Source organism: Methylobacterium sp. J-077 (genome assembly GCF_022829365.1).
Lineage (GTDB): Bacteria > Pseudomonadota > Alphaproteobacteria > Rhizobiales > Beijerinckiaceae > Methylobacterium.
In genome coordinates this window covers 1-57,002 of the sequence record NZ_JAKSYJ010000078.1, presented here as the reverse complement: position 1 = coordinate 57,002, position 57,002 = coordinate 1, and the positions used below count along the sequence as shown (strand labels likewise).

52 protein-coding genes and 3 pseudogenes (1 of these 55 running past the window's edge) are annotated in these 57,002 nt (G+C 67.9%); 29 read left to right on the top strand and 26 right to left on the bottom strand.

The window, feature by feature from the left end:
- From MKL11_RS05250 to MKL11_RS05225, 6 genes and pseudogenes are all read left to right on the top strand, one after another.
- Positions 1-135: the end of an MBL fold metallo-hydrolase gene (locus tag MKL11_RS05250; protein ID WP_243940935.1), read on the top strand. Its footprint begins 510 nt before the window's first position; 135 of the gene's 645 nt are visible here — the last part of the coding sequence; its start codon lies beyond the left edge, outside the window; the stop codon is at positions 133-135.
- A gap of 4 nt (positions 136-139) precedes the next feature.
- Complete coding sequence (locus MKL11_RS05245; RefSeq protein ID WP_243940933.1) at positions 140-1,102, top strand: aldo/keto reductase; 963 nt, start codon at positions 140-142, stop codon at positions 1,100-1,102.
- Between the two features lie 177 nt (positions 1,103-1,279).
- Positions 1,280-3,724 (top strand): DNA topoisomerase (ATP-hydrolyzing) subunit B, encoded by a 2,445-nt coding sequence (gyrB, locus tag MKL11_RS05240; protein ID WP_243940931.1) that lies wholly within the window; start codon positions 1,280-1,282, stop codon positions 3,722-3,724.
- 483 nt (positions 3,725-4,207) lie between these two features.
- On the top strand, positions 4,208-5,269 hold the full coding sequence (locus MKL11_RS05235; protein ID WP_243940929.1) for a hypothetical protein: 1,062 nt from the start codon (positions 4,208-4,210) through the stop codon (positions 5,267-5,269).
- Between the two features lie 46 nt (positions 5,270-5,315).
- On the top strand, positions 5,316-6,419 hold the full coding sequence (locus MKL11_RS05230) for a TAXI family TRAP transporter solute-binding subunit (protein ID WP_243940927.1): 1,104 nt from the start codon (positions 5,316-5,318) through the stop codon (positions 6,417-6,419).
- A gap of 775 nt (positions 6,420-7,194) precedes the next feature.
- A pseudogene (locus MKL11_RS05225) lies at positions 7,195-8,857 on the top strand (methyl-accepting chemotaxis protein).
- A 9-nt stretch (positions 8,858-8,866) separates the two neighbouring features.
- Here MKL11_RS05225 and asd read toward each other — a convergent pair.
- Positions 8,867-9,766, bottom strand: coding sequence for an archaetidylserine decarboxylase (gene asd, locus MKL11_RS05220; protein ID WP_243940925.1), 900 nt, complete (start codon positions 9,764-9,766; stop codon positions 8,867-8,869).
- 32 nt (positions 9,767-9,798) lie between these two features.
- Between asd and MKL11_RS05215 the strand changes: the two genes are divergently transcribed.
- Complete coding sequence (locus tag MKL11_RS05215) at positions 9,799-11,490, top strand: aminotransferase class III-fold pyridoxal phosphate-dependent enzyme (RefSeq protein ID WP_243940923.1); 1,692 nt, start codon at positions 9,799-9,801, stop codon at positions 11,488-11,490.
- Between the two features lie 170 nt (positions 11,491-11,660).
- Here the strand turns inward: MKL11_RS05215 and MKL11_RS05210 are convergent, their stop codons facing one another.
- Positions 11,661-12,272 carry a hypothetical protein gene (locus MKL11_RS05210; protein WP_243940921.1) on the bottom strand — a complete coding sequence of 204 codons (612 nt, stop codon included), beginning with the start codon at positions 12,270-12,272 and terminating at the stop codon, positions 11,661-11,663.
- 51 nt (positions 12,273-12,323) lie between these two features.
- The gene (locus MKL11_RS05205) at positions 12,324-13,010 is read right to left on the bottom strand and encodes a class I SAM-dependent methyltransferase (RefSeq protein WP_243940919.1); all 687 of its coding nucleotides are present in this window, start codon (positions 13,008-13,010) and stop codon (positions 12,324-12,326) included.
- A 771-nt stretch (positions 13,011-13,781) separates the two neighbouring features.
- Here MKL11_RS05205 and MKL11_RS05200 point away from each other — a divergent pair.
- A complete protein-coding gene (locus MKL11_RS05200; RefSeq protein ID WP_243941125.1) occupies positions 13,782-14,564 on the top strand; it encodes a lytic transglycosylase domain-containing protein in 783 nt (260 codons plus the stop codon).
- Positions 14,565-14,798: 234 nt separating this feature from the next.
- Positions 14,799-15,884: a DUF2778 domain-containing protein gene (locus MKL11_RS05195; RefSeq protein WP_243941123.1), complete on the top strand. Its 1,086-nt coding sequence runs from the start codon at positions 14,799-14,801 to the stop codon at positions 15,882-15,884.
- A gap of 82 nt (positions 15,885-15,966) precedes the next feature.
- On the opposite strand, the gene MKL11_RS05190 is transcribed toward MKL11_RS05195, so the two are convergent.
- The 4 genes from MKL11_RS05190 to MKL11_RS05175 all read right to left on the bottom strand — a co-directional run bounded on the left by MKL11_RS05190 (position 15,967) and on the right by MKL11_RS05175 (position 19,400).
- Positions 15,967-16,218 (bottom strand): hypothetical protein, encoded by a 252-nt coding sequence (locus MKL11_RS05190; protein ID WP_243940917.1) that lies wholly within the window; start codon positions 16,216-16,218, stop codon positions 15,967-15,969.
- A gap of 462 nt (positions 16,219-16,680) precedes the next feature.
- Positions 16,681-17,415 (bottom strand): DUF3750 domain-containing protein, encoded by a 735-nt coding sequence (locus MKL11_RS05185; protein ID WP_243941121.1) that lies wholly within the window; start codon positions 17,413-17,415, stop codon positions 16,681-16,683.
- A gap of 86 nt (positions 17,416-17,501) precedes the next feature.
- A complete protein-coding gene (mdcB, locus tag MKL11_RS05180) occupies positions 17,502-18,380 on the bottom strand; it encodes a triphosphoribosyl-dephospho-CoA synthase MdcB (RefSeq protein ID WP_243940914.1) in 879 nt (292 codons plus the stop codon).
- A 177-nt stretch (positions 18,381-18,557) separates the two neighbouring features.
- Positions 18,558-19,400: a glycosyltransferase family 2 protein gene (locus MKL11_RS05175; RefSeq protein ID WP_243940912.1), complete on the bottom strand. Its 843-nt coding sequence runs from the start codon at positions 19,398-19,400 to the stop codon at positions 18,558-18,560.
- An 82-nt stretch (positions 19,401-19,482) separates the two neighbouring features.
- Here MKL11_RS05175 and MKL11_RS05170 point away from each other — a divergent pair, with 82 nt between their 5' ends.
- Positions 19,483-20,892, top strand: a complete 1,410-nt coding sequence (locus MKL11_RS05170; RefSeq protein ID WP_243940910.1) for a class I SAM-dependent methyltransferase — start codon at positions 19,483-19,485, stop codon at positions 20,890-20,892.
- A gap of 16 nt (positions 20,893-20,908) precedes the next feature.
- Here the strand turns inward: MKL11_RS05170 and MKL11_RS05165 are convergent, their stop codons facing one another.
- The 8 genes and pseudogenes from MKL11_RS05165 to MKL11_RS05130 form a co-directional block, all read right to left on the bottom strand.
- A complete protein-coding gene (locus tag MKL11_RS05165) occupies positions 20,909-21,865 on the bottom strand; it encodes an aliphatic sulfonate ABC transporter substrate-binding protein (RefSeq protein WP_243940908.1) in 957 nt (318 codons plus the stop codon).
- Positions 21,866-21,995: 130 nt separating this feature from the next.
- Complete coding sequence (locus MKL11_RS05160) at positions 21,996-22,793, bottom strand: ABC transporter ATP-binding protein (protein ID WP_243940906.1); 798 nt, start codon at positions 22,791-22,793, stop codon at positions 21,996-21,998.
- Positions 22,787-23,794 (bottom strand): annotated as a pseudogene (locus MKL11_RS05155) (ABC transporter permease). Before MKL11_RS05155 ends, MKL11_RS05160 begins: the two are co-directional and overlap by 7 nt.
- A gap of 8 nt (positions 23,795-23,802) precedes the next feature.
- Complete coding sequence (locus MKL11_RS05150) at positions 23,803-24,903, bottom strand: ABC transporter substrate-binding protein (protein ID WP_243940904.1); 1,101 nt, start codon at positions 24,901-24,903, stop codon at positions 23,803-23,805.
- Between the two features lie 298 nt (positions 24,904-25,201).
- Positions 25,202-26,443 (bottom strand): acyl-CoA dehydrogenase family protein, encoded by a 1,242-nt coding sequence (locus MKL11_RS05145; RefSeq protein WP_243940902.1) that lies wholly within the window; start codon positions 26,441-26,443, stop codon positions 25,202-25,204.
- Between the two features lie 352 nt (positions 26,444-26,795).
- A complete protein-coding gene (locus MKL11_RS05140) occupies positions 26,796-27,596 on the bottom strand; it encodes a MetQ/NlpA family ABC transporter substrate-binding protein (RefSeq protein ID WP_243940900.1) in 801 nt (266 codons plus the stop codon).
- A gap of 42 nt (positions 27,597-27,638) precedes the next feature.
- A complete protein-coding gene (locus tag MKL11_RS05135; protein WP_243940898.1) occupies positions 27,639-28,304 on the bottom strand; it encodes a methionine ABC transporter permease in 666 nt (221 codons plus the stop codon).
- A complete protein-coding gene (locus MKL11_RS05130; RefSeq protein WP_243940896.1) occupies positions 28,294-29,415 on the bottom strand; it encodes a methionine ABC transporter ATP-binding protein in 1,122 nt (373 codons plus the stop codon). The genes MKL11_RS05135 and MKL11_RS05130 overlap by 11 nt, the downstream gene beginning before the upstream one ends.
- A gap of 442 nt (positions 29,416-29,857) precedes the next feature.
- On the opposite strand from MKL11_RS05130, the gene MKL11_RS05125 reads away from it, so the two are divergent.
- The 9 genes from MKL11_RS05125 (at position 29,858) to MKL11_RS05085 (ending at position 39,293) form a co-directional block, all read left to right on the top strand.
- Entirely contained in the window at positions 29,858-30,844 is a 987-nt protein-coding gene (locus tag MKL11_RS05125; RefSeq protein ID WP_409565812.1) for an ABC transporter substrate-binding protein, read from the top strand.
- Positions 30,845-30,848: 4 nt separating this feature from the next.
- Complete coding sequence (locus MKL11_RS05120; RefSeq protein WP_243940894.1) at positions 30,849-31,892, top strand: LLM class flavin-dependent oxidoreductase; 1,044 nt, start codon at positions 30,849-30,851, stop codon at positions 31,890-31,892.
- Between the two features lie 13 nt (positions 31,893-31,905).
- On the top strand, positions 31,906-33,234 hold the full coding sequence (locus MKL11_RS05115; RefSeq protein WP_243940893.1) for an LLM class flavin-dependent oxidoreductase: 1,329 nt from the start codon (positions 31,906-31,908) through the stop codon (positions 33,232-33,234).
- Positions 33,235-33,406: 172 nt separating this feature from the next.
- Positions 33,407-34,249 carry a transporter substrate-binding domain-containing protein gene (locus tag MKL11_RS05110; RefSeq protein WP_243940890.1) on the top strand — a complete coding sequence of 281 codons (843 nt, stop codon included), beginning with the start codon at positions 33,407-33,409 and terminating at the stop codon, positions 34,247-34,249.
- Positions 34,250-34,265: 16 nt separating this feature from the next.
- A complete protein-coding gene (locus MKL11_RS05105; RefSeq protein WP_243940888.1) occupies positions 34,266-35,009 on the top strand; it encodes an amino acid ABC transporter permease in 744 nt (247 codons plus the stop codon).
- A 56-nt stretch (positions 35,010-35,065) separates the two neighbouring features.
- Positions 35,066-35,788, top strand: a complete 723-nt coding sequence (locus MKL11_RS05100; RefSeq protein WP_243941117.1) for an amino acid ABC transporter permease — start codon at positions 35,066-35,068, stop codon at positions 35,786-35,788.
- A 17-nt stretch (positions 35,789-35,805) separates the two neighbouring features.
- A complete protein-coding gene (locus tag MKL11_RS05095; protein ID WP_243940886.1) occupies positions 35,806-36,600 on the top strand; it encodes an amino acid ABC transporter ATP-binding protein in 795 nt (264 codons plus the stop codon).
- Positions 36,600-37,934, top strand: coding sequence for an MmgE/PrpD family protein (locus tag MKL11_RS05090; protein ID WP_243940884.1), 1,335 nt, complete (start codon positions 36,600-36,602; stop codon positions 37,932-37,934). The genes MKL11_RS05095 and MKL11_RS05090 overlap by 1 nt, the downstream gene beginning before the upstream one ends.
- A gap of 39 nt (positions 37,935-37,973) precedes the next feature.
- Entirely contained in the window at positions 37,974-39,293 is a 1,320-nt protein-coding gene (locus MKL11_RS05085) for an LLM class flavin-dependent oxidoreductase (protein WP_243940882.1), read from the top strand.
- 64 nt (positions 39,294-39,357) lie between these two features.
- On the opposite strand, the gene MKL11_RS05080 is transcribed toward MKL11_RS05085, so the two are convergent.
- Positions 39,358-40,311, bottom strand: coding sequence for a hypothetical protein (locus tag MKL11_RS05080; protein ID WP_243940880.1), 954 nt, complete (start codon positions 40,309-40,311; stop codon positions 39,358-39,360).
- Between MKL11_RS05080 and MKL11_RS05075 the strand changes: the two genes are divergently transcribed.
- The 3 genes from MKL11_RS05075 (at position 40,301) to MKL11_RS05065 (ending at position 41,266) form a co-directional block, all read left to right on the top strand.
- Positions 40,301-40,687, top strand: coding sequence for a hypothetical protein (locus MKL11_RS05075; RefSeq protein WP_243940878.1), 387 nt, complete (start codon positions 40,301-40,303; stop codon positions 40,685-40,687). The genes MKL11_RS05080 and MKL11_RS05075 overlap by 11 nt on opposite strands.
- Before the next feature lie 111 nt (positions 40,688-40,798).
- Positions 40,799-40,978 (top strand): hypothetical protein, encoded by a 180-nt coding sequence (locus MKL11_RS05070; protein WP_243940876.1) that lies wholly within the window; start codon positions 40,799-40,801, stop codon positions 40,976-40,978.
- A 78-nt stretch (positions 40,979-41,056) separates the two neighbouring features.
- The gene (locus MKL11_RS05065) at positions 41,057-41,266 is read left to right on the top strand and encodes a hypothetical protein (protein ID WP_243940874.1); all 210 of its coding nucleotides are present in this window, start codon (positions 41,057-41,059) and stop codon (positions 41,264-41,266) included.
- 247 nt (positions 41,267-41,513) lie between these two features.
- Here MKL11_RS05065 and MKL11_RS05060 read toward each other — a convergent pair whose 3' ends face one another.
- The 4 genes from MKL11_RS05060 to glmS all read right to left on the bottom strand — a co-directional run bounded on the left by MKL11_RS05060 (position 41,514) and on the right by glmS (position 44,685).
- Complete coding sequence (locus MKL11_RS05060) at positions 41,514-41,666, bottom strand: BON domain-containing protein (protein WP_243940872.1); 153 nt, start codon at positions 41,664-41,666, stop codon at positions 41,514-41,516.
- A gap of 289 nt (positions 41,667-41,955) precedes the next feature.
- A complete protein-coding gene (locus MKL11_RS05055) occupies positions 41,956-42,144 on the bottom strand; it encodes a hypothetical protein (RefSeq protein WP_243940870.1) in 189 nt (62 codons plus the stop codon).
- A gap of 376 nt (positions 42,145-42,520) precedes the next feature.
- Positions 42,521-42,727, bottom strand: coding sequence for a transposase (locus tag MKL11_RS05050; protein ID WP_279600279.1), 207 nt, complete (start codon positions 42,725-42,727; stop codon positions 42,521-42,523).
- A gap of 131 nt (positions 42,728-42,858) precedes the next feature.
- On the bottom strand, positions 42,859-44,685 hold the full coding sequence (gene glmS / locus MKL11_RS05045) for a glutamine--fructose-6-phosphate transaminase (isomerizing) (RefSeq protein WP_243940868.1): 1,827 nt from the start codon (positions 44,683-44,685) through the stop codon (positions 42,859-42,861).
- Between the two features lie 416 nt (positions 44,686-45,101).
- Here glmS and MKL11_RS05040 point away from each other — a divergent pair, with 416 nt between their 5' ends.
- Together MKL11_RS05040 and MKL11_RS05035 are read left to right on the top strand one after the other, a co-directional pair.
- Entirely contained in the window at positions 45,102-45,314 is a 213-nt protein-coding gene (locus MKL11_RS05040; RefSeq protein WP_243940866.1) for a hypothetical protein, read from the top strand.
- Between the two features lie 134 nt (positions 45,315-45,448).
- Positions 45,449-45,706, top strand: coding sequence for a hypothetical protein (locus MKL11_RS05035; protein WP_243940864.1), 258 nt, complete (start codon positions 45,449-45,451; stop codon positions 45,704-45,706).
- Between the two features lie 152 nt (positions 45,707-45,858).
- Here MKL11_RS05035 and mqo read toward each other — a convergent pair whose 3' ends face one another.
- The 3 genes and pseudogenes from mqo to MKL11_RS05020 all read right to left on the bottom strand — a co-directional run.
- A complete protein-coding gene (gene mqo / locus MKL11_RS05030) occupies positions 45,859-47,589 on the bottom strand; it encodes a malate dehydrogenase (quinone) (protein WP_243940861.1) in 1,731 nt (576 codons plus the stop codon).
- Between the two features lie 579 nt (positions 47,590-48,168).
- Positions 48,169-48,690: a lipocalin-like domain-containing protein gene (locus MKL11_RS05025; protein WP_243940859.1), complete on the bottom strand. Its 522-nt coding sequence runs from the start codon at positions 48,688-48,690 to the stop codon at positions 48,169-48,171.
- A 198-nt stretch (positions 48,691-48,888) separates the two neighbouring features.
- Positions 48,889-49,289 (bottom strand): annotated as a pseudogene (locus tag MKL11_RS05020) (IS3 family transposase); the annotation flags it as partial.
- 146 nt (positions 49,290-49,435) lie between these two features.
- Here MKL11_RS05020 and MKL11_RS05015 point away from each other — a divergent pair.
- Entirely contained in the window at positions 49,436-50,587 is a 1,152-nt protein-coding gene (locus tag MKL11_RS05015; protein ID WP_243940858.1) for a M20 family metallopeptidase, read from the top strand.
- Positions 50,588-50,868: 281 nt separating this feature from the next.
- Here the strand turns inward: MKL11_RS05015 and MKL11_RS05010 are convergent, their stop codons facing one another.
- Positions 50,869-51,864 (bottom strand): aldo/keto reductase, encoded by a 996-nt coding sequence (locus MKL11_RS05010; protein ID WP_243940856.1) that lies wholly within the window; start codon positions 51,862-51,864, stop codon positions 50,869-50,871.
- A gap of 108 nt (positions 51,865-51,972) precedes the next feature.
- On the opposite strand from MKL11_RS05010, the gene MKL11_RS05005 reads away from it, so the two are divergent.
- Positions 51,973-52,893, top strand: coding sequence for a LysR family transcriptional regulator (locus MKL11_RS05005; RefSeq protein WP_243940854.1), 921 nt, complete (start codon positions 51,973-51,975; stop codon positions 52,891-52,893).
- 420 nt (positions 52,894-53,313) lie between these two features.
- Positions 53,314-54,312: an alginate O-acetyltransferase AlgX-related protein gene (locus MKL11_RS05000; RefSeq protein WP_243940852.1), complete on the top strand. Its 999-nt coding sequence runs from the start codon at positions 53,314-53,316 to the stop codon at positions 54,310-54,312.
- Between the two features lie 130 nt (positions 54,313-54,442).
- On the opposite strand, the gene MKL11_RS04995 is transcribed toward MKL11_RS05000, so the two are convergent.
- Positions 54,443-55,231, bottom strand: a complete 789-nt coding sequence (locus MKL11_RS04995) for an SDR family NAD(P)-dependent oxidoreductase (protein WP_243940850.1) — start codon at positions 55,229-55,231, stop codon at positions 54,443-54,445.
- 108 nt (positions 55,232-55,339) lie between these two features.
- Between MKL11_RS04995 and MKL11_RS04990 the strand changes: the two genes are divergently transcribed.
- Positions 55,340-55,861 (top strand): TetR/AcrR family transcriptional regulator, encoded by a 522-nt coding sequence (locus tag MKL11_RS04990; protein WP_243940847.1) that lies wholly within the window; start codon positions 55,340-55,342, stop codon positions 55,859-55,861.
- A gap of 188 nt (positions 55,862-56,049) precedes the next feature.
- Positions 56,050-56,709, top strand: a complete 660-nt coding sequence (locus MKL11_RS04985) for a response regulator (protein ID WP_243940845.1) — start codon at positions 56,050-56,052, stop codon at positions 56,707-56,709.
- A gap of 84 nt (positions 56,710-56,793) precedes the next feature.
- On the opposite strand, the gene MKL11_RS04980 is transcribed toward MKL11_RS04985, so the two are convergent.
- Positions 56,794-57,002, bottom strand: a 209-nt coding sequence (locus tag MKL11_RS04980; RefSeq protein WP_243940843.1) for an aldehyde dehydrogenase family protein, incomplete at its 5' end; no start/stop codon positions are given.

The following is a 57,002-nucleotide window of genomic DNA, read 5'->3' as shown; positions in this document are numbered from 1 at the left end:
AACCACGAGCAGCTGATCCGGGCGATCAAGGACAAGGTCCTGCCGCTCGGCGACGACATCGCCTTCATTCCCGGCCACGGGCCGACCGGCACGCTCGGCGAGGAGCGCGTCTCCAACCCCTTCCTTCAGGGCTGACACCATGGACAAGCGCCGCATCGGCCGCTCCGACCTCCGGGTCGCGCCCTTCTGCCTGGGCGGCAACGTCTTCGGCTGGACCGCGGACGAGGCAACCTCCTTCGCGATCCTCGACCGGTTCGTCGCGCGCGGCTTCGACTTCGTCGATACCGCCGACGTCTATTCGCGCTGGGCGCCCGGCCATCAGGGCGGCGAATCCGAGACGGTGATCGGGCGGTGGTTTTCCGCGCGTCCGGGCGCGCGGGACAAGGTCGTGCTCGCCACCAAGGTCGGAATGGATATGGGCGAGGCCGGCAAGGGGCTCTCGGCCAAGCACATCGAGGCGGCCTGCGAGGCGTCCCTGCGGCGGCTCCAGACCGACCGGATCGACCTCTACCAGTCGCACACCGACGATGCCGACGTGCCGCTGGAGGAGACGCTTCGGGCCTACGAGCGCCTGATCGCCGCCGGGAAGGTCCGGACGATCGGGGCCTCGAACTACGACGCCGCGCGGCTCGCCGAGGCGCTTCGCGTTTCGGCCTCGTCCGGCCTGCCGCGCTACGAATGCCTCCAGCCGGATTATAGCCTGGCCGAGCGGGGCTACGAGGCGGAACTCGAACCCCTGTGCCGGGCGGAAGAGATCGGGGTGATCGGCTACTTTTCCCTGGCCGCGGGCTTCCTGACCGGAAAATACCGGTCCGCGCAGGATGCCGCGGGACGGGCTCGGGAGAATCGTGTCGCCAAGTACCTGACCCCGCGCGGGCTGGCGCTGCTCGACGTGCTCGATTCGGTCGCCCGGGATCACGGCGCGACGCAGGCCCAGGTGGCGCTCGCCTGGATCATCGCCCGGCCGGGCATCACCGCGCCGATCGCCAGCGCGACCTCGGTGGCGCAGCTCGACGACCTGCTCGGCGCCGCCGAGCTGAGCCTGTCGCCGGACGCCATCGCCCGTTTGGACGCGGCCAGCGCGGGCGGGATCGAGGGCTAACGCGGCGTTAAGCGCGGAGCCTCAGAAAAGCGGGTGCACGGGCCCCCGCGAGCCCGTAAAATCGTGCAATCTCAACGCGGAACCCCTATATCGGGTGGACCAAGCGAGAGCGCAGGCGTGGCGCCCGACGGCGCGAGTCCCTCCGTCGCGAACTGGTCCGCCTGCCCGAGGAATTTCATGGCCGACATCCCCCCGAACGAGCCCGCCGAGTATGGCGCGGAATCGATCCGCGTGCTGAAGGGCCTCGACGCCGTCCGCAAGCGCCCCGGCATGTATATCGGCGACACCGACGACGGATCGGGCCTGCACCACATGGTCTACGAGGTGGTGGACAACGCCATCGACGAGGCCCTGGGCGGCCATGCCGACCTCGTCACCGTGCAGCTCAACGCCGACGGCTCGGTGACGGTGTCCGACAACGGCCGCGGCATCCCCACCGACATCCACAAGGAGGAGGGCGTCTCCGCAGCCGAGGTCATCATGACCCAGCTGCATGCGGGCGGTAAGTTCGACCAGAATTCCTACAAGGTCTCCGGCGGCCTGCACGGCGTCGGCGTCTCCGTGGTAAACGCGCTGTCGTCCTTCCTCCGGCTCCGGATCTGGCGCAACGACCAGGAGCACGCGATGGAGTTCCGCCACGGCGATGCCGTGGCGCCGCTCAAGATCGTCGGCCCTGGCAACGGACGGCGCGGCACGGAAGTGACCTTCCTGCCCTCCACCGACACTTTCACGATGATCGAGTTCGATTACGGCACGCTGGAGAAGCGTCTGCGCGAGCTCGCCTTCCTCAATTCCGGCGTGCGCATCGTGCTGACCGACGCCCGCCATGCCGAGCACAAGCGCGAGGAGCTGTACTACGAGGGCGGTATCGAGGCGTTCGTCCGCTACCTCGACCGCTCGCGCAAGCCGATCGACGGCATGGCCAATCCGGTGGTGGTCCGCGCGGAGCGCGACGGCATCCGGGTGGAAGTCGCGCTTTGGTGGAACGATTCGTTCAACGAGACGGCCTTGCCGTTCACCAACAACATCCCGCAGCGCGACGGCGGCACCCATATGGCGGGTTTCCGGGCGGCGCTGACCCGCCAGATCACCGGCTACGCCGATTCCTCGGGGGTCTCCAAGCGCGAGAAGGTCTCGCTCACCGGCGAGGATTGCCGCGAGGGCCTGACCGCGGTCATCTCTGTGCAGGTGCCGGACCCGAAATTCTCGTCGCAGACCAAGGACAAGCTGGTCTCGTCCGAGGTCCGGCCGGCGGTGGAGAACGTGCTCAACGAGGGCCTGTCGACCTGGCTCGAGGAGAACCCCCAGCAGGCGCGCTCGGTGATGAGCAAGGTCGTGCTGGCGGCCTCCGCCCGAGAGGCCGCCCGCAAGGCCCGCGAGACCGTGACCCGCAAGGGCGCCCTCGATATCGCCTCGCTGCCCGGCAAGCTCGCCGATTGCCAGGAGCGCGACCCGTCGAAATGCGAGATCCTGCTCGTCGAGGGCGATTCGGCCGGCGGCTCGGCCAAGCAGGGCCGCGACCGGGCGTTCCAGGCGGTGCTGCCGCTGCGCGGCAAGATCCTCAACGTCGAGCGGGTGCGGGCCGACCGCATGCTGTCCTCGGCCGAGATCGGCACGCTGATCACCGCGCTCGGTGCCGGGATCGGGCGCTCGTCCACGGACCGGGAAGGCTTCAATCCTGAAAAGCTGCGCTATCACCGCATCATCATCATGACCGACGCGGATGTCGACGGCTCGCACATCCGGACCCTGCTGCTGACGTTCTTTTTCCGCCAGATGCCGGAGCTGATCGACCGCGGCCACCTCTACATCGCCCAGCCGCCCCTCTACAAAGCCGAGCGCGGGCGCCGGGCGATCTACCTCAAGGACGAGCGCGCCCTGGAGGATTACCTGATCGACCAGGGCACCGACGGAGCGATCCTGCGGCTCTCGACGGGGGCCGAGTTCACCGGCCCGCAGCTCAAGAGCCTGGTCGAGGAGGCGCGGGGCTTCCGCAACGTGCTGCTCGGCCTGCACACCCGCTACGACCGCTCCGTAGTCGAGCAGGCGGTCCTGGCCGGGGCGTTCGACGCCGAGGCGGCCTCGCGGCCGGGCGAGACGGAGGTGCTGGCCGACATGACCGCGCGCCGCCTCGATCTGATCGCCGACGAGATCGAGCAGGGCTGGCAGGGCGAGACCCACGAGGGCGGCTATCGCCTCACCCGGACGCTCCGCGGCGTCAAGCAGGTCGCCACCCTGGATGCCAGCCTGATCTCGTCCCAGGAGGCGCGCCGCCTGTCCGAGCGGGCCGACGCGTTCCGGGAGATCTACGGCGAGCCCGCCACGCTGATGCGCAAGACCGACGAGACCGTTCTGCACGGCCCCGTCGCCCTGTTCGAGGCGGTGATGGCCTTCGGCCGCAAGGGCCTCCAGCTCCAGCGCTACAAGGGCCTGGGCGAGATGACCGCCCAGCAGCTCTGGGAGACGACGCTGGATCGCGACGTGCGCTCGCTGCTGCAGGTGAAGGTCAAGGACACGACCGACGCCGACGACCTGTTCGTCAAGCTGATGGGCGACGTGGTCGAGCCGCGGCGCGAGTTCATCCAGGAGAACGCGCTGAGCGTCGCCAACTTGGACGTGTAGCGCGGCGTTGTTGTGATTTCTCGGTAAATCCCGTCTCCACACGCGGGTCTCGTGTACCGATCTACTGAGAACGATGCCTCTCGTGGACGCGAGGCTCGCGCTTGGTCATCGCGAGGTGGCGGCGATTGCGGACGATCCAGCATAACGCGCGACCGAGGTCGCGTCCTCCTCATGCAGGACGCTGGCGCCCCCGGCTGGAGGATGTTCTCCAGGGGGCTGTCGCCCCGGTGAGGAAGCAAGTCGCAGGGGGTTTCGTCCTGTTCGCGATCTGCCGGAGCCTTGCAGACGGTTCACGCCCCTGAGACCTTCGATGCGTCGAGCACAGCGTGCGCCATCTCAGGAGTCGCTTTCAAGACGACCGTGTTCGTCACCAGCGTCTAGCCGAACGCAGCAGGAGATAACCCGCCTTAATTGACTAGGAATTGGAGATATTATATTCGGGCAAAAGTTTAGCAATAAATCGGCTGGCCTGGAGCGCATCCGATGGAAATGCCTTGCCGGAAATGGGGCGGACGCAGGTCGACAGCGCTGGCGCTCGCTCTGACATCCTCGCTGTCCCTCTCTGCCTTGGCACAGAGTGAGGACAGTCGTCATCGCTCCGATTCTATTGTGCCCATCGGCCGAAACGATACGGATTCGGCGCAGGGCAGAACGTCGGATTTACTGATCACGACCCATGACGCCTCCGGACCGATCGGCGTAGCCCTCCCTCTCGACATCAAGCTCGTCCGCGTCCGGAACGTCCATATCGAAGCGATCAAACTGCTTGGGCTTCCCCGGGGGGCCACGATCAGCGACTCCACCAATACGTTTTCGTCGACCGACGACAACAACGACGTCGATGTCAGCGCGTGGGATCTTTCGAGGATCCAGATCCTGCAGAGCGACGCGCGCGAGAGCAGCTTCTCGCTCGCCGTCGCGGCGATCTGGACTCCGGAGACCGGGGGACACATCGATGTGACGTCGAGCCGCCTCGCGGTCAGTTTCACACCGGAGGGGATGGACCGCGACCGGGCGGCCGGCGGCGAGCCAGGCCACGCGAAGCAGGCGTCCGCCCAGAACCGCGAGACGACGCCGCCCCAGCAGGCCGTTGCCGCCATCGCCAACCCGGCCGCGCCGGCCTCCGATGTCGTCGTGCCGGAAGCGGCGCCTGTCGCCCCCCGTGACAGCATCGCGGCGACCGACCGCCCGGCGCCCCCCGCCGTTCGTGCCGAGAAACCCGGTGCCGGGACCGAGACTGCGAGCCTTCCAAGGCCCGCGATGCCCACGCGTCCACCGGCGGGGGCCGACCCGCTGGTCGAGCGAGCCAGGGGCCTGATCCGGCTCGGCGACATCAGTGGTGCCCGGCTGCTGCTGGAGCGCGCCCAGGCACGAGACGCGCCGCACGCGACCTTCCTGCTGGCGCAGACCTGGGACCCGGCGATGCTGCGGACCTGGCACGTGCGCGGCCTGCGGTCGGATCAAGACCTTGCCCAGAGCCTGTACGCGAGGGCCGCGCGCCAGGACCGGGCGGATGAGCGGCGCCTCGCCGCCACGGGTCGCTGAAGACCCCTGACCACGGACGGCCGACAGATCAGCGAGGGACGTATTCATGCCGAGGCTAGCGAGATTCGCCACGCTCATCGGGCTCGCCGCCCTGGTGGCGGGGCCTGCCGCGAGGGCCACCGAGCCGGCCTCGGCGCACCCCGATTCCCTGACGGAGACCGCCCTCGGCGACCGCATGAACGCCAACACCGTCACGGTCGTGACGGGAACCCCCGGCGGGACCTATTTCCGGATCGGCGCCGACCTCGCCTTCGTCCTGGACGATGGCGACAAGCTGCGGATCCTGCCGATCCTCGGCAAGGGGGCGGGCGAGAACGCCTACGACATCCGTTTTCTGAAGGGCGTCGATCTGGGCTTCGTCCGCACCGATACGCTGGAGCAGCTGCGGCAGGACAAGCGCCTCAAGAACATCGAGCGGTCGATCCAGTTCATCGCTAAGCTGTTCAACGATGAGTTGCACATCATCGCGCCGAACGCGATCAAGACCATCGGCGATCTTGCCGGCAAGCGGGTCAGCTTCGATGTCAAGGGCAGCGGCACCGATTACAGCGGCCGCGCGATGTTCCGCGAACTCGGTATCACCGTTGAGGCGATCAACGTCGACCAGCCGACCGCGCTCGAAATGCTGCGCCAAGGCGAGATCCAGGCCGTCGTCTCCGTGGCGGCCAAGCCCGTGGCCTTCATCGCGGGCTTCGATCCGGGGGACCGCTTCCACTTCGTCAAGGCGCCCTATCCGGACACGATGAACGAGGCCTACGTCCCCGCGACCCTCACGCCGGCGGACTACCCGAAGCTCGTTAGCGGTGACGCCGTCGAGACCGTCGCCGTCGGCACAGTGCTCGGAGTCTACAACAGCCCGCGGGGATCGCCGCGCTACGAGAAGCTCGTCCGCTTCGTCGACGCGTTCTTCGGCCAGTTCGAGAAGTTCCTGGCCCCGCAGCGGCATCCGAAATGGCGCGAGGTCAACTTAGCGGCGTCGGTGGCCGGATGGACGCGCTTCCGCCCCGCCCAGGAGTGGCTCGATCGACACCACGAGCAGGACATCGCCTCGCAACCGGATCTCGATCGGTTCTTCCAGGCGCAGGCCGACCGGCAGGCGGGTAAGGAGGAGATCTATCAGGCCTATCTGAAGTGGCGCCAAGCCCGGTGACAGAAAAGGCAGCGTGCCCGAGTCGGCTCGCATGACCGAGATGGTTCGCGGTGATCCTCCGGGCTCTGCCGCGTGTCGGGCGCATCATGATCGCTCGAACGACGCTGACGGCTGAAGACCTTCGGCACGCGGCGCGATCGAGCGGGAACGTTGCCCGAGAGGCGAATTCGGGTTGCGCTGTTTGGAGCGTCACGCCGACCTCGTGATCGAGCACCCGCCTTAGTCTCCGCCGGTTCGAGCCGAAAAGTTTCGTGACCGCACCGATTGCGAGCGCTTCAATCGGGACCTGGTTTATCGCGGTGTGCCGTCCAAGCGTCACCCCAGTTTGCGCGAACCGCGTGACGCCTGCACCGGATGATCGGCGCCACAGCCGCTGGCCTCGCATTCGATCGAGCGCCCGTAGCGATCTGCATCCTTGTCCGAGCGATCTTCCGCCCGTCTCGATGCGCGTGTCATGACGGCCCTGCGCTCCCGAGACCGCGGGCTCATTGGGAATGCCGGCACGCTTTTGCTTACATGAAGGTCCAGCACAGGAGCCGATTCGAATATTTTGGTACAGGCATCGTCATCTTTTTATATAAAAATCAGCAACTTAGGCATATTTATGCTCAAAATCTGACCTACTTGTCTTTGAAAATTGAAATAAGTCAACAATTAAAAGTTGATATAAAGCATAAGTTCGTCGTGTATCGCATTGTCATTTTGGATTTATCTGTCCGATGATATCTCGGCGTCCGAATTTTCGAGCCGAATCGGCTCGCACCGGACATCGTCGATGCGCCTCACCATAAGAACCCGCCTGATTGCGCTTCTCACCGTCCTCGGCGCCCTGTTGTTGGGTGCGACGGCACTCGGCAATCTCGCGCTCTACTGGAACACGAAGAGCCTGCAGACGGTCTTCGAAGATCGCGTCGTTCCCCTCGGCCAATTCAGCGGCTTACGCGATGCCTATGACGCCATGACCGAGACCACGCGAACTCTGCGGGACGGAACAGTCGATCCGCACGCGGGCGTTCAAGCCTTCCAGCGCGCCCAGGCCCAGGTGAAGCGGCAATGGGCTGATTACCTTGCCACCTATCTAACGCCCGAAGAGAAGGTTCTAGCAGCAAATCTTCAGGCGCAGATCGACCGGAACGACGTGATCGTCAACGATCTCGTGCGGCATGCCGATGCGAACGCGACGAGCGCCTACGCCGATGCGCACATCGCGTTCCTGAGCGCGATGACCCGGACGCACGCACTTCTCGGCAAGCTGACGGCCTTGCAGATCCGGGTGGCGCGCCAGGAATTCGAGCAGGCGCGGACAACGTCGAGTTGGACAAGCGCCCTGCTCGTTGCCTCTCTCGTCCTCGCGACCATCGCCATCGCGTACGGCATCGTCACGATCCTCTTGCTGGTGGCGCGGCCCCTCACCGGCATGACCGCCACGATGACCCGGCTCGCCACGGGGGACTTCGAGGCGCCGGTGGCCGGCGCGGACCGCCGGGACGAGATCGGCGCCATGGCCGGCGCGGTGCAGGTCTTCAAGGACGCCCTCGTCGCCAAGCGCCGGGCGGACGCGGATGCGGCCGTGGAGAACGAGGCCAAGACCCGCCGCGCGCAGGTGCTGGACGACGCCACGCACACGTTCCGCGCCGAAGTCTCCAAGATGATCCAAACCTTGTCGACCGCCGCGGAAGAGATGGAGGCCACGGCCCAGGTGATGAGCCGGACGGCCGATCAGACGGCGGCCCAATCACTCAGCGTCGCGTCCGGGGCGGAGCAGACTTCGGCCAACGTGCAGACTGTCGCGGCGGCCAGCGAGGAGTTGGCGGCGTCGATCAGCGAGATCAACGTCCAGATCGTCCGATCCTCCGACATGGCGGAACGCGCCGCCAGCGACGCCGTCCAGACCAACACGATCATGCAGGGGCTGGCCGATGGCGCCCAGAAGATCGGGGCGGTGGTCGCACTGATCACCGACATCGCCGCACAGACCAATCTCCTCGCCCTGAACGCGACGATCGAGGCGGCGCGCGCCGGCGAGGCGGGGCTTCGCCGTCGTGGCCGGCGAGGTCAAGGACCTCGCCGCGCAGACCGCGAAAGCCACCGAGACCATCGCTCACCAGATCACCGCCATCCAGGGCGAGACGCACCGCGCCGTGGAGGCCATCCAGGCGATCTCGGCGACCATCGTGGAGCTCCGGGCGATCGCGCTCGGCGTCACCGCGTCGATGGAGGAGCAGGGGGCGGTCACCCAGGAGATCGTCCGGAGCGTCACGCAGGCGGCCCAGGGGACGCAGGCGGTGACGACCAATATCGGCGCCGTCACGGCCGCCGTCGGCGAGACCGGGACATCGGCGTCTCAGGTCCTCACCGCCGCGACGGAATTGTCCCGCCAGTCGGAGCGACTGACCGAAGGCGTTTCGGACTTCCTGGCCAAGGTCCAGGCCGCCTGAGCGCGAGTGTTACGCCACGTCCCGCTGCGGGAGGCGCATCAGCGGCTGGCCCATGCGCAGCCGGGCCCCCTCGCGCAGGCTCGGCCATAGCGTGAAGCCCAGCGGGGCCAGCACCACGATGGTGGAGCCGTGCTCGAACCAGCCCATCTCAGCGCCCTTCTCCAGGCGGGCCGTGCAAGGCAGGATGCCGCCGCCGGTGCGGCGCAGGGCGACCCCCTCCGGCAGGAAGCCGAGGCGCAGGCCCGCCACCAGGATCGCCGCAACCGGCACCAGGGTCACGGCCTGGCCGGCGATCCGCAGGCGCAGCACCGCCCGCTCGTTGCGGCAGAACAGGGCCTCGACGCGCTTCAGCGCGATCGGGTTCACGTTCCAGGTATCCCCCCAGATGTGGCGGACCGATTCGACCCGCAGATCGTGGGGCGCGTGGAAGCGGTGATACATCCCGGCGGTCAGCCGCAGGGTCGCGTAGGTGCCGCCCTCATGGGTGCGGGCCAAGTCCGCGTCACCCCCGAGGAGGTCGGCGAGGCTGTAGGACAGGCCCTTGATCTGGAGCAGCCGGCCGGCCTCGATCCGGCCATGCGCACCCAGGATCGCGTCGCTGGGGCTCACCAGGATCGTCGGGTCCTCGGCGACCGGGCGGGCACCGGGGCGCAGCGCGCGCACGAAGGCGGCGTGGAGGCTCGGGAATCGGGTGTCCGCGGCGTCGCTCAGGTCGACGTCGCAGAACAGGCGCCAGGTGGCAATCGAGAGGTCGCGCACCAGCGGCTGCTCGATCCGGCTGAACCAGCCCATGAACCGGGTGGCGAGCCGGCGCGGCAGCCGGTTGGTCAGCAAGAAATTCAGATCCTCCTGGGCGCCGAGCTGCGCCAGAGCGCGCCGCAGCCGCGATCCCGCCGAAACCGTCATCATGCCGTGAATTGCCTCCGATACGGCGTGGGGCGATGTCCGCACTCCTCGCCACCCTGTCCGCCACAGCCGCAGCCGCGGTGATCGCCCTGCCCAAGGCCGCGCAGCGCCTGCAGCTGTCGCGGGCCAAGCATCCCTCGCTCACAGGCCACGCCCGGATGGCCCGGCGCGTGGCCGGGCTGATCCCGCATTACGCCTATTCCGAGCGCGCCTTCTTCCGCTCCGACGATCCGGACGAGACCGTGGCGCTGCGGCGGGAGAACGGCTTCGCCCGGCTGTCGGATCTCTACCGGACGCGGTTCGCCCGCACCCGGGCCGAGACCGATGCGGTCCGCGACGGGCTGTCGGACCTCCAGTTCACCGGCCTGTACCGGGTGCCGTTCCAGTATGCCCGGCACGTGCGGGCGCATCTCGGGGCCGGGGCCTTCGCGGCGGCAGCCGAAGGCGTGACCGTCACGGATCTCGACGGCAACGTGTTCTACGACCTGGCCGGATCCTACGGCGTCAACCTGTTCGGCGTGGATTTCTACCGCGCCTGCCTGGAGGAGGGCGCCGCGAAGGTCGGCGCCCTCGGCCCGGTGCTGGGGCCGCTGCACCCGGTGGTGACCGGCAACGTCGCGCGGCTCAAGGCGCTGTCGGGCCTCGACGAGGTTTCGTTCCACATGTCCGGCACCGAGGCGGTGATGCAGGCGGTGCGCCTCGCCCGCTACCATACCGGCCGGCGCCGGATCGTGCGTCTCTGCGGCGCCTATCACGGCTGGTGGGGCGAGGTGCAGCCCGGCATCGGCAACCCGGTGCCGACACGCGATACGCTCACCCTGGCCGACATGTCCGAGCGGACGCTGCGGGTGCTCGCCAGCCGCCGGGACGTCGCCTGCGTGCTGGTCAACCCGCTCCAGGCCATGCACCCGAATGCAGGTGCGCCGTCCGATTCCGCGCTGGTCGATAGCGGCCGCAAGGCCGCGTTCGATCGCGCCGCCTACACGCAATGGCTGCAGGAGCTGCGCGCGGTCTGCACGGCCAACAAGATCGTGCTGATCCTCGACGAAGTCTTCCTCGGCTTCCGCCTCGCACGCGGCGGGGCGCAGGCGTATTTCGACGTGCGCGCCGACATGGTGACCTACGGCAAGACCCTGGGCGGCGGCCTGCCGGTGGGGGTCATCTGCGGCCGCGCCGACCTGATGCGGCGCTTCCGGGACGACCGTCCGGTGGACATCTGCTTCGCTCGCGGCACCTTCAACGCCCATCCCTACGTGATGGGCGCCATGAGCGCGTTCCTCGACCGGCTCGAGACCCCGGAGGTCGCAGCCCTCTACCGCGACCTCGACGCGACCTGGGAGGCCCGGGCCGCGCGGCTGAACGGGCTGCTGGCCGAGTCCGAGCTGCCGGTACGGGTGGCCAACATGTCCACGGTCTGGACGGTCCTCTACGCGCGGCCGTCGCGCTACAACTGGATGCTGCAATTTTACCTGCGCGCCGAGGGGCTGGCCCTGTCCTGGGTGGGGACCGGCCGGATGATCTTCAGCCTCGCCTATGACGACGCGGCGTTCGAGGCGGTCGCCGCGCGGTTCGTGGCGGCGGCGCAAGCCATGCGCGCGGATGGTTGGTGGGAGGGCGGCCCCCCGACCGACAAGGCGATCCGTCGGGCGATCCTGCGCGAGGTCGCGGCGGTCCGGTTCGGCAAGCTGGGCGCCCGTTTCGGCCTGAAGGCGCCGGAACAGGCCTGATCTGGGTTTCCAAAGGGCCGCCGGCGCTTTGGCGGGGTTCGGGGCTTGCAGCCCCGAGCTTGCAGTGCTCTGGCCTGCACCCGCAAAAGGTCGATGACCTTTTGAAACCGGGACTTTCCCGGCATCACCGAGGCGGGGGAGCCTCCCGCCCGGCGATGCCCAGGTGACGTTCAGGCGCCGTGCTCGTGCGGCTCGTGCTCCTCGACCAACTCACCATGCAGGAGTGCCAGCGGCGCCTTGTGGTAGAGCTTGATGTCGTGGAACGGGTCCGTGAGGATCTTGGTCGCCCAGACCAGCCCGGTCTGCACGTCGCGCAGGAAGAACAGCTGCACGGTGCGGAACAGCAGCCCCGCCCCGGCCAGCCACAGCCAGATCCAGCCGACGTTGCGGATCAGGTCAGCGGTCGTCTGGTGGGGAGAGATCAGGCCGAACAGGGTGGGATCGAAGTAGAGCGGCAGCGGCGACAGCGCCCAGATCGCCAGCAGCACGATCTTGCGCTGGAGATTGTAGCCGACCTTGATCTCTTCCTTGTGCTCGTGCGTCGCGTTGTTGACGTGGTCGTAGCCCTTTGGCTCGAAGAACAGGTGGCCGGCCTGCCGGCTCGTCATCGCCAGGAGCCAGCCGATCAGCGCCGCCGTCGCGGGGTCCTTGAAGGCCAGCGCATAGGCGACCAGGAAGCTCACGGCGCTGACCACGTGCAGGCTCTGGTTGATCCGGTTGTGGTGGTAGTAGCGGTGGTCGTCCCAGCGCTGGACGCGCAGCGCCTCAAGAAAGCTCGCCATGGCGTTCTTCTCCGATCGATCGTGGTTGGGCTGGTCAGAAAACGTGCGCGCTCACGCGTCGCGCTTGCGCAGGCGGATGAGGGAGAAGTGACCGAGCGGTGGCAGAGCGCGGCGCTCGACGACCTCCACCGGGGCGGTCGCCGCCCAGGCGGCGTAGCGCGCCCAGGAAAACTCGGTCCGCCAGCCGAGGCGGCTCGTGACCGGCATCAGCGTGTGCTCGACCAGGCGGCGCAGGCCGCCCTCGGCACCGATCCGGGTGGTGATGACGATCTCGCCGCCGGGGCGCAGCACCCGGGCGAACTCGTCGAGGGCAGCCTCTGGGTTCGGCACCGCGGTCACGACGTACTGAGCGACGACAACGTCGAAGGAGGCATCCGCGAAGTCGAGATGCTCGGCATCCATCACGGCAAGGCGCTCGACGTTGCGCAGGGCGAGCCGCGCCACGCGGCTGCGCGCCTTCTCCAGCATGGGCGCCGAGATATCGATGCCGACGATGGCGGCGGCCCGCCGATAGGCCGGCAGCGACAGGCCTGTGCCGACACCGACTTCGAGGACCCGCCCGCCGATTCGCTCGGCCGCGGCCGCCGCCAGGGTCCGGCCCTGGGCGAAGACCGGGCCGAACACCAGGTCGTAGACGGGTGCCCAGCGACCGTAGGCCTTGGCGACGCCGTCGCGATCGAGGTCGGGGCCGAGCGTCGCCGCCCGCGGTGAACCGGTGCTTTGCGTTCCGAGGGCCATGAGGGTCCTGTCTCTCGCTGTCTGTCAGGCTGAGGCACCCGACCGCCGGCGCTTTGCGGGCCGAGGGATCCGGGATTCAGGGAAGACCGGGCTCAGGCCCGGATACGGATCACACTGGGTTCGAGCCCCGCCGCACGATCCAGTCGCAGCGCCGGTTTCGACGGTGCCGACCCGAAGGCGCGAAACGGATCGCGACCCATGCAGGCGGCCCGGTCGCTGGCGGGAGGTGGACGATTTGCCGATGACATCACAGACATGGTGAGGCCGCGGTTAGCAGAAACGGCGGCGCCGGAGGCGCCAATCCAAGCGGAACGTCATCGGCCCCACACCGTATCCCCGAAGCAATCTTTCCGCCGGCAAAGCTATGATTGTCGTTTGACGATGTTGTGACATCAAAAAAGTGTCGTCTACAGCCATTCACTTCGCTGGCAAAGCATTGATCCGGCGAGAACATCGCATCACGCTCCAGATCGTCTTTGGAAAGCTCCTTAGATCAGGGATGCGTCGATCCGGATACGGCCGAACCTGTGCTGTGGCCGGCCGGGCGGCGCGGGCCTCGATCGGTCGGCCGATGCGTTCACGATGATGAGAAACACCGGCCCGGACGTCTCAGCGGTCTTGCGGGCTTGCGCTATGGTCCGAATACCACAATGCGGCCGGACGGTGTGTCCGACATCATCTCGCCCTGTTGTCGACGAGATGTTCCCCGGTACTCGGTTGAAGACCATGGCGCGGCTTCGCGCCGAAGGAGTGTTTCGCGTGATCGAACAAATGCGGCGTATGACCCTTGCTGTGGCGGCGGTCGCCGGGCTCGCCGGCATGGCCGGGCGGGCGGAAGCCGCGCAGTGCGGCAACAACGCGGCCGGGTTCGAGGCCTGGAAGCGGGACTTCGCCCAGGAGGCGCGCGGCAAGGCCAGCGCGGCGAGCCTGGCCGCCCTGGAGGGCACGAGCTACTCCACCGCCACGATCTCGGCCGATCGCGGGCAGCACAGCTTCAAGCTGTCCCTGGAGCAGTTCCTCGCCAAGCGCGGCGGCCCGACCATCGTCTCGCGCGGGCGGCAGCTCAAGCGTACCAACGCCGCCCTGTTCGAGTCGATCGAGCAGCGCTACGGCGTTCCCCCGGGTCCGCTGCTGGCGATCTGGGGCATGGAGACCGGCTTCGGCGCGGTTCGCGGCAACGTCAACACCCTCTCGGCGGTGGCGACCCTGGCGTATGATTGCCGCCGCTCCGAATACTTCACGGACCAGCTCTACGCGGCCTTGACCCTGGTCGACCGCGGCCTGCTGTCGCCGAGCACCCGTGGGGCGGCGCACGGCGAGGTCGGTCACACGCAGTTCCTGCCGAAGAATGTCCTGACCTACGGCACCGGCGACCTGAACAATGTCGGCGCCGCCCTGTCGTCGACCGCCAACTTCCTGAAGGCGCATGGCTGGCGCCCGGGTGCCGGCTACCAGCCCGGCGAGCCGAACTTCGTGGCGATTCAGGGCTGGAATGCCGCGCCGGTCTATGAGCGGGCGATCGCGCTGCTCGGAAAGCAGATCGACAACGATTGAGATCTATTCGCGATCGGATGCGCCCCGGACTTGGAGCGTGAAACCTTTATCCGCCCGAAAATGGTCCTGATCGATCCTGAATCGACCACGCCGTTGCCCCAGAAAAGCCGGCCGGCACCCGCTGTTTCGTCCCGGCGGGGCCGGCCGGCCCATCGTACCTGCCACCGGCTTTTTAGGCCGCGGCGACGATGATCCGGCGGGCGCCCGCTCCGCGATGAGAGCATGGGCGCCCGCATGGCCATCGACCCCGCGCCGCTGGACGGCCTCACCACCCGGACCGCGCGCCGATCCTGCGCCGCCCCCCTGGCGGCCCTGACCGCCGCGGTGGCGCTGGCCGCTCTGGGAAGCGGCGTCCCGCATTCGGGGAGGCCGTCGGCCGACCGGCGGGTCAATCCCGATACCGAGATCGCGGCCGCCGAATCGCCCCCGGAGGCCGCACCGCTGGCGGTGAATCCGGACACCCCGGGAGCCGAGGCTTGGCGCGACGCCACCGGCGGCCCCCTGTCACGCTGGGCCTGGACCCAGATCGAGCCGCCCGCGCTACTGCCGATCCCGGAAGCGGCGCCCGCACCGGAGGTTCAGGGTACCGAGCCGCCGCGCACGGCGATGACTGTGCCGCTCCCAATTCCGCGCCCCCCCGAATTCCGATCCTCGCGCGGTCCCGATCTCGCCCGTAGAGCCGAACGGCGCATCGCCCGCCGCGAGTCGCCTCCGGCGCCGATGCCGCCCCGGGAGGACGATCGCTCGTTCCTGGAGAAGCTGTTCGGCGTCGAGCGGACGCCCGCGCTGGCCTACGCGGCCCTCGAGACCCGGCCCGCGGATCTCGTACCGCAGAGGCGTATCTCGCCGCCGCTCGCCCCATCGGATGCGCGACCCACGGCGGGGACGGCCGTCTACAACATCGCGGCGCGTGTCGTGACGCTGCCGAACGGGGAGCGCCTCGAGGCGCATTCCGGCCTCGGCGAGGGCCTCGACGAGCCGCGCCTGGTGAACGTGCGGATGCGCGGCCCGACGCCGCCCGGCACCTACGACCTCACGGAGCGGGAGCAGCTGTTCCACGGCGTGCGGGCGATCCGCCTCACCCCGGTCGGGGGCACCGAGGCCATCTATGGTCGCGTCGGCCTCCTGGCCCATACCTTCATGCTCGGCCCGCGCGGCGATTCGAATGGCTGCGTCTCGTTCCGCGATTATGACCGGTTCCTGCAGGCGTTCCTGCGCGGCGAGGTTCAGCGCCTCGTGGTCGTGGCCGGCACACAGGATTCGCTGCCGAGCCTCGCCGAAACATTCACCCGCACCCGAATGGCCCGCAACGGCACTTGAGCCCGAGCGGCCGCCAAGCCCGGCGACGGCACGTCCCCTCGCACGATGCCTCCGCCGGGACCGTGGAAACCGCTGGGGGCGCCTATCGAAATCCGGTGTCCAGCATCGCCTCGACCGACCTCACGAAGCGGCTGCGCGTCTCGGGTGTCGCCTCGCGCAGATACGCGGCGATGAGCTTGAGAAGATAGGCCTCGGCCTGGTCTCCCATGCCTTGGGTCATCAGCGTGCCGGGATCGTCGCCGAAAAAGGCAGATACGGGCAGCCCCAGGGCTTCCGAGATGCGCGCGAGCTGGTGCTTGCACCCGGTCTCCGCCCCGTCGCCCCCCCCATTCATGAACGCGTCTCCGAGTGCCGCACGCGGACCAGACTGGCATGCCGTATTCAAGCTGATGGAAGCCCATCAACGCGGATCTGATCCCCGGGTCAACATGCCTATGCGTTCGATATTCAATATCGGTAATAAAAACCCACATCTGAATTCGGCCCACGTGGCAATTTTGTACCGTCGCGGCTGACTATCACCGGCGGACATTACGCGCTTCTCAGACAGCATCCCGATCGGGGGAAGCCGCATCGGCATAGGCACTGTCGGAAGGAAGCTCGCAATCGTGTAGAACGAAAAGCAGATCTGGCTAAATTAGTCTGCTAGGTTGCAATATATTAGAAATATTCCACGTAATAAATTGTAGTTCGGAAATTTCGGACCTGTGATTTTTCTCCGAGCAGGCCATGCGTCTTGGCACAAACCACGGATCGCCTGAGCCGCGAAGACGCCGGATCGGGCTCGCCGCAGCTCTCAGATCCCCAGACGTCCGATAGCCGGAAGCTTGATTCCGGGGCGGCGCAGATCGATCCCGGCGACGCCGCCGAGCAGGTTCAGCTCCAGGCCTTCGACCCAGGCGAGCGTCAGCCCGACATAGCCGCCGAGGTTGAGCCGGATGCCGGTGCCCGAGGGCGTCCACCCGATCCATCGTCCGTCGTAGGGAAAATCCTTTCCGATCGCCGTCGCCGGAAGGCTGGCGCGCATCTCCGGCACCGCCGCCATCACGGCCGCCACGAAGGTGTTCGAGTTCGGCCCCGGCCAGACCACGTAATCGCCGGGCCGGGCGTAGCGGTATTCGGTTACGGCCTTGCGGATGCGCGTGAGCATCGCCTCCGCTTCCGCACCATCCGCGGCGAACACGGTCTCGGGCGCGTTCCCGAACCAGCGCCCATCGGGCACGAAGCGATCGATCCAGATCGGCTGACCCCAGGCCGTGTAGTCGAAGCGGCGATAGCGGCCGTCGCCGGTGCCCTTGATCACAATCCAACTGTGCGTCGCGACGATGCCGCGCCAACTCACCGTGCGGGCGGAGAAGATCCGCACCACGGCGCCGGGATGGGCCTCCGCCGGCGGGAGAAGGCCAGCGCTGGATCGGTCGGCCGAGCGCCAGTCGCCGCCCGCACGCAGCCAATACCGCGTCGCCGAGACCGCAACCGGCACGAGGAAGACGACGACGAGCGCGAGGAGCGCGAACCTGAGCAGGAACACGGGACTGGCCGGGCTATGGCGGAAGACGGGACAGATGTAGGCCGGCGCCGCGTCCATTGACATGCGGCCGAACGGTGCGGCGCGCGTTAGGCCGGCCGGGACAGCGCGTCGAGGAACAACGTGGTCGCAAGGAGGTCGGCGCAGCCGCCCGGGCTGAGGCGCGCCGCCACGAAGTCGCGATGGATCGCGATGGCGCGGTCCCGCCAATCCGGCGCCGCGATCCCGCCGGCATCGAGGAAGGCCGCCGCCGCAGCCTGCGCCCGCATCAGACCCTCGGGGCCGCCGCGGTGAAGCAGGTTGGTATCGTCTAGGACGGCCATCAGCGCGAAGAAACATTGCACCCGGGCGGCCTCGGGATCGTCCGGCGCACGGGCCCGGCCGAGGCGCAGCGCCGGCAGGCCGACTTCGCGAATGGTCGGAAAGCCCGCGGCCGCCTCAGCACTGGCGCCTCCGACGCCGTAGCGGCGCGCGGCGCGGCCCCCATGGCTGTCGGCCGAGGTCGGCGCCCGGGCGATGGCGCCGCCCCACAGCCGGCCCACGGCCTCGGCCCAAGCTTCGGCCGGGGCCGGTGCATGTCTGGCCACGCCCACGGCGGCACAGATCAGCCCCAGGGAGAAGATGGCGCCCCGATGGGCGTTGACACCACCGGTCGCCGCCAGCATCGCCGCCTCGGCCCTCAGACCGATCGCCCGGAGCCCGGCCATCTCGGAGGCGCGTCTGCCGGCGGCGACGAGCTCGGCGAAATAGGGCCGGATCGCCGCCGCGCTGCGGCGCAGGGTTCCGGCATCCATGTCGTGGTGGCTGCCCGAGTCGACCGGGCTGACGAGGCCGGGCTTCGGCCAAGTCTCCAACTCGTCGATCAGGGCCGCGTGGGCGAGATCCGCGACGCGCTCGTCCCCAAGTTCCGAGGAGCACGGCGTTTCCTGGACGCACAGGTCAGAAATGCGGTCCCTCCCGCGCAGCATCGATGGATCGTGATCCGCGGGCCGGCCCAATCAGCCGCCGCGGCGGATCGCGAAGGCTCGGGTCGGGCAAGCTGCTACGCACGGCCTGCTCAACCGTCAATTCAACCGCTTCGCCTCATAGCCGCAATGTCCGATCGCGGCTTCTTGCACGGCCGGCCTCGAGGGCGCTCCAATCCCTCAGAACAAGCCGACGAAGCGGTCCGGCAACTGCCACAGATCCGGCACCTCTGCCCAACTCTTGCGCTCGATTGCGTCAGCGAATATCCTCTTCGTCGTTTCAAAGAGATCTTCGCCGCGTCGCAACTGGACGCGCCTGCGCGCCAATCCGGCGACGTCCGACTTGATGTGGTCCAGAAAAATCATAGGCGGGATGGCGTGATGCGAGTCCGGGATGCCGACCGGTGCAGCGGCATTGCGCTTCTTCTGACGCTCGAACAAGATATCGTTGTCGCAATGGGCCAGATGGAACAGGAATAGGTCACCGAATTTCGGTCGATGCTCGTGGACCACACAGTGAAAACCGATATGCCAGTCCGTACGCTTGGAGATAAGCGTCGCCTTGCACAAGGATGATATGGGGCGGACATATCTCCTCTGAAGCGATACAGGGCGTTGAAGATCGATCGGCGCCTCGCCCTCGACATGGCGGACATCGGCGCCGAACAGGTCGAGGACCGCCGGCACTTCACGAGCCGCAATGTATTGGGACAAAGACGGTGCCACATCGGGATCGACGACGACCAGTTCATCGGCATCTGTGAACAGCACGCACTTGAAACCGAAAAACAACGCAGTACAGAAGTCTCGGATCGTGTTGACGCGCTCCCATTCGTCCAGCGGCGTTCTCGGAAGCCGGATCAGGTTTGCGTTGATCCCGCGGGTCGAACCATCGTCGGAACCATGGTCGAGGACGTAGCAGTTCTCGGCCCCGACCTGCCGTTCGTAGTGCCTTAACCATAGAGGCAACATCATCGTTTCATTAAACGCCATGGTCACCACGGCGAGCGGCCTTTTCTCCACCGGACATTTTCCTTCGAGACGGCATTTCGATAAGCCGCCGCCATCGTACGCCGCGGGACGCTAATCAGGAGCTAAGCTGGATATGGAGCGAGCGCCGCAACTTCTGCGATCCTTGAGCAAAGACGCGCGGATCATCGAGATCGGCCCCAGCTTCAATCCCCTTGCCCCGAAATGCGACGGTTGGAACACGATCGTGGTCGATCACGCTTCGCGTGAGGCGTTGCTCGAGAAATACCATGACCAGGCGATAGACCGGATCGAGGCGGTCGACATCGTCTGGACCGGCGGTTCCCTGGCCGACGCGGTCCCGAGCGATCAGCATGGGACGTTCGACGCGTTCATCGCCAGCCACGTCATCGAGCACACGACCGACATCGTCACCTTCCTGCACGCCGCGGAGACGTTGCTGAAGCCGGACGGCGTCGTGATCCTGGCCGTCCCGGACAAGCGCAAGTGCTTCGACTGCTACCGGCCGCTCTCCGCCACCGCCGACGCGATCACGGCCTTCCTGGAGCGACGCGACCGGCATACGCTGCGGACGCATATCGACTACGCCCTCAACATGGCATTGAAGCCGGGAGGGATCGGGGCTTGGGCCGCCAGCGACGTCCAGTCGGCCGAGCCGGCCAATCCGCTGACCGACGCGCCGCACTGGCACGCCGCCGCGCAGCGTCCGGATTATACCGACGCGCATGCCTGGGTGTTCGTGCCGTCGAGCTTTAGCCTAATGATCCTGGAAGTGTCGCTGCTCGGCTATCTCGACCTGCAGGTCGAGGACCTGCAGGAGCGGCACGCGACGGAATTCTTCGTCTGGCTCCGCAAGGGCGCGCCGCGCCTGTCCGCCGAAGAGGCCCGGCGTGAACGCACCGCGCTGATGCAGAGCGTCATCGCAGAGCTTGCCGATCAGGCGCGCCAGTTGCCGGACGGACCGCTGAGTGAGACGGCGGCCCTGCTGCGTGACCGGCTTCTGAAAGCCGAGTATCGCGCGCAGGCCCTGCGACGGGTTCTTTCGGCCGTGCAGGCCAGCATCGGCAGGCTGGGCCTGAACCGCGGCCGCTTTCGGCAGCTGATCGCGTCGGCGGGCCGGGAGGTTCCGGCGAATGCGCTAGCCCCGATCCAGCACCACATCCTGCTGGACGAGGCAACGAAAATCCTCAACCGGAGGAAGACGGCCGACGGTTCGGCGGCGACCGGCAACGACGATCCGGCAATGGCCGAGAACGCGGTTCTCGTCGTGCCGATCGGCGCGGCCCAGTTCCGCGATCCGCTGCTGGCTGCCGAACTCGCGCGGGAGCGGCAGCGGTCGCTCGCGGTTCGGGTCGTGCTCCAGGCCGTGCTGACGAGCCTGCGCGCCCATTCGTGGGACAAGAAACGCTTCAAGGCGCTCATCGCGAAGGCCGCTCAAGAGACGCCGAACGAGGGGCCCGAATCGGCGCGCCACGCGGTGCTGGCCGAGGAAAGCCGGAGGGTCTTGGGCGTGGGGCGCGCGTAGAATCTGGGTCGGCGACTCAACGCGCCGGCGGCTCCCAGATGCCGAGGGCGGATGCGTCCACGGGGCGGGGCAGGAGCCCTTCCGCCCGGAAGGCATCGGCGATCGTTTGCTGCTCGGACAGGGCGGCCCGCGTCACTGGTTCCACCCGGTAGCTGCGGCGCGCATTCGCCCGCAGGATCACCTCGGGCTCGATTTTCCAGAAGGGCGCGAGAAGGGCAGCCGCATCGGCCGGCTGCGCCTTCACCCAGGCGCCGGTCTCGGCCAGCTGGCCGAACAGGGCGGCGAGCACCGGGCCGTTGGCGGCCACATACGGATCGGCGGCGAGATAGTAGCGCTTGTACAGCGAGAGCCCGGCACCGTCCCGCAGGACCCGCGCGCCCGATTGCTGCTGGGCGGCGGAGAGGAACGGATCCCAGGCGACCCAGGCCTCGACGCCGCCGCTGGTGAGCGCGGCCCGGCCGTCGGCCGGCGTCAGGTAGGCCGGAACGATATCCTTGAAGGTCAGGCCGGCCTCCGCGAGGGCTGCCAGCAGCAGATAGTGGCTCCCGGCGCCCTTGGTGACGGCGACCCGCCGGCCGCGAAGGTCCGCGACGGTCTTGGCGGAGGACGTGCCGGGCACGAGGATCGCCTGTGCGTCCGGGGAGGGCGCTTCCAGGGCGATGTAGCTGATCCGGGCGCCAGCGGCCTGCGCGAAGATCGGGACGGTGTCGGCCACGTCGGCCGAGACGTCGATCTGCCCGGCATTGAGCGCCTCCATGATCGGAAGCCCGCTGGTGAATTCGTGCCACGACAGCCCGGTGCCGAGCGGCGCCAGCGCCCGCTCCAGATTGCCGTTCTGGCGCAGCAGCGCGATCAGCGTCGAGGAGCGCTGATAGCCGATGCGGAGGGTCGCGGCCGAACGGGCTGCGCGATCCGGTGCGAGGAGCGCAGCGGCGGCGAGACCGGCGATCAGGCTTCGGCGGGAGGCGGGCATCGTGTCATCCAGGGCGCGGGCATCGCGGGCAACCTAGCACCGATGCCCGCGAATCCCGGAGGCGAACCGCCTGCCTGCCGCAATCGGCCGATCCGCGTGAGGCATGTGGCCACCGCCTGGATCTACGCAATCAAGCGGTCTGGCCGAGGATTTCCAGGATCGTCCGGCGCATCCGGACGAGGTCGGGATCGTCCCGGTGCCGCGGATAGGGCGCATCGACCGGAAGCTCCGCCCGGATCGCGGCCGGGCGGTCGCCCAGCACGATCACCCGCTCGGCCAGGATCAGAGCCTCCTCGACATCGTGGGTGACGAGCACCGCCGTGAAGCGCTTCTCCTGCCAGAGCCGCAGGATCTCGGCCTGCATCGCCAGCCGGGTCAGCGCATCGAGCTTGCCCAGGGGTTCGTCGAGGAGCAGCAGGCGCGGCTCGTTGACCAGCGCCCGGGCGAGAGCCGCCCGCTGCGCCATGCCGCCGGAGAGCTGGTGCGGATAGGCATCGGCGAAGCCGGAGAGACCGACGAGCCCCAGCGCACGATCGATGCGCACCGCCCGAGCGGCACGGCCGACGCCCTGGGCTTCGAGCCCCAGGGCCACGTTCCCGCGCACGGTGCGCCACGGGTACAGGGTCGGGTCCTGGAAAACGAGCAGCCGGGACGGGTCCGGCCCCTCCACCAGTTGGCCGTCGACCGTGATCACCCCCTGGTCCGGCGGCTCCAGGCCGGCGACCAGCCGCAGCAGGCTGGACTTGCCGCAGCCGGAGGGGCCGAGCAAAGCGACGAACCCGCCCGGCTCGACGGCGAGGCTGACCCGGTCGAGCACCGGCAGGGGGGCGCCGCGGATGTCGAAGGCGTGGCTGACCGCCTCGACGCGCAAACTCGCACCGAGGGCCTTTGCCACGACCGTCCGTTGTTCCTGCGTGGCGGCTACCATTGCACCAGCCCCTTCTGCCAGGCGAGCAGGCGGTCGCGCAGGCGGAACAGCAGCGTGATCAGCGACGAGCACATCAGCGCCATCACGATCAGCGCCGCGTACATGTTGGCGTAAGCCGCCCAGCCCTGGGCCCATTGCAGGTACCAGCCGAGGCCGGACTTCACGCCGAGCATCTCGGCCACGACCAGCACCGCGAAGGAGCCGCCGAGCCCCATGAACAGCCCGACGAAGACGTGCGGCAGCGCCGCCGGAATCGCCACCCGCAGGATCAGGAAGCCGCGAGAGGCGCCGAGCGTCCGCGCCACGTCGAAATAGGCCTTGTTGACCCCCGCAACCCCGGACTAGGTCAGCACCGTCACGGGAAAGCCGGTGGCGAGCGCCACCAGGAACGTGCTCGCCGACCACGAGGACGGGAACACGAAGAAGGCGAGGGGCAGCCAGGCGGTCGCCGGGAGCGGCCCGACAAAACGCAGCACCGGATGCGCCCAGTAGCCCACCGCCTTGGACGTCCCGATGGCGACGCCGAGCACGAAGCCGATCCCCGCGCCGAAGGCGTAGCCGCCGGCCAGCAGGATCAGCGAGTTCAGCGTGCTGCCGCCAAGCTTTTGCCAATCATCGACGAAGACCTCCAGGATCGCCTGGGGCGGCGGGAAGAACGGCATCGGCAGCAGATCGAGCTTCGCCGTGACCAGCTCCCAGGCCAGCAGCGCGACGGCCAGCGCCGTTAGCCAGGGGCTCCGGTGCCCGAGCCGCGCCCCGAAGGTCCCGAGTCGGCAGGCGAGCAGACCGAGCGGCAACAGCGCCAGACCGATCGCCGCCGCGCCCTGCGCGAAGACCGCCGTTCGGGGGAAATCGCCCGCCTCGGGCAGTTCCAAGGTCACGCCGGCGAGCACCAGCCAGACGATACCGGCCGCGAGCACACGCCAGGGCGGGGAGGTCAGGCGCGCGGGCACGGCGGCGACATTGCGCGGGGCCGTGCCCGCGGTGATGCTTCCGGACATGAGACTCCTCAGCTCAGCACGTCGGCGTAGATCCGCTCGGCGAACTTCGCCGTATCGGTCGAGCGCTTCAGGACATTGACGAGCTTCAATTCGTCGCCGTAGAGGGCGAGCTGTTGCTTGAGCCTGCCGCCGACAGGACTGTCGCCGTGCTGCTGCCCGCGCAGCATCGCGGCGAGATCCTGGATGGAGCCCTTGCCGCCGTAGCCGGAGAACGCCTTGGCGGCCGCCTCGGGGTTCGCGTGGACGGCGTGCCCGCCCTCCAGGATCGCCCGGGTGAGGGCAGTGGCGACCGCCCGGTCGTTCCGGAGCAGGCTGCCGCGGACCGCCACCACGCAGCAGGTGCGGTCGGCGTATTCTCCCGACAGGTTGGTCGCGACTTCCGTGAAGCGCGGGTCCTTTAGCCAGATCCAGGTCCGCGGGTCGCCGTCGGCCAGCGCCTGGGCCTCGCCCTTCTGCACCGCGAGGTTCAGCAGATCGGCCGGGTATTGCCGCCACGCGACGCCGCTGTCCGGGTCGATCCCGGCTTTCGCCAATTGCAGGCTGAAGAAATTCTTGGCCGGGCTCGCCTGATCGCTGATCGCGATGGTCTTGCCCTCGAGCGATGCGATGTCGGTGATACCGCTCGTCTTGTTCGCGAGGAGCCTCAGGCAGCCGCCATGCAGGCCGGCGGTGATCCTGACGTCGAAGCCCTGTTCCAGAGGCTTGAGCCAGCGCAGGGCCATGCCGATCCCGGCATCGGCCTTGCCGGTGGCGATAGCTTCCAGCAGCGCCTCGGTGGCACCGCCGAAATTGACGAATTCCACGTCGAGGCCGTGCTTGGCGAAGATGCCCTGCTCCTTGGCGAGCGGCGCGGCGGCGGTGCAGATCGCCGTGGCGTTCCAGGCCAGCTTCACTGGCCGGAGCGGCCCCGAGGGGGCCTCGGCCGATGCCGGCCGGCAGAGCGGACCGGGATCGAACCGCGGGCCTGGCCCGGGCGCCCAGGCCTGGCCCGCGCCCATACCGAGGCCGAAGGGCGCGGCCATCGCGGCGGCGCCCGCCCGCAGCAGCAGGCGGCGCGAGGGCATCCAGCCCGAGTCTTTGGTCCCCGGATGTGACGGGTCGTCGATCATCGCACGTCTCCGGGCCGCGCGACCGCGCGGCGAGGTAAGTCGACGCACGACGCGGCCCGACCGCGCGGCCGAGCATTCCGTGCATCCTCGATTTGGGTGAGTGATCCGTCGAGGGATCAGCGGATCCAATATTCAATCAACTCGACGCCGATTCAATGGAAGCGTTTTCTGATCTTTCCGCAGACTCGCAAAGATCTTCGCTTGCTGGCCCAGGAAACGCAGACGATTTCCAGCGCCGTCCGGGCGGGTGCCGATGCGGAGACGCGATCCCGGAATCGATCCACGGCGGCCGATGGCGTCAGGCCGAGCCGACGCGATACTGCCGGGGCGGCTCCGTGCCGTTCACCGCGAAGGCGCCGACGATCCGGTCCCGGTAGATCCGAGGATTGTGTGAGGCGATGGTGCGGGCGTTGCGCCAGTAGCGGTCGAGACCGAGCCCGTGCTTCACCGCAGAGGCGCCCAGCGCATCGAACAGGATGGTGGTCGCCTCCAGAACCAAGTTCGTCACGACGGTGACCGCTTGGTTGACCTCGACATCGGCGAGGGCCGTGGCGCGCTCCGCCTCACCGGTAGCTTCAACCCCCTGGCAGACCGCGTCGCGATGCAGCTCGGAGGCCCGCTGCAGCGACTCGGCCGCCTTCAGTGCTACGGCACCGGCCGCGTAGGCGTTGCCGCGCACGCGCCCGACGACGGCCAGGATCTGGGGATCGTCGGCGGTCCGCCCGGCATTGCCGTGGCTGTAGATGCGGGTCCGCTCGGCGACCAGGCGCCCGACATCCTCGGCCGCGGCCCGGCCGATCCCGGCGAGCGTCGCCAGATGGACGAGCTGGAAGAACGCCATCGCGTAGGGGAATCTGTCCGGGTCCGGCTTGATCAGCTCGGGCGCCAGGACGACGTCGTCGAGCCGGATCGTGCCGCTCGCGGTGAGCGCCTGTCCGAACCCGTCCCAATCGTCGACGATCTCGACGCCCGGCGCTCTGGTCGGCACGGCCGCCACGATGGCGGCGCCGTCCTCGTCATCGGCGGAGAGGTGGATGTAGTCCGCGAACAGCGACCCCGTGGTGTAGAACTTTTTGCCCGACACGACCAGGTCGGCGCCCCGGCGGCGCACCACCGTGTCGAACTGGCCGACCTTCGCGGCGCCGGTCTCGGAGACGCCGCTGCCCACCGTCTCGCCGGCGGCGATCCTGGCGATCCAGCGCGCGCGCCAGTCCGGCGCCGTCGAGCCGAGCACGTCTTCGGTGAACCCGAAATGGGCCCGCAAGGCGTTGGTGACGTTGGAATCGGCCTGCGACAGCTCGATCAGCAGATTGAACAGCTCGGGCAGGCTGGCGCCATGGCCCCCGGCCTCGACCGGCAACCGCAAGGTGGTGAAGCCGGCCTCCTTCAGCCAGCCGATCTCGGCATGGGGCAGGCCACGCGTGCGATCGCGCTCGACCGCCGTGGCGCGGATCTCGGCGAAGACGGGCCGGAACCGGTCGGCCAGTTCTTCATAGCGCTCGCTCGGGCCAGCGCCCCAACCCGCATCCCTCTGCGACATCGCCTGAAGCTTCCTATCCTGATCGTCGCGACCGGTGCCGGAGGACGTTCGGCGCGAGATCTAAGGATTCGGCAAGTCAGACCACAATCTCAAGCCGTCACACAGAAAAAACGACCGTTGTCGATCGATTTGGAACCGTGATCTCTTTACGAACACCTGTGTGAACAAGTGTTTCGGGCGACGGGCATGCGAGGAAAACAACGTTCTCGCCTGTAAACCGCGCGGTCGAAACGGGTCGGCCTTTTCGAGAAGGCCGCGAAACCGCGGTCCGAAAACGACTCGGCGAAGCCGCCTGATGGCCGGTAGCGGGACGCGTCGTCGGGACTTCTTCGAGCTGATGCAGTCGCGCCCGCTACCAGCTCGGCAGCACGGTGCTCCCGAACGTCCTCTCGATGAACGCCTTGACCTCCGGGCTGCGATAGCTCGCCACGAGGGCCTTCACCCAGGGCTGGTCACGGTCGGCCTCGCGGACCGCCAGGAGGTTCACGTAGGGTCCCTTCGGTTCCTCCTTGAGGATCGCATCCGACGGTTTCAGGCCGGCCGGCGTGGCGAAGTTGGTGTTCACGGCCGCGGCGTCGACATCGTCGAGGGATCGGGGCGTCTGCGCCGCGTCGACCTCGATGAACCGGAGTTTCCGCGGGTTCTCGACGATGTCGGCGACGGTCGGTTTGAATCCGGTGCCGGGCTTCAGCTTGATCACGCCCTTGTCCTGCAGGAGCAGGAGCGAACGGCCGCCATTGGTCGGATCGTTCTGGATCGCCACCGTGCCGCCGCTCGGCACGGCGTCGAAGCTCTTGTGGCGCTTCGAGTAGATCCCGAGCGGGAAGTTCACCGTCGTGGCGACGCCGATGATCCTGTAGCCGCGATCGGCCTTCTGGTTGTCGAGGAAGGGCTGGTTCTGGAACGAATTCGCCTCGATCTCGCCGGCCGAGAGCGCCTCGTTCGGCACGACATAATCCGAGAATTCGATGATCTGCAGGTCGAGGCCGTTGCGGGCGGCGACGGGCTTGGCCGCCTCCAGGATCTGCCCGTGCGGCCCCGGCGTCGCGCCGATGCGGACACGCTTCAAGGCCTCCGCGTGGCCGGCAGCAGGCAGCAGGCAGCAGGCAGCAGGCAGCACGATTAGGGCGGCAAGCACCAGGCGACGCAACATGACGGACGATCTCGCGATTTCGGTATCGAACATGTGTATGGATCAGCTTTGGCGATGGCGCCGGTTGAGGCGGCGCGCGAGGCTGTCGCCCGCGGTCTGGAACACCTGCACCAGCACGATCAGGACGACGACGACCGCCAGCATCATGTCGGGCCGGAAGCGCTGGTAGCCGTAGCGGATGCCGAGATCGCCGAGCCCGCCGCCGCCGACCGCGCCGGCCATGGCGGAATAGCCGATCAGCGATACCACCGCGAGGGTGACGCCGAGGACGATGCCCGGCAGCGCCTCCGGGATCAGCACCTTGCGGATGATCTGCGCCGGGCTCGCCCCGAACGCCCGCGCGGCCTCCACCAGCCCATGATCGACCTCGCGGATCGCCGCCTCCACCAGACGGGCGATGTAGGGCGCCGCCGCCACCGTCAGCGGCACGCTGGCCGCGTAGGTCCCGATCGACGTGCCGGCCACGAGCCGGGTGAACGGGATGATCGCCACCACGAGGATGATGAAGGGCGTCGAGCGCGTGGCGTTGACGATCATGCCGAGGGCGGCGTTGAGTGCGGGCGCCGCCAGTAATTCGCCCCGCCGGCTGGTGGCCAGGAACACCCCGAGCGGCAGGCCGAGCAGCGTGCCGATGATGGCGGACAGCGCCACCATGGTCAGCGTGTCGGCGGTAGCCTGCACCAGGAGGTTGAGGAGTTCAGGCGACACGGGCGGCCTCCTGAGCGACGTCTTGCGCCGGCGGGAGATAGCCGAGGAAGGCGACCGGGATGTCCAGCGCGGCCAGGTAGGATTGAGCTCGGGCTGTGACGTCGGGTCCCGGGGACAGACCGATGGCGAGGGAGCCGAAACGCTGGCCGCCGATCTCGTCGACCGCGCCCGCGAGGATCACGGCCTCGATCCCGGTCTCGCGGGCCAGCCGGGCGATGATCGCGGTCTCGGCCTGCGGCCCACGCAGCGAGAGACGCAGCACCGGCACGCCGCCGGGGCGCGGATCGGACGAGATCCGCTCCGCGAGGCCCGCCGGCAGGTCGAGCCCGACCTCGCCGGCGAGCAGGCTGCGCGTCACCTCGGCCTGCGGCCGGGTGAACACCGCGTAGACCGAGCCGCGCTCGACGATCGCGCCGTGATCGATCACCGCCACGTCGTCGGCCACCGCCCGGATCACCGACATCTCGTGGGTGATGAGCACGATGGTCAGGCCGAGATCGCGATTGATACGCTTCAGGAGCGCCAGGATCGACCGGGTGGTCTCCGGGTCGAGGGCGGAGGTGGCCTCGTCGGAGAGCAGCACGTCGGGCTCGGTGGCGAGAGCGCGCGCGATGCCGACGCGCTGCTTCTGGCCGCCCGACAGCTCCGCCGGGTAGCGGCCGGCCTGGGCTTCCAGGTTCACCAGGGCGAGCAGTTCCGCCACCCGGGCGCGGATCGCCGCGCGTTTCCAGCCCGCAAGTTCCAGCGGGAGGGCGACGTTGTCGGCCACGGTCCGCGAGGACAGCAGGTTGAAGTGCTGGAAGATCATGCCGACCCGGGCGCGCACCTGCCGCAACTCCCGCTCCGGCAGGCTCGACACTTCCGCGTCACCCACCACCACGCGGCCGGTGCTCGGGCGCTCCAGGCCGTTGATCAGCCGGATCAGCGTCGACTTGCCCGCCCCCGACCGCCCGATCACGCCCAGGATCGTGCCGGCCGGCACCGTGAGGTCTATCCCCGAGAGCGCTGCGAGCTGCGCCGCGCCTTTCCGCGCCGGATAGGTCTTCGACACGCCCTCGAACCGGATCTGAGGTGTGTCGGCGGATTCACGGGACGGCGGCAGGGTGGACACAGCCTGGGGGTGCTCCTTCTGATCCGGGCCAATCGGTCCGCGACTTCGTCGGGCCGTACGGAAGCGACCTGTATGACGTTCCGCGTCGAGCAGGGTCAAGGAAAGGCGGGCACATAGTTTTCCGGCTTCGCAGAAGCAAAATTTTCCAATCGCCAATTGAGAGGAATGATCTTCTCACGACAATCGCCTGAAGCTGTGGCGTTCAGTCGATGAGGCGTCACAAGGTCTTCCAAGCATCGGGCTGCCCAAAAATATCCATCCTGCATGTTGCGGCCGATGGAGCAGGTCTGTCTTCCGAATAGCGTCGAATTCGAAATCTTGTTTCATTGATCGATCACCCCGGCGCGGGCATCAATAGTCGTCGCCCGCTCCTGGCGCCCATGAACCGGGCATGCCGGTTCCTGCATTGACGCGGACGGGCACGGACCGACCGGAGACCACGATGACCGACGATACGCCCGCAGGACGGTCCCCGTCCCGCCGGACGCTCCTCATGGCCGGCCTCGGGGTCGCGGCGCTGCCCGTCGCGTCACCCGCCGTGCATGCGGCGGCGCGCGAGGTGAAGATCAGCATGCAGCGCTCTTCCGTGCTGTTCACGGTCCTCAAAGTGAAAGGCACCCTGGTCGACCGCTTGGCTCCGCTCGGCTTCACGCCGACCTGGCACCTGTTCACCAATGTCAACGAGCCGATGAATGCCGGGGCCGTCGACATCCACGCCGACGTCGCCGACGCGGTGCCGATCTTCACCCAGTCGGCGCGGGCGCCCCTGACCTTCTACGCCCGCGAGCGCGGCGCGCCGGCCGCCGAAGCCATCATCGTGCCAGCGGAGTCACCGATCCGCAGGGTCGCCGACCTCAAGGGCCGCACGGTGGGCGTGGCTCCGGGCTCCGGCAGCCACTACGTGCTGGCCGCGGCCTTGAAACGCGCGGGTCTGCGCTTCGACGACATCCGCCCCGCCTATCTCCAGGCGCCCGAGGGCGCGGCCGCGTTCGAGCGGGGCAGCCTCGACGCCTGGTCGATCTGGGACCCGTTCCTCGCCTTTGCCGAAGCCAAGCGGCCGGTCCGCACCATCGCCGACGGAACCGGCCTGACGAGCTACCACCGCTATTACATGGTCAACGACAGCTTCGTCGCCGAGCAACCCGCGGTGGTCACCACGGTGTATCGGGCGCTGGTCGAGGCCGGCCAGTGGATAAAGGCCAACCCGGACGCGGCGGTCGCGCTGCTCGCTCCCGTCTGGGGTGACCTCCCGCCCACCGTCGTGGCGGCGGCCAATGCGCGGCGGACGTACCTGGTGGAGCCGGTGGACAGGGCGCAGCTCAGCGAGCAGCAGGCGATCGCCGACACTTTCCTCGAAGCCAAGCTGATCCCGCGCCGGATCGATGCCACCGATGTCCGGATCTGGACGCCACCGGCCGTGAGGGGCTGAGGCGATGGTCGACGCACCCCGTTTCGGTATCTGGGCCGCCGTCCATGGCTCCCGGGCCGCCCATCACGATCCCGAAGAGCCGGACGACGCGAGCTGGGACCGCAACCGTGCCCTGGTGCTCGAGGCCGAGGCGCTAGGCTTCGATTCGGTGCTGGTGGCCCAGCACACGATGAACCCCTACGACACGAGCCGCGACCAGCTCGAAGCCTGGACCGCCGCGGCGGCTCTGGCCGCCCTGACCCGGCGAATCGAGATCATCGCGGCGATCAAGCCGGGCCTGTACCATCCGGTGGTGCTCGCCAAGATGGCGCTGCAGGCCGAGCATATCAGCGGCGGCCGCTTCGCGCTCAACCTCGTGAATGCCTGGAACCGGGCCGAGTTCAAGCGGGCCGGCCTGCCGTTCCCGGCCCATGACGACCGCTACGCCTACGGGCGTGAGTGGATCGGGCTCGTGGAGCGGTTGATGCGCGGCGAGCGCGTGACCGTCTCGGGCGCGCATTTCCAAGTCGAGGATTACCAGCTTCGCCCCGCCGGCACCTATCGGCCGCGGCCAAAAATCTATCTCGGCGGCGAGTCGGAGCCGGCCCGGGCGCTGGCGGTCGACCACGCCGATGTCTGGTTCATCAATGGCCAGCCGCTGGACGACGTTCGCGGGTTGATCGCCGACGTCTCCGGACGCCCCGCGGCCAACGGCCCTCTGAGCTACGGCCTCTCGGCCTTCGTCATCGCTCGGGAGACCGACGCGGCGGCGCAGGCCGAGCACGCCCGCCTCCTCGCCCTGGCGCAGGGCGACGCGGACTTGCGCGCCGACACCCGCGCCCGGACCGACGCGGCCAGCGTGATGTTCGCCAAGACCGACGCGGCGGCCAGCCGCCATGTCGGCACCAACGGCGGCACCGCGGCCGGGCTGGTCGGCAGCTACGAGACGGTGGCGGCCCGGATCCGCGCGTTCCACGAGGCCGGCATCGGGCTGTTCATGCTGCAGTTCCAGCCGTTCGAGGCCGAGATGCGCCGGTTCGCCGAGCATGTCCGGCCGCGCGTCCGCTGAGTCAGGGGTTCCGATGCGCACGCGGCGCGAACTGCACTTCAACGTCAACCTGCTGCATTCCGGCGTCTATCCCTCGGCCTGGCGGCTGCCGGGCAGCAAGCCGGACGCGTTCGTCGACATCGACCATTACGTGCGGGTCGCCCGCGTGGCGGAGCGGGGTAAGTTCGACGCAATCTTTCTGGCCGACACGCCGGCGATCAACGACCGGATCGACCACCGGCCATTCATGGCGCTCGAACCGACCATCGTGCTGGCGAGCGTGGCCGCCGCGACCACCCATGTCGGGCTGATCGCGACCGCCTCGACCAGCTACAACGAGCCCTACAACCTCGCCCGGCGCTTCGCGACGCTGGACCTCGTCAGCCGCGGCCGGGTCGGGTGGAACGTCGTGACCACGGCGGACGCCGCCGCGGGCCGCAATTTCGGCTACGCCGGTGTCTCCGAGCACGGTGCCCGCTACACCCGCGCCCGCGAATTCACCGACGTGGTCCACGCCCTCTGGGACAGCTGGGAGGACGACGCGCTGGTGGGCGACAAGGCGAGCGGCCGCTTCGCGGACAGCGCCAAGGTCCACGCCATCGACCATCGCGGCAACCATTACAGCGTCGCCGGCCCGCTCACCGTGCCGCGCTCGCCTCAAGGGAGGCCCGTGACCGTCCAGGCCGGAGGCTCGGAGGACGGCCGCGAACTCGCCGCCGCCACCGCCGACGCGGTGTTCTCCCTGGCTCAGACCATCCCGGACGGCGCGGCCTATGCGAGAGACCTGGGCGCCCGGGCGGCGCGGTACGGCCGGGATCCGGCTTCGATCGTCGTCCTTCCCGGCCTCGCCACGGTGATCGGCTCAACGGAGGCCGAGGCGCGGCGGCGCCAGGACGAGCTCTGGGACCTCGTGCCGCTCGAGTACAGCCTCACCCGTCTGGCCGGCACGCTGCGGATCGCGCCCGAGCAACTCCACCTCGACAAGCCGCTGCCCGACCCGCTGCCGCTGCCTCCCGACGCCAACCACACAATGTTCGCCGGCACCGTCGCGCTGGCCCGGCGGGACAACCTGACGGTGCGCGAGCTGCTCCGCGCGCTGGGCGGCGGTGTCGGGCACCGCATCTTCGTCGGCAGCCCCGAGCAGATTGCCGACGACATCGAAGCCTGGTTCCGGGCCGGCGCCGCCGACGGCTTCAACCTGATGCCGGACGTGCTGCCCGACGGGTTGGAAACCTTCGTGGACCACGTCGTGCCGATCCTGCAGCGGCGCGGCCTGTTCCGGCGGGACTATGCCGGCCCGACGCTGCGCAACCATCTCGGCCTGGAGCGCGCGGCCTGGAAACCTGTCGGCAGCCATCGTTGACCCGTTCCGAACCGTCGCGATTGGTATTGAGCCGGATTGTCACGGCTCAGCTTTCCTATCGGCCTGTTCGGAGCGTAAGGAGCGCGCTCGCCCGACGCATCGGGCTGGAGCGGGCGATCGGGTCTCCTGAGGCCCCGATGGACAGGCAGAACCTCAGGAAACCGGACCCGTCATGGCGCGCACCGTATCCTCAAAGCTCCCGATCCTCGCGCTCGCGCTGCTCGCCACCGCCTTCGGCTCGGGGGCGCGCGCGGATGCGACCCTCGACCGGATCAAGGGTCGGCAGAAGCTCACGGTCGGCATCATCCTGTCGGGCGCGCCCTTCGGCTACATCGACCCGCAGAGCCGCACCGAGAAAGGCTTCAACATCGATCTGGCCCGGGCGCTCGCCGAGAAGCTCGGCGTCAAGTTAGAACTCGTCACCGTCACGCCGCCCAACCGCGTGCAGTTCCTGCAGCAGGGCAAGGTCGATATCCTGATCGCCAACATGCAGTTCACGGAAGATCGCGCGAAGATCATGGATCACGTGCAGACCCCGTACGACCGGGCCGGCGGTGCCGCGCTCGGCCGCAAGGACAGCGGGATCAAGGATTGGACAGACCTCAAGGGCAAGCCGGTCTGCATTTCGCAGGGCTCGAACTACGCGCAGCCGCTGGCGGACATCTACGGCGCCGAGGTGAAGGGCATCCCGAGTCAACCGGAATCGATGCTGGCACTCCAGGGCGGCAATTGCGTCGTCGCGGTCCACGTCGCGCCGACGATCAAGCTGCTGCTCGCCGACCGCCCGAACGAGTGGAAGGACTACGCCATCGTCATCCCGACCGAGCTGGAGCCCGCCGACTCCGTGATCTGGCTGCGCAAGGGCGAGCGCGACACGGGAGCGGCGCTCGATGCGGCCGTCCGCGATCTGCACGCGTCGGGGGCGATGCTGGAGATGGCCAAGGCCAACCGGCTCGTCGATCCCACTTTCCTGGAAGAGGCGCGGCGCAAATTCGCGTCGCCCGCCAAACCGTGATCGCGTCGCTGCCGACATGATGGACGAGGCTGTCCGGAGCTTCATCGCCCTCGCCGGTGCGGTGGGCCTGCATTACGACTTCCTCACCAGCACCTCCGAGGTCCGGCAATGGATCGGTGGGATGGGGACGACGCTGATGCTCGTCCTCCTGGCGATCCCGCTGAGCCTCGCCGCGGGCTTGGCCTTCGCGGCGGCCCTGACCTCCGGCCGGCTTTGGCTCGCCGTGCCGGTGCGGGCCTATGTCGAGCTGACACGCAACACCCCGACCCTCGTCCAGCTCATGTTCGCGTTCTTCGCGCTCAACATGCTGCTGTCGAAGGCGCTCGGCGGCGCGGCGAACAACCCGTTCACGCCGTTCTTCTGGGTGGTGGCGGTGACCGGGCTCCACATCGCCGCCTTCCACGCGGAGGCTTTGCGCGGCGGGATCGAGGCCGTGCCCTCGGCCATGGTGGAGACCGCCCACGCCATCGGCTTCTCCGCCTTCGAGGTCTTGCGCTACGTAACGCTTCCACTCGCCCTGCGCACGGCCATGCCGGCCATCGTCAACAACCTGGTCAACCTCGTGAAGCTGACGACCATCGGGTCGGCGATCGCCGTCGGCGAGGTGACCTACGCGTCGATCATGATCTGGACGCAGCGCGACAACGTCCTCGAGCTGATGATCGTGATCCTCCTGTTCTTCGGGCTGATCAACACGGTGCTGTCGCAGATCGGCCGCTACGTGGAGCGCCGGCTGGCCGTTCCGGGATACGGCGTTTGAGCACCGCGGCGCTTCCCGTGCGCGGCCGCGCCGCCCTCGGGCCGGCCTGGGCCTGGCTGGCGCTCGCGGCAGCGGGCTGCCTGCTCTGGTTCGGGCTCGACGCGCGGCTCACCCGCGAACTCCTGGACTGGCTGCCCTACCTCGCGTCGGGCTTCGTCATGAACATCCTGATCAGCGTGCTCGCCATGGGTACGGGGACGTTCGCCGGGATCACGCTGGGGGCGATGGAGCTGTCGGCCTCGCGGCTCATGCGCGCGCCGGCTGTGGCTTACGTGCAAGTGTTCCGCAACGCCCCGCATCTCGTGCTGATCTTCGCCACGACGTACATCTTCCCGTTCGAGATCGTGGTGGCCGGCAACTACCTACCCTTTCCCGATTGGCTGAAGGCGGTGTTCGGGCTTGCGATCCCGGCGAGCGCCTACGTGGCGGAGATCGTCCGCGGGGCGATCCAGTCGGTCCCGACCACGCAGTGGGACGCCGCCAAAGGCGTCGGCATGTCCCGCGGCCAGACACTGCGCTGGATCATCCTGCCCCAGTGCCTGCGCCGCGCGCTGCCGCCCTGGATGAATCTCTACGCCTCGATCACCATGAGCACGGCCCTGGCCTCCCTGGTCGGGGTCCACGAACTCCTCCACGCCGCGACCGACGCCAGCACCGCCGTCCGCCGCGACGACTTCACCATCGCGGTCTATCTCATGGTGCTCCTCGCCTTCTTCCTCTTCTGCTACCCGATCTCGCGTCTGACGCGGCGCCTCGAACGCCGCTTCGCGCCGCGCTGAAAGCTGAACGCCGCCCCATGGCACAGGAGCTCACCCCTCGGCCGATCCTCGTCGAACTCCGGGACGTCCACCTGTCCTTCGGGGCGGCCGAGGTGCTCAAGGGCATCGATCTGACGGTCGCGAAAGGGGATGCGGTCTCGATCATCGGCCCGTCCGGATCGGGTAAGTCCACGATCCTGCGCTGCATCAACGGCCTCGCCCAGCCGAAGGCGGGGCGGATCACGGTCGCCGGCACGCGGGTCGACACCCTGCGCACCGAGGCCGAGCGGATCGCCCTGCGCAAGCGCATCGGCATCGTGTTCCAGCAGTACAACCTGTTCCCGCACCTCACCGTGCTGGAGAACATCACCATCGCGCCGACCCGCATCCTCAAGGTGCCGCGGGCCGAGGCGGAGGCCCTGGCGCGCGACCTGCTGGCCCGGGTCCGCCTTGCCGACAAGGTCTCGGCCTATCCGGGCGAACTGTCTGGCGGCCAGCAGCAGCGCGTCGCCATCGCCCGGGCGCTGGCGATGCGGCCCGAACTGGTCCTGTTCGACGAGGTCACCTCGGCCCTGGATCCCGAGATGGTCGGCGAGGTGCTCGCCGTCATCCGCGAGCTCGTCCGCGACGGGCTGACCAGCATTCTCGTCACCCACGAGATGCGCTTCGCCGAGGAGATCAGCGACACCATCGCGTTCACCGAGAACGGCCGGATCGTCGCCCAGGCACCGCCCGCGGAACTGTTCTACCGGTCGGGCAACCCGCGCATCCGCCAGTTCATCGGCGGCTTCCAGGGCTACCGGGACGCCGTGCAGGACCGGGAGGGGATCTGATGGCGAACCCACGCACTGCCGCCCTCGCCGAAGCGATCGTCGCTTCCCGCCCGGACACGGATCCCGCTGCGATGACGGCGGCGCGCGTCGCCCTCGTGGACTTCCTGGCCTGCGCGCTGGCGGGAAGCACCGACCCATCGATCGCGATCCTGCGAACGACATTCGGCGATACGCCCGGCCCTGCCGTCGTCATCGGCTCCGACAGGTCGGCAGACCCGTTCCTCGCCGCACTCCTCAACGGCCATGCGGGCCACGTGCTCGATTACGACGACGTGCATGCGAGCGTGCGCGGCCACCCGACCACGGTGATCGTGCCGGCCTTGCTGGCCGCTCTCGACCCGGAAGCGCTGCCCTCCGCAGATGCGTTCCTGGCCGCCTACTTGGTCGGCTTGGAGACGATGGCGCATCTCGGGCGCGCGATCGGCCCCGCCCATTACGAGCGCGGCTTCCACGCCACGGCCACCCTCGGCCCCCTGGGGGCCACGGCGGCAATCGCGCATCTGCGCGGCTTCACCGCCGAGACGACCGCGATCGCTCTCGGCTTCGGGGCGACGCAGGCGGCGGGCTTACGGCTGCAATTCGGGTCCGACGCGAAGCCGCTCCATGCCGGGCTCGCCGCCCGCAACGGCCTGACGGCGGCGCTCTTGGCCGGAAACGGCCTGTCCGGCGCCGACGATTGCCTCGACGGCGCGATCGGATTCCTGCAGGCCTATGGCTTCGGCGAGGAAACGCCCGAGCGCGTCCGCGAAGGCTGGGGTGCGCCCTGGCAGATCATCCGCCCCGGCCTGACGCTGAAGGCGTTCCCGTGCTGCACGGCGGCCCATCCCGTTGCGGTCGCCGGTCTCGCCTTTCACCGCGAGGGCATCCGCGACGCGGCGCGAGCGACGATCACCTTCCCGCCAGGAGGTGACGCGGCCCTGGTGGTCCGGACGCCGCGCACCGGCATCGAGGCCCGGTTCAGCCCGGAATACATCCTGGCCGCGGCCCTGGTGGATGGTGCGGTAAGCATCGACCATTTCGACGCGCGGCCGGTCCGCGCCGATCTCGCCGCCCTCGCGGCGCGGGTCGAGCGCCGGCACGATCAGGCCGCCCGCCGCCTCTCTTCCGATCCGAGCACGCGCTTCGTCGTGGTGGAGATCACGGACGCGCAGGGCCGCACCAGCCACCGGCGCATCGACGGCCTTCCGGGGCTCGCCGACGCCGACGACAAGTTCCGGGACGCGACTGCCGATTTGGAAGCATTGCGTCCGGTGCCCGACCGCGTGCGCACCATGCACGACGCAACGGATCTCGCCCGTCTCCTCGACCGCCTCGCGCAGCCGCTGCGACCATAACCGCCCCGTCCGCCTCGACCCATGCCCGTGAGCCCGACCATGACGATGCCCCCGCGACAGATGCATCTCGGCCTGTTCTTGCAGGGAGCCGGCCATCACGTCTCGGGCTGGCGCCACCCGCGCGCCGAGGCCGGCAGCGAGAATTTCGACCTTCTGCGCCGGGTGACGCAGCTGGCGGAAGAGGCCAAGTTCGACATGGTGTTCCTGGCGGACGGGCTCACGAGCGCGGTCGACGCCCACCCCTCGATGATCGCGCGCTTCGAGCCGCTGACGCTGCTGAGCGCGCTGGCCATGGTGACGCGCCGCATCGGTCTCGCGGCGACCTCCTCGACCACCTATGGCGAGCCCTACCACACCGCCCGCGCCTTCGCGTCGCTCGACCATTTGAGCGGCGGACGGGCGGCCTGGAACGTCGTCACCACCTCCTACGCGCGCACCGCCAGCAACTTTTCGAAAGAGCATCCGGCGCATGACGAGCGCTACGCAGTCGCCGAGGAATTCGTCGATGTGGTCTGCGGCCTCTGGGACAGCTGGGATGACGACGCCTTCGTGAAAGACAAGGCGCGCGGCATCTACGCCGATCCCGCGAAGGTGCGCGTGCTCGACCATGCCGGCCGCTATTTCCGCGCGAAGGGCCCGCTCAACATTCCGCGCTCGCCCCAGGGGCATCCGATCCTGATCCAGGCGGGCTCGTCCGGACCGGGCCAGGATCTGGCGGCGCGCCGGGCCGACGTGGTGTTCACCGCCCAGCAGACCATCGAGGAAGCGCAGAAATTCTACGCCAGCCTCCGGCAGCGCGTTTCCGGCTTCGGCCGCGATCCCGCGACCGTCGCGGTCATGCCGGGCATCCTGCCGGTCATCGGCCGGACGCTGGAGGAGGCGAGCGCCAAGCTGATCGAGCTGGACCAGTGGACCGACATCGCCAGCGCCATGCCGCTGCTGGAGGAACGTCTCGGCCATACGCTGTCGGGTTACGACCCCGACGGCCCGCTCCCGGACCTGCCGATCTCGGATCAGTTGCGCAGCCGGGCCGAACTCCTCACCGAGCTGGCCCGCCGTGAGAGCCTCACCATCCGCCAGCTCGCCCTGCGCGTGGCGGCCGGACGCGGCCACCACATGATCGTCGGCACCGCGACCGACATCGCCGACCGGATGCAGGCCTGGTTCGAAGGCGGCGCCGCGGATGGCTTCAACGTGATGCCGCCGTTCTTCCCCGAAGGACTCAGCGACTTCGTGCGGGAGGTCGTGCCGCTGCTGCAGGAGCGCGGCCTGTTCCGGACAGACTACGAAGGCGCGACCCTGCGGGACCATCTCGGCCTGTCGAAGCCGGAGCCGGAGCGGAAGGCATCCGGCGGATAAGGGCTGACGGGAGCCCGATCGTCTCAGGCTGCTGGCACGAGGGCACGGCGGATTGATCTGATCTCTAAATCGTCGGATCAATTGGCAACGCGACATCCACGAATCCGCGATGCCCGCCGCGGCGAACTCCCCCCGGGCCAAGCTTCTCCAGCTTGCCAAGCGCGTCGCCGGCGATCTTCGGCGGGGACAGATGACGGCCGAATTGCAGACCGTCGGCCTCGCCTTGTCCGAGAAGCCGGACGCCGTCGTTGTCGTCCTCGACATCCTGATTGCCGAGGTCGGCAAGAAGCGGCCCGACGAAGCCCTGTGCCAGGTGCTTCTCTTCATGGTCGGGCAGGCTCTCGAAGAAGCCCGTATGGCGCTTGAAAGCGGTGGCGGCGATCACGCGGTCGGTCTCGTGGCGGAGATCCGGCGGACGCTCATCCGGGCCGCCGAGGCTGGCCGTTTGCCGCCCGAGGTGATGTTGCTGCTCGCCCAGCAATTCGCGGCTGCCAAGCTCGATCTCGGTGATGAATTGCGCGCGCTCACCGTCGACCTGTCCGAGCAGGCAGCCGCGCAGGCGCTGAGTCCCGAAGACATCGCCGCGCACCTTGCATCCTTGGCAGAGGCTCTCGACCATGACCCTTTCCTGGTCCATGGGCAGTTGTCCGAGCAGATCGCCGCCTTTCCGGAGGACCAGCGTCTCGTGATCGTCAGCGCGTTGGGGACATCGGATGTCCCGTCGATGCGCGAGGCCGCGCTCGGCTGGTTGCTCCACCCCAATCCCGCCATCGCCAGGCAGGTGGCGCAAGGCCTTTCGGCTGCCGCCAAACAGGCGGCCGTTTCGGCCATGAGCGTCGAGCGCATCGTGCTGATGCGGCCGTGGCTCGAAGAAGGCGTGCAAGCGATCCTGGATGCCGCCTCCGTGCCTGTCGGCAACGCGGCTGTAACCAGCGAAGAAACCGGCGGTGCAAATCGCTTCGGTCATCGCCTCGGGATGCGACGGAGCCGGCGCGCAGAGCGTCTTCGTGACGCTCAAGCGCGGGCGCAAACTGGCTTTGGCCTCGCTCCTCGTCAAGCAAGGCTTTGGTGTGCGGGATGCCTGGATCCGCGAGGATCTCAGCAGGCGCGCGATCGACCAACTGTTGGGCGAGATCGAATATTACATCGATGGCTTCGATGCCTCGCCCGAGATCGTGCAGGCCATCGTCGCACACCGGCTCGCGGACAATCTGGACCGACAGGCCCCACCGCCCTTCGGCCTGGTGCAGTTCCTCGAGGCGGTGAGTCCCGTTCAGATTCGGCCTGATCGGGTGAGCACGGAAACGCTCATCGCAGCACTGCTCGCCGATGTCCCAGCCGAACGGCAGTCGGAGAAGGCCGTCGCGGCCGCGCTTGCCGCTTCGAAGCTATGACCGAAGGAATACGCGTTCCTTCAATCGTGGTTCGAGCCGGGCGACGCCACGCTTGGAACCAAAAAGCAGCGCGAGGAGGCTGTCCTGAGGGACATCATTCCCGCGCAGCGGGTGCGCTGGGCCGAGCTTCTCGCCTGGACCGCCAAGGCAGCCGAAGACGAAGTCAAAGGCGAGGAATGCATCGCCTTCGCCCTGGTCGCCCGCGAGCTCCTCGGTGATCGCCCCCTCACGGAAATTCCGCTCGCGGTCTGGATCGCCAAGAACACGGTCGCGGCAACAGCAAACCGTTAGCCACGGGTCTTTGGCAGGAACCGATGCCGACACCAGTACTTGGCCCCTCGTGACGCTAGGATCAGTGGGAGGAATGATATGTCGAGCGACCACGAGAAACACCAGGACCTCCTCCGCGCCCTGAAAGCTTCACAGGGTCAGCGCGACGGCTCCTTCGACGAGGCGGTCACCCGCGCTTTCGAGCACGTCTTCGAACACCTCGGACGCCTGAATTCGCATGTCTCCCTCGGCGGTCCCGAGGGCGAGGACCGTCATCTGAAGGCCGGCGAGTCACCAACACTGCGATGAGTGCTGGGCGCCGACCGTAGACTTCCCTGCAGACCCCGCCTGAGCCGGTCAGTCCCCGGCGCGGAGAGGCGCGTCCGTGCGATGCTCGGGATGGCCAAGACCCGCCATCCTGCACCTGCGCCGTGACCGGGAGGATCGCGGCGTCCCAGCCCACCGGTTGATAACGGCTGTAGCGATGTCCGCGGCGATGCTCGAAGGGCAGGTCCACCGCAATCTCCTCGGCGAGGGCTTTGATCCCGTTTACCCGTCAGGCGGCCTGCTTCTGCGCGAAGCCGTCGACAGGCCCGGCCAACGTGACGATGCCATCCTTCGCGGTCACCCCGAGCTTCGTCGCCGCGATGCTCGGGTCCCAGGCGAGTTCCGCGAGCACGTCCCGGACCAGTCTCTCGTCGCTGAACATGGTGGCTCGCCTGCTTCGCGAACTCTTCAGCGAACGGTTGCCGGATCTGCTCGGAGGCAAGCGGGTGGCTCGACCCAATAGATGGGCCATGCAAATATGGGGTTTGTCCACTTAAATACGGGCTCAGGCCACCGCATTGCAATCTATCCCCTCGGACTGCCTTCAGATTGAAATTCTTCTCTCCTGCGGTCGGAAAATTTAACCCAGTTCCCACAATCCTCGCCCGCACTGCCGCTCTTTCGACAGTAGCCATGACGCGCCATGACCGATGCCGGCGGCGCGTGCCCGGTCAGCCAATGATGGCCTGGATGTTCGGCTTGCCGGTATCCGTGGGCTGAAGCTTGGGAGCCACCGCGTGGATGCTTTCGATGACGTGGGTCGGCACCGCCCGGATACGCGGGGTGTCGCAGATATCCTCGTGGACCAGGAGGAGGATGTCGGCACAACGCGGATCGGTCGGGATCGACAATCTGGTCAATCTGGCTTCTTCGTCCGCCCGAAAGCGCGCGCGGCATGCCAATCCTCCGCCGGTCCCCGCCGGCCAGCACGGCGGCCTTAAGGCTGCTGGTTTGCAGGACCACGGTCGCGCGCGAACGCCATCTCGGTTAGCCAAGCCGACTGGATCATCTCCCGGTATCGTCGAGTTGCTTGGTGAGGCGATGTCCGGGGCAGCCATCCGCTCGACGGAGCCTGGATCTTGGTGCTCAAGCCGCCGCGGGACCGGCCGATGGCTTGGTCCGCCCCAGATTTTATGGGCGCCGACGCTGTGCTGACGGTCGAGCCGATCATCGGGCCTCGTTGCCGGCGTCTGCACACAGATACCGGAACACCCGCCTGAAGACGCCCGCAAGCGCTCAGCAGCTGAAGCGGCGCGACGCCTTGGTTCCCGCGCCGAAGCCCTCGGGCAGGTCGCGCCAAGCGGTGCCGGCACCGCAGGGGTACACCAGCGGCTCGACGCACAGGCGGTTGTCCTTGGCCGTCAACCCGACCATGCCGCGGCGGCCCGGCAACAGGTCCCGGATCCGATCCGATTGATCGTCTCGAAAGGCATCGCCGCGCATCGGTCAACGCAAAATCGTTGACCCCTTGAATCAAAATCCCCCGCCTGCGGGAACCTCCGCATGACGACACACCCTCATTTCTGGACGGACTACTTTTGCTCTCTACGTCGTCGCAACCCTCGTGCGTTCGGCTACTCGACGGTGACCGACTTCGCCAGGTTCCGGGGCTGGTCGACGTCTTTCCCCATGAACACCGCCGTGTGGTAGGCCACCAGCTGGATCGGCACCGCGTACACGATCGGCGCCACCGTGGCGTCGAGGTCCGGCATGGTCACGGTGGCCATGGTGTCGAGCCCGTGCTCGGCCGCGCCCTTGGCGTCGCCGATCAGCACGATGCGCCCGCCCCGGGCGGCCACCTCCTGCATGTTCGAGACCGTCTTTTCGAACACCGCGTCGTGGGGGGCGATGACGATCACCGGCACGCTCTCGTCGATCAGCGCGATCGGCCCGTGCTTCAGCTCACCGGCGGCGTAGCCCTCGGCGTGGATGTAGCTGATCTCCTTGAGCTTCAGCGCGCCCTCCAGCGCCATCGGGTAGCTGGTGCCGCGGCCGAGATAGAGCACGTCGCGCGCCTTCGCGACGTCCCGGGCCAGGAGCTCGATCTCCGGCTCGCGGGTCAGCGCCTCGGCCATCAGGCCCGGCGCCTTGATCAGCGCGTCGACCAGCCGGCGCTCGCCGGCCGCGTCGAGGGTGCCGCGGGCGCGGCCGGCCGCAATGGCGAGGCACAGCAGCACAGTGAGCTGGCACGAGAACGCCTTGGTCGAGGCGACGCCGATCTCCGGGCCGGCGAGCGTCGGCATCACCACGGAGGATTCCCGCGCGATGGTCGAGGTCGGCACGTTGACGACGCAGAGCGTGTGCTGGCCCTGAGACTTGGCGTAGCGGAGCGAAGCCAGGGTGTCGGCGGTCTCGCCCGATTGCGAGATCACCAGGGTCAGCCCGTCCTTCTCCAGGGGCGCCTCGCGGTAGCGGGCCTCGGAGGCGACATCGATCTCCACCGGCAGGCGCGCCACCTGCTCGAACCAGTAGCGTGCCACCAGCCCGGCATAGAACGCCGTGCCGCAGGCGGTGATGTAGACGCGGCTGAGCTTGGCGAAGTCGAAGGGCAGCGCCTCGGGCAGCATGACGCGGCCGTTGGCCATGTCGACGTAGTGGGCGAGCGTGCGGCCCACCACCTCGGGCTGCTCGTGGATCTCCTTCGCCATGAAGTGGCGGTACTCGCCCTTGTCGATCCGGTAGGCCTGCGTGGCGATCTTCTGGCGTGGGCGCTCGACGCGGGCGCCGGACTGATCGCGGATCTCGGCGCCGTCCCGGGTCAGGATCGCCCAGTCGCCCTCGTCGAGATAGGTGATCGCGTCGGTGAACGGGGCGAGCGCCAGGGCGTCCGAGCCGAGATAGGTCTCGCCCTGTCCGAAGCCGACCGCGAGCGGCGCGCCATGGCGGGCGCCGATCAGCAGGTTCTCCTCGCCTGAGAAGATGAAGCCCAGCGCGAAGGCGCCGCGCAGCCGCGGTAGGGCGGCGGCCACGGCATCGACCGGGCTCATCTGCCGGTCCATGTTGCGGCTGACCAGCTGGGCCACGACCTCGGTGTCGGTCTCGGTCTCGAAGACGATTCCGTCCGCCTCCAACTCGTGCTTCAGCTCGCGGAAATTCTCGATGATGCCGTTATGGACGACGGCGAGCCGCTTGGTGGCGTGCGGGTGGGCGTTGGTCTCGTTCGGCCGGCCATGGGTCGCCCAGCGGGTGTGGCCGATGCCGATCGTGCCCGTGAGCGGCTCTTGCGCGAGCCGCGCCTCCAGGTTGACGAGCTTGCCCGAGGCGCGGCGCCGCTCCAGTCGCCCGTGCTCCAGGGTGGCGATGCCGGCGGAATCGTAGCCGCGGTATTCGAGCCGCCGCAGGGCCTCGATCACCTGCCCCGCCACCGCGTCGCGCCCGACGATGCCGACGATGCCGCACATGGACGTGTCTCTCGCTATAACGCCCGGCCGTTGAGCGCGGGCATGCCGCGCAAGGTCCAGGCCGCCCCGCGCAACGCGGGGCCGAGTGTCGCTTGTACCGGAACGTGGCCGCACAGGGCCACCCCCAATGAGATTGGGCGGCCTCGGCTGCGTTCCCTGAGCTCAGGCTTCCTTGAAGGTGATGCAAAGCCGCCCTCCCAGCGCGACGGCCGCCTCCTCCATCTGATCGAGCTTCGTGCCATGATCCGGATCGAGGATGGGAAGACTGGTCGAACAGTCCGTGCCGCCGCCGCTTTCGCTCCGGCGGTCCCGGTGGATATTGATGAGTGTGCAAAATGTTCTGCTAAGTCCAGATTTTGCCGCAATTTGAATCAGACTTCAGGCCTATATGAGGAAGAGCCGACCGGAAGGACCAGATGTTCGAGAGTCTTTTCTGGGGCGCCGCGATCGTCGCGCTGATCGGATCGGCCGCACTGGTGGCGATCGGAGCCGCCGTGCAGCCCCGGATCGTCCAGAAGGATGATCTCGCCGCCGGCATCCTCGACCCGCGCCGGACCTTCGGACGTAAGCGGCGCTGGCGCCGCCCGTCCCGCGTGGCACGCCGCCTCGGCTCTCTCCCGCAGCGGTAGAGAACGAACTTGACCACGTCTGACACTAAACTTGTCTACACCAAAGGCGTAGGTCTACCGTTGCGGAGGCGAATGCTAGCGTTCGGTGACTGCCAAACAGCAGTCCAACTGTAGCGTGAGAGGGCTCAGGACTGATGAGCGTGCGTCAAATCTGCGATCAGGTGCGGGTCACCGAACAGGCGTTCACGGCGGCGCTCGGCGCCATGAGGGCGACGGGCCTGCGCGAAGAACTGACCCGCGAGCTTCAGGACATGGAAGCCGCGGAGATCGAGGCCGGACAGGACGAGGCGTCGGCCCGCTCGGCCTCGTGGAAGCGAGTCAAGATGCTCCATGGCCTCGGTTATCCGGTGGATTTCGGCTGGCTCCACCTCGCGAGCAGCGCGGCCCGCTAGACCTGGTCCCGATCGCGGTGCGATCGGAAACGGGTCTACGCCCTTGATTTGACGCGCGCGCTTAAGCCGAATCGGTATCCACTTCGGCGGCGCGCGCGCTCGGGTCGGTCCCGAGCTTCTCGCAAGCGCGCGAGACCCGGGACCGATCGGACTCAGGGGGCCAGATCGTGGACCGGCGCCGGGACCGGGGTGTTGCTGCTGTTCAGCACGGTACTGCTGGCCGGCACCGCCTTGAGCGCCGCCTTGTCGATCTGCGGGGGCGCCGGCAGCTGCAGCTGCTCGCTGGTATAGGCCCATTCCTGGGCGACCCGGTCGGGATCGTCGTTGAGCTTGGTGCCGTAGCTCGGGACCATCTGCCGGATCTTCGCCTGCCACTCGGGCGTGGCGACGTTCTTGGCGAACACCTTCTCCAGCACCTGCAGCATGATCGGCGCCGCCGTCGAGGCGCCCGGGGAAGCTCCCAGCAGGGCGGCGATGCTGCCATCCTTGGCGTTGACGATCTCGGTGCCGAGCTTCAGCACGCCGCCCTTGTCCTTGTCGCGCTTGATGATCTGCACGCGCTGACCCGCCTGCCAGAGGCGCCACTCCTCCTTCTTGGCCTTCGGGAAATACTGACGCAGGGCCGCGATCCGGTCATCGTCCGACAGCATCAGCTGGCCGGCCAGGTACTCGACCAGGGGGAACTCGTCGACACCGACCCGGACCATCGGCCAGATGTTGCTGGTCGTGGTCGAGCTGAGGAGATCGAGATACGAGCCCTCCTTCAGGAACTTGGTCGAAAAGGTCGCGAACGGGCCGAACAGGATGACGCGCTTGCCGCCGAGCACCCGCGTATCCAGGTGCGGCACCGACATCGGCGGGGAGCCCACCGATGCCTTCCCGTAGGCCTTGGCGAGGTGCAACGTCGCCACGTCCGGGTTCTCGTTGATCAGGAACGAGCCGCCGACCGGGAAGCCGGCGTAATCCTCGCCCTCCGGGATGCCGGATTTCTGCAGCAAGTGCAGGGCGCCGCCGCCGGCGCCAATGAACACGAACTTGGCGTCGACGCTGCGCCGGGACCCGTCCTTGAGGTTGCGGGAGGTGACCCGCCAGGAGCCATCCGCGTTCTTGGTAATGCCCTCGACCTCGGTGGAGAGGTTCAGCTTGAAGCTCGGCTGGCCCTGCAGATACGACACGTACTGGCGGGTGACCTCGCCCCATTCGACGTCGGTGCCGAGCGGCGTCCAGGTGGCGGCGATCTTCTGGTTCGGGTCGCGCCCCTCCATCATGAGGGGCACCCACGTGTTGAGCTGCTCCGGATCGGTCGAATATTTCATACCGGCAAACAGCGGGCTGGCCTTCAGGGCCTCCCAGCGCTTCTTCAGGTAGGTGATGTTGTCGTCGCCCCAGACGAAGCTCATATGCGGGGTATAGTTGATGAACGAACGGGGGTTCTTCAGCACCCCGGTCTTGACCAGGGAGGCCAGGAACTGGCGCGTCACCTGGAAGGCCTCGTTGATCTCCACCGCCTTGGCGATCTCGATCTGCCCGTTCTTCTTCTCGGGGGTGTAGTTCAACTCGGCCAGCGCTGAGTGGCCGGTGCCGGCATTGTTCCAGCCGTTAGAGCTCTCAAGCGCGACCTGATCCAGGCGCTCGACCATCTGGATCGACCAGGTCGGCTCCAGCTGGTTCAGCCAGACGCCGAGGGTGGCGCTCATGATGCCGCCGCCGATCAGCAGCACGTCGACCTTGCCGTCGGCGCTGTCCGCGAAGGCCAGGGAACTCGGCAGCGCGGCGGCCGCGAGCCCGGTCGCCGCCGTTCCGAGCAGTTGCCGGCGGCTGAGGGCGATCGTGTCCTGCGACGCGCGCTCGGAAAGGGGCTTGTTGGTGTCGTCGGCACGCATCGCCAAATCTCTCGGTTGCGTATCGGGCATGCTCGGCTGGCACGACCCGGCACAGAAGGCATCGGTTCGAGACGATCGGGAATCCCGCGCGTCCAGCCTTCCGGAACGTTCCCCCGCAGATGATGCGGCACGCGAAGCGTGATCGATCTTGTACGATCGTTTTTATATTTCTCGGCCGGAAGGGCTTCCTCAGCGGCGGGAAAAGCAGCTTTCAAAAGCCCAATCTAGAATCGAATCCGTCTCTGTTAACCAAAATCTGAGTTCGACACGGTAACGCCGAATAGAGCCAGAGCCGACTCCGAAGATCGCCCAGAGATCGGCGACCGCCGAAGGTGGAAACACGCTGACCGATTTGATTCAGCGGGTCGGTGACCGCGTCTTAGAGGATGAGGTCTGAAAGAACAATCTGTGGTGTTGGACATTCGGCCGGGCTGCACGCCGCCCGGCTTGCGGCGCGGGGCCTGACGGCGCCGATCGCTAGAGCGCTCGCCGCCGAAGTGGATACCGGTTCGGCGTAAGCGAGCGCGTTACATCAAAGACGTAGAGCCGTTCCCCGTCGCAACGCGACCGGGAACAGCTCTAGCGGGCGCGCCGGAAGCGGATGATGCTGCGCGAGAGCCGGCCGGCATCCCAGTTGGGCATGATGCGCCACGGCGTCGTCACGTTCGCCTCGTCGCCGTTCACCGTGATCGACCGCCGCTGCTCGGTGCCGACCCATTCCGGCGCCCAGGCGGTCTGGACCTGAGTGATCCACTGGTCGCCCTCGATCCGGTACCGACCGATATAGGCGACCAGCGTCTGCATCAGCGCGGCGCGATCGGCATCGGTCTCGGCGGGCTTGCGATCGGTGCCTTCGAGGTTGAACGCGACCCAGCCGTCCCTGGTGAAGATCACCCGGCCCCGCGGCGCGCTGCCCATGGCGTCGATGAGCGCCCCGGTCGCCTTGTCCTCCACCTGGTAGGAGACGAGTTCCCAGGTCCCGGTGATCTTCTCGGCGAGATCGTTCTCGTCGGCATGAGCCTGGGGCTGGGCCTCGGCAGCGCGACCGGGGGACGCGGCCATGAGCAGGGCAGCCGCGAGCGTCGCGGAGAAGTTCGTCATCCCGTGATCCTCCTTCCAGCGTGCGTCGACACCTGACCCGATCGGGGGGCCGAGTCTCTCCAAGGCAGTTCATCCCTTCCGGCAACGGACGGCCGCCCCCGGGAAGACGGCGTGCAGCGCCCCTGTAGCAGATCTCGGTCGCGCGAACCTGGGAGCGGGGGATGCGCCGTGTCGGTCGAGCGACCGGAGCGCGGCTTCGTACGTCTCGGCCAACGTGACGACGTCAGCTGTCAGTGCCTCCTCGTCGTCGCGGCCCCACGGAACCTTGCGCGGTGTCGATGCCTCGACAGGCTCAGGATAAGGGATGCTGATCGATCGCCCGGCAGGCGCGACGCTCGGAGGCGTGCATCGTCAGCATGATGTGTTCGACACAGGCGCGTCGGCGCGCGGGGCTCGAGACGCCTTCCTCGAGACGCCTCCTGCAAGATCAGCTTGTCGAGCGCCAGATCTGCGAGCGCCCGCCCGAGACGCTGGTGCTCCGTCTCAGGATCCTTCATCCGCCTGACTCAATCGGACTTCAAGCTGCCGTACTCTGTCCGCCGGCGATCGTACGCCATCTCGGTCACGACGATCGACCTGATCGATGCGGCCATCGGTTCCGTTCTCCGTCGGCTCAAAAGCCATCCCTCAGGGCGGATCACGCCCACGGGCCCAGATCACGTTTCACCCGACTTTGAGGTGGCAAGCAGACGTGAAATGATGGACTTTGAGAGGTGTTTTCATCCGACTTTTTTGCCGGGCCCCGATGACCGAGAGAGACGCCGCCGCGATCCGCTGGCTGGAAGGGCAGGAGGGCGCGATGCTGGCCCTGCTCGCGGAGCTGGTGAACATCGATTCCGGCTCCTACGACAAGGCCGGGGTGGATGCGGTGGGCGCGCGCGTCGCTTTCTTCCTGGCCGAGCACGGCGTCTCGGTGACCACCATCCCGGTGGAGGATTACGGCGATGCGCTGAAGGCGCAGGTTGCCGGGTCCGGGGGCGCCAACCGCCCGATCGTGCTGATGGGCCATCGCGACACCGTCTTTCCGAAGGGCGAGGTCGCCCATCGGCCGTTCCGGATCGCTGAGGGCCGCGCCTACGGGCCGGGCGTCGCCGACATGAAGGCCGGGCTGGTGATGAATGCCTTTGTGCTGGCAGCCTTCCAGCGGGCCGGCGGCGCGCCGGTGCCGCTGGTCGGCCTGTTCACCAGCGACGAGGAGATCGGCTCGCCGGCCTGCCGGCCGATCATCGAGGAGACCGCCCGCGGCGCCCGCGCCGTGCTGAACGCGGAGCCCGGACGCCCGACCGGCAACGTCGTCACCGGCCGCAAGGGCGGCGTGTTCATGCACCTGGAGGTTCTGGGCCGCGCCGCCCATTCCGGCGGCAACTACGCCGATGGACGCAGCGCCATCGGGGAACTCGCCCACAAGATCATCGCGCTCCACGCGCTCACCGATCTCGACCGCGGCATCACGGTGAATGTCGGGCTGATCTCGGGCGGCCAGTCGGTGAACACCGTGGCGCCGAGGGCGATCTGCGAGATCGACCTGCGCTACGTCACCCCGCCCGACCGCGACGCCGCCATGAGCCGGATCGCGGCGATCGTGGCGGCCGCGACGGTGCCCGACACCCGTGGGCAGCTGACCATCACGGGCGAGTTCCTGCCGCTGGTGCAGGACGCGGCCTCGCGCGCGCTGTTCGAGACCTACGCCCGGGTCAGCGCTGGGCACGGCAACCGGATCGAGGGCGAGTTCGCCGGCGGCTGCGCCGATTCGGGCTTCACCGCGAGCGTCGGCTGCCCGACCCTGTGCGCGGTCGGCCCGGTCGGCGGCCACGCGCACTCGCCCGAGGAGTATCTGGAGGTGGCGAGCCTCGTCCCGCGGGCGCGGGCCATCGCCGAGACCATCGCGGCGGCTTGAATATGTATTCGACCGCGTGATCTCGGTCGCAGGACGTTGACGAACAACAAGAATCCAAATCTCCTCCTCATCCTGAGGTGCCGGGCGATCGCAGATCGCCTGGCCTCGAAGGAGCCCTCCAGCCAGCCACGTGCCTCCTGGAGGGCTCCTTCGAGGCCCGCTGACGCGGGCTCCTCAGGATGAGGTCGAGGATGGGAGTGCCGTTGTCAGTCTCGCTTCGAGCCGTGCCCCTCGTTGCCGGGCTTGGGGCAGCGGCGCGTCATCGCTCTTCCGGCCCGCGCTCAGCCGTCGACCAAGGCCAGCGCCGCGTCGGTGTAGCGGCGGCCGCTGATCGCCTCGGGCGGCATCGCCGTGTCGATGGCGGCGAGATCGTCGGCACTTAGCACGATCGCCGCCGCGGCGGCGTTCTCCTCGAGGTGCCGGATCTTGCGGGCGCCGGGGATCGGCACGATGCCGTCGCCCCGGTGGAGCACCCAGGCCAGGGCGAGCTGCGCCGGCGTGACGCCCTTGTCGGCCGCCATGGTCGCGAGGGCGTCGATCAGCCTCTGGTTGGCCGCGAGGTTCTCCGCCTCGAAGCGCGGCAGGGTCCGGCGGAAATCGTCCTCCGCGAGGCTGCCGCGGTCGCGGATCGCCCCGGTGAGCAGGCCGCGGCCGAGGGGGCTGTAGGGCACGAAGCCGATGCCGAGCTCGACGCAGGTCGGCAGCACCGCCGCCTCGGGCTCGCGGCTCCACAGGGAATACTCGCTCTGCACCGCGGCGATCGGATGGACCGCGTGGGCACGCCGGATCGTGGCGGCGCCGGCCTCCGACAGGCCCAGCGTCCGGACCTTCCCGGCGCGCACGAGATCGGCCATCGCGCCGACCGTGTCCTCGATCGGCACCGCGGGATCGACCCGGTGCTGGTAGAACAGGTCGATGACCTCGACGCCGAGACGCTGAAGCGAGGCATCGCAGACCGCGCGGACATGCTCGGGCCGGCTGTCGACGCCGATGATCCGGTCCCGGCCCTGGCCGGTGTCCGCGATCTTGAAGCCGAACTTGGTGGCGATGACGACCTGATCTCGGACCGGAGCCAGGGCCTTGCCGACCAGCTTTTCGTTCTCGAACGGCCCGTACATCTCGGCGGTGTCGAAGAAGGTGATGCCGAGATCGACCGCCCGGCGCAGGGTGGCGATGGCCTCCGCCTCCGGCTGGCCGCCATAGGCGAAGCTCATGCCCATGCAGCCGAGGCCGAGGGCGGAGACGGAGAGTTCGGAACCGAGTCGACGCTGTTGCATGAGACTTTCCCTGTGAGTCCCCTGGCCGAAGCCGCCCGGACTCTGCGCAGACGCCTGCGATAGGATAATCCGTGTTTTGCAGCGCAGCCTGTCCTATCCGGCGCAACAGTGAAACGCACCGATCTCCCCGCCCTGTCGATTTTTTCGGCCGTTGCAGCGCGCCGCAGCTTTCGCGGCGCAGCCCGTGATCTCGGCCTGTCCGTCTCCGCGGTGAGCCACGCGATCTACGGCCTCGAAGCGAGCCTGGGGATCCGGATCCTGGCCCGGACCACCCGCAGCGTCGCCCCGACCGAGGCTGGACGGCGCCTGCTCGACGGGCTCGAACCGGCGCTGGCGGCGATCGCCGAGGCGGTCGAGAACGCCACCGCCTCGCAGCAGCGACTCTCGGGGACGCTGCGCTTCTCGGTGCCGCACTCGGCCGCCGAGATGCTGCTGCTGCCGCTCGCCGTGACGTTCATGCGGGCGCATCCCGATGTCGCGATCGAGATCCGGGCGCAGGACGATTTGCGCGACATCGTGGCGGACGGTTTCGATGCCGGCATCCGGTTCGAGGAGAGCCTGGAGCAGGACATGATCGCGGTCCCGCTCGGGCCGGCGCAATGCGCGGCCATCGTGGCCGCCCCCTCCTATTTCACGCAGCACCCCCGGCCAGTCACGCCGCGGGATCTCTACGACCACGCCTGCATCAACCGCCGTTTTCCCGGCGGCACCCTCTACCGCTGGGACCTCGAGAAGGACGGCGTGGCCGTGGCCGTCGCGGTCTCCGGCAGCCTGATCCTCGACGATATGCGCCTGATTGCGCAGGCGGCGCGGATGGGCGCCGGCCTCGCTTACGTGTTCGAGGCCCAGGTCACGGACGATCTCGCAACCGGCCGGCTGGTCCGCGTGCTGGAGGATTGGTGCCCGCGCTTCCCCGGCTTCTTCCTCTACTACCCGAGCCGCCGGCTGATGCGGCCGGTGCTCCGGGCGTTCCTCGATTTCGTGCGGGCCGAGGGCGTGGGTGAGCGATCACCGGGGGCGGTTGCGTAGGATCGAACCCCCATTCTGATCCGAAGACCGAATTTCACCCCATCGCGCCTGCCGTGGGGATCTTCCAACGCACTCATTGGCCTGCGGGACACGAACGGGCGATGATCATCCCCAGAAAACATAAAACGCAATACGTCTATAATATAACATTATCTGATTCATAACAAATGCGTTACGAAATTATCATATTCTATAGAAGTACCTTTCATTCTATAAGATCATTCAAAAGATAGATTTACTTCGAGCACGTTGCTTGACAATTTCGAAGGCGCGCTCGAATTTATCATCTCCTATGCTTTGCGAATTTTGCTGAGATCAGATTGGACACGACCGAGCGCGGCTCAATCGTCGCGATTAGGGAAAAAAGATTTGGCCTGAATCAAGCGGACCTTATGTGCCGACAACGGGAAGATTTTTTAGTTGATCGACATCACGAGCACACACGTTCCAGCCCATATTCACATTGGGCATGAAGATCAGCTCTATTTAGTTGGCGGATCGAATGATGTTTTCTTGCAATACCGTGATGTCCCATCCATTCAATGGCTGCTCTGGCAATGGCGAGACGCCATACACAAACGTGAACGCCGCCTTAGATCAGCTAACATCGTCTATAAACATATCACTATACCGGAAAAAGTTTCAATTTATGACAATGACTTACTAGATTTGCAGGTGAATTGGCGATTATCGCCAGCCTTTAGGCTTTATCACGAGGATCCGTACTATCGCCGGTTTCCTCTACGGATTGCTAGGCTCCCGCAATATCTGCGCCGCCAGGCGCGGTGGCGCAAGACCATGATTGACTTGGTCACCCCGATGCGTCGCCGGAGAGACGATCAGCAATTGTTTCACCGCACCGATACGCACTGGAACTTCGAGGGCCGGCTGATTGGCTACAAGGAAATTTGCCGGGCGTTCGGGGCGCGCCCGGTCCGGGATTTCCACGAGCGCCGGACAGAGTGGTTCGCGGACTTTTCAGGTGACCTTGGCTCTGTATGCAGACCGCGGATCACCGAGGGCGCCACGATGCACTTGGTGCAGCGTGACGCGGTCCGGGTCTACGCCAGTCCGATCGTAGAGCACAGGGAACGGATCGGGCAGATCGGCACGCTGCACACCGGCTCGCACGTCATTTACCGCAACGAGACCTCGTCGGATTCCCGACGAATGGTGTTGTTCGGCGATAGCTATTCTCATGTCGCCCCAACTCAGTTGGCGATCATGCTGGCCGAAACATTCCGCGAGCTGCATTTCATCTGGAGTACGCAGATCGACTTCGCCTACATTGAGCGGGTGCGACCGGACTTGGTCCTCTCCGAGATGGTGGAGCGGTTCGTGTTCCGGGTTCCTGACGATAACTGGAGCTTGGAGCGCGACGCAGCCGAACGGTTCGCCGAAGAACTTGCCTCGGCCTAGAATGCCGAACCTGCCGGGCGGGCAATCCGACTACCGCCCTCCCAATCGGGACAACGTCCGTCCAGAACGCTCGCGTTTCGGAACGCGCGCCGCGCCGCCTGATCCGGCCGAGCGGCGCGGGCAAGCGCCATCAGACCCGCGCGCGATAGCGCTCCGCGGGCTCAGCCTGGTTGAGGTTCGGGATCATCGCGGCCCGCGCCCGGTCGTAGGCATCCCACTGCGAAGCGTCGGGCAGGGGCGGGATGGTGACGGTCTCGCGCCGGTCGAAACCGGCGAGCGCGGCGTCGACCAGGGCGCCGGTCTCCATGACCGCCGGCAGGGCGTTCACGTCGATGCCGGCGCGCTGCCAGATCTCGGTCCGGGTCGCGGCCGGCAGGACCGCCTGCACGTAGACGCCCTTCGGCCCGAGTTCGGTGTGGAGCGCCTGGCTGAGATACTGCACGAACGCCTTGGTGGCGCCGTAGACCGCCATGCCGAATTCCGGGACGAAGCCGACCACCGAGCCGATATTGACGATGGTGCCGCTGCTGGCCGCGACGAAGCGGGGTGCCACCGCGGCGGCGAGGCGGGTCAGGGCGGTGACGTTGAGGGCGACCAAGCCGCTGATCTGATCGGGCCCCTGGTCGACGAAGCTGCCGGTGAGCGCCGCGCCGGCATTGTTCACCAGCACGCCGATCCGGGCATCCTCCCGCAGGCGCGCTTCGACGGCGGCGAGGTCGGCCGGCCGGGTCAGGTCGGCCTGGACGATGTCGACCGCGACGCCGGCCTCCCGGCGCAGGCGCTCGGCCAGCGCCTCCAGGCGGGTGCCGTCGCGGGCGACCAGGACGAGATCGTGGCCGCGATGGGCGAAGCGGTCGGCATAGACCGCACCGATGCCCGAGGAGGCGCCGGTGACGAGGATGGCAGGCTTGCTGGACATGGGCGAGATTCCTGTCTCTAAACATGATCATCATCATGTATATTGAACATGATGATGATCATGATTCCGGTCAAGCGAGCCTCGTCCCGCAGGCGTGAGATTGCGCACATGAAGGTCAGCCGCGAGCAGATCGCCGAGAACCGCCGCCGGATCCTTGAAGCGGCCGGGCGGCTGTTCCGCGCCCGCGGCTTCGCGGCGGTGACCGTGGCCGAGGTGATGCGGGAGGCGGGCCTCACCCATGACGGCTTCTACGGCCACTTCCGGTCCAAGGGCGGTCTGATCGCCGCGACCCTGGCCGCGCTGGTGGTAGCGCCGGAGCCCGTGGTGCTGTCCGACGACGCGGCGGGCTACCTCGGCCCCGTCCATCGCGACAATCCCGCGGGCGGCTGCCCGGTGGCCGCGCTCGTCTCGGAGACGATCCGGCAGCCGCTGGAGGCGCGGGCGGCGATGACCGAGGGCCTGCACCGGCAGATCGCCCGGCTCTGCAACGGCGCCGGCACGGCGGATTCGGAGGCCGCCCGCCAAGCCGCGATCGGAAGCTGGGCCGCCATGGTCGGCGCGATGATCCCGGTCCGGATGAGCGACGATCCGGCGCTGTCGGACGACGTGCTGGCGCAGACCCGCGCCTGAATCGACCGGGCCTTACCCGCGGGGGCGGTCGAATGAACCGCCTGCGTCGGGAGCCGGATGCGGAATCCGGGCAGAGGCCACCCGAGCGGCGTTCTCAGGACCCGCTTGCGCTGGGGGGCCACATCGATCAGTTTTCGGGCGTCCCGTGGGCCCCACATGCGGATCTCGAGCGAGGAACCGCGCCGTCCGTGCATCTCCTGATCGTTGACGACCACCCGCTGTTCCGTGATGCCCTGGCGGCCACGATCCGCCTCGCCCATCCGGACGCCGTCCTGCACGAGGCCGACGGGATCGAGCCCGCCTGCGCGGTGCTCGCGGAAAACCGCGGCATCGACCTCACGCTCCTCGACCTGTCGATGCGGGGTGTCACCGGCTTCGACGGGCTGGTCACGATCCGGGCCCGGTTCCCGCGCATCCCGATCCTGATCGTCTCGGGCCACGAGGACCCGCGCATCGTCCGCGAGGCCCTGCAGCACGGGGCCGCCGGCTTCGTGCCCAAGGCCATGGACAAGACCACACTGACCCGGGCGATCAGCGAGGTGTTGAGCGGCGCCCTGTTCGTGCCGCCCGGCCTCGCCGAGGCGAGCGCGCCGTCGCCCCACGCCAAGAAGGCGCCGCTCGCCGAGCGCCTCGCTCGCCTGACCCCGCAGCAATTGCGGGTGCTGATGATGATCCGCCAGGGCAAGCTCAACAAGCAGATCGCCCATGAGCTTCAGGTCGGCGACTCGACCGTGAAGGCCCATGTCTCGGAGATCCTGCGCAAGCTCGAAGTGATCAGCCGGACGCAGATCGTGATCGACACGGCGGCGCTGGATTTCGACCAGATCCACAACGCGCATCCGGCCTGACCGGCGGGGCCTTCAAGGCGCCCGCCCGCTTCTCACGCTGTGGCCGACCGTCCGTCCACCCCGCCTTGGAGAAAGCCAGCGCCCTCAGGCGCCCAGGCCGCCGACGCAGAGGTACTTGGTGTTCAGGTAATCCTCGATGCCCTGGTAGGAGCCCTCGCGGCCGAGGCCGGATTCCTTCACGCCGCCGAAGGGCGCCACCTCGGTGGTGATGATCCCCTCGTTGATGCCGACCATGCCGTATTCCAGCGCCTCGGCGACCCGGAAGGTGCGGCCGAGGTCGCGGGTGTAGAAGT

Bases quoted from the DNA above. Each gene is read 5' to 3' on its own strand.
- MKL11_RS05215 (WP_243940923.1), top strand. From the start codon at position 9,799: ATGTCCGCACTCCTCGCCACCCTGTCCGCCACAGCCGCAGCCGCGGTG.
- MKL11_RS04990 (WP_243940847.1), top strand. From the start codon at position 55,340: ATGAAGGTCAGCCGCGAGCAGATCGCCGAGAACCGCCGCCGGATCCTT.
- MKL11_RS05200 (WP_243941125.1), top strand. From the start codon at position 13,782: ATGCGGCGTATGACCCTTGCTGTGGCGGCGGTCGCCGGGCTCGCCGGC.
- MKL11_RS05230 (WP_243940927.1), top strand. From the start codon at position 5,316: ATGCCGAGGCTAGCGAGATTCGCCACGCTCATCGGGCTCGCCGCCCTG.
- MKL11_RS05120 (WP_243940894.1), top strand. From the start codon at position 30,849: ATGGTCGACGCACCCCGTTTCGGTATCTGGGCCGCCGTCCATGGCTCC.
- MKL11_RS05150 (WP_243940904.1), bottom strand. From the start codon at position 24,903: ATGATCGACGACCCGTCACATCCGGGGACCAAAGACTCGGGCTGGATG.
- MKL11_RS05010 (WP_243940856.1), bottom strand. From the start codon at position 51,864: ATGCAACAGCGTCGACTCGGTTCCGAACTCTCCGTCTCCGCCCTCGGC.
- MKL11_RS05115 (WP_243940893.1), top strand. From the start codon at position 31,906: ATGCGCACGCGGCGCGAACTGCACTTCAACGTCAACCTGCTGCATTCC.
- MKL11_RS05085 (WP_243940882.1), top strand. From the start codon at position 37,974: ATGACGATGCCCCCGCGACAGATGCATCTCGGCCTGTTCTTGCAGGGA.
- MKL11_RS05170 (WP_243940910.1), top strand. From the start codon at position 19,483: ATGGAGCGAGCGCCGCAACTTCTGCGATCCTTGAGCAAAGACGCGCGG.
- MKL11_RS05095 (WP_243940886.1), top strand. From the start codon at position 35,806: ATGGCACAGGAGCTCACCCCTCGGCCGATCCTCGTCGAACTCCGGGAC.
- MKL11_RS05210 (WP_243940921.1), bottom strand. From the start codon at position 12,272: ATGGCGAGCTTTCTTGAGGCGCTGCGCGTCCAGCGCTGGGACGACCAC.
- MKL11_RS05245 (WP_243940933.1), top strand. From the start codon at position 140: ATGGACAAGCGCCGCATCGGCCGCTCCGACCTCCGGGTCGCGCCCTTC.
- MKL11_RS05090 (WP_243940884.1), top strand. From the start codon at position 36,600: ATGGCGAACCCACGCACTGCCGCCCTCGCCGAAGCGATCGTCGCTTCC.
- MKL11_RS05110 (WP_243940890.1), top strand. From the start codon at position 33,407: ATGGCGCGCACCGTATCCTCAAAGCTCCCGATCCTCGCGCTCGCGCTG.
- MKL11_RS05065 (WP_243940874.1), top strand. From the start codon at position 41,057: ATGTCGAGCGACCACGAGAAACACCAGGACCTCCTCCGCGCCCTGAAA.
- MKL11_RS05105 (WP_243940888.1), top strand. From the start codon at position 34,266: ATGATGGACGAGGCTGTCCGGAGCTTCATCGCCCTCGCCGGTGCGGTG.
- MKL11_RS05035 (WP_243940864.1), top strand. From the start codon at position 45,449: ATGAGCGTGCGTCAAATCTGCGATCAGGTGCGGGTCACCGAACAGGCG.
- MKL11_RS05060 (WP_243940872.1), bottom strand. From the start codon at position 41,666: ATGTTCAGCGACGAGAGACTGGTCCGGGACGTGCTCGCGGAACTCGCC.
- mqo (WP_243940861.1), bottom strand. From the start codon at position 47,589: ATGCGTGCCGACGACACCAACAAGCCCCTTTCCGAGCGCGCGTCGCAG.
- MKL11_RS05205 (WP_243940919.1), bottom strand. From the start codon at position 13,010: ATGGCCCTCGGAACGCAAAGCACCGGTTCACCGCGGGCGGCGACGCTC.
- MKL11_RS05140 (WP_243940900.1), bottom strand. From the start codon at position 27,596: ATGTTGCGTCGCCTGGTGCTTGCCGCCCTAATCGTGCTGCCTGCTGCC.
- MKL11_RS05025 (WP_243940859.1), bottom strand. From the start codon at position 48,690: ATGACGAACTTCTCCGCGACGCTCGCGGCTGCCCTGCTCATGGCCGCG.
- MKL11_RS05235 (WP_243940929.1), top strand. From the start codon at position 4,208: ATGGAAATGCCTTGCCGGAAATGGGGCGGACGCAGGTCGACAGCGCTG.
- MKL11_RS05015 (WP_243940858.1), top strand. From the start codon at position 49,436: ATGACCGAGAGAGACGCCGCCGCGATCCGCTGGCTGGAAGGGCAGGAG.
- asd (WP_243940925.1), bottom strand. From the start codon at position 9,766: ATGATGACGGTTTCGGCGGGATCGCGGCTGCGGCGCGCTCTGGCGCAG.
- MKL11_RS05050 (WP_279600279.1), bottom strand. From the start codon at position 42,727: ATGCGCGGCGATGCCTTTCGAGACGATCAATCGGATCGGATCCGGGAC.
- MKL11_RS05145 (WP_243940902.1), bottom strand. From the start codon at position 26,443: ATGTCGCAGAGGGATGCGGGTTGGGGCGCTGGCCCGAGCGAGCGCTAT.
- MKL11_RS05040 (WP_243940866.1), top strand. From the start codon at position 45,102: ATGTTCGAGAGTCTTTTCTGGGGCGCCGCGATCGTCGCGCTGATCGGA.
- MKL11_RS05195 (WP_243941123.1), top strand. From the start codon at position 14,799: ATGGCCATCGACCCCGCGCCGCTGGACGGCCTCACCACCCGGACCGCG.
- MKL11_RS05125 (WP_409565812.1), top strand. From the start codon at position 29,858: ATGACCGACGATACGCCCGCAGGACGGTCCCCGTCCCGCCGGACGCTC.
- glmS (WP_243940868.1), bottom strand. From the start codon at position 44,685: ATGTGCGGCATCGTCGGCATCGTCGGGCGCGACGCGGTGGCGGGGCAG.
- MKL11_RS05190 (WP_243940917.1), bottom strand. From the start codon at position 16,218: ATGAATGGGGGGGGCGACGGGGCGGAGACCGGGTGCAAGCACCAGCTC.
- MKL11_RS05160 (WP_243940906.1), bottom strand. From the start codon at position 22,793: ATGGTAGCCGCCACGCAGGAACAACGGACGGTCGTGGCAAAGGCCCTC.
- gyrB (WP_243940931.1), top strand. From the start codon at position 1,280: ATGGCCGACATCCCCCCGAACGAGCCCGCCGAGTATGGCGCGGAATCG.
- mdcB (WP_243940914.1), bottom strand. From the start codon at position 18,380: ATGCTGCGCGGGAGGGACCGCATTTCTGACCTGTGCGTCCAGGAAACG.
- MKL11_RS04995 (WP_243940850.1), bottom strand. From the start codon at position 55,231: ATGTCCAGCAAGCCTGCCATCCTCGTCACCGGCGCCTCCTCGGGCATC.
- MKL11_RS05165 (WP_243940908.1), bottom strand. From the start codon at position 21,865: ATGCCCGCCTCCCGCCGAAGCCTGATCGCCGGTCTCGCCGCCGCTGCG.